Source organism: Streptomyces sp. H27-H5 (genome assembly GCF_026627505.1).
Taxonomy (GTDB): Bacteria; Actinomycetota; Actinomycetes; order Streptomycetales; family Streptomycetaceae; genus Streptomyces.
Map to the genome: position 1 here is coordinate 1 of NZ_JAPNLK010000057.1, position 56,683 is coordinate 56,683.

Annotated in this window: 17 protein-coding genes and 2 pseudogenes; 2 read left to right on the forward strand and 17 right to left on the reverse strand. The window is 72.6% G+C overall.

Annotation, left to right across the window (positions count from 1 at the left end):
* Positions 1–742: IS1634 family transposase (locus OTB19_RS26255; RefSeq protein ID WP_420716910.1), on the forward strand; the 742-nt coding region annotated here is incomplete at its 5' end.
* 110 nt (positions 743–852) lie between these two features.
* Here OTB19_RS26255 and OTB19_RS26260 read toward each other — a convergent pair.
* The 12 genes and pseudogenes from OTB19_RS26260 to OTB19_RS26325 all read right to left on the reverse strand — a co-directional run.
* Positions 853–1,437 (reverse strand): annotated as a pseudogene (locus OTB19_RS26260) (helix-turn-helix domain-containing protein); the annotation flags it as partial.
* 144 nt (positions 1,438–1,581) lie between these two features.
* Positions 1,582–1,812, reverse strand: a pseudogene (locus OTB19_RS26265) (IS110 family transposase); the annotation flags it as partial.
* Between the two features lie 427 nt (positions 1,813–2,239).
* On the reverse strand, positions 2,240–3,007 hold the full coding sequence (locus OTB19_RS26270; protein WP_267800970.1) for a thioesterase II family protein: 768 nt from the start codon (positions 3,005–3,007) through the stop codon (positions 2,240–2,242).
* A gap of 62 nt (positions 3,008–3,069) precedes the next feature.
* On the reverse strand, positions 3,070–13,212 hold the full coding sequence (locus OTB19_RS43415) for a type I polyketide synthase (RefSeq protein ID WP_324290543.1): 10,143 nt from the start codon (positions 13,210–13,212) through the stop codon (positions 3,070–3,072).
* 83 nt (positions 13,213–13,295) lie between these two features.
* Positions 13,296–24,617: a type I polyketide synthase gene (locus tag OTB19_RS26290; protein ID WP_324290544.1), complete on the reverse strand. Its 11,322-nt coding sequence runs from the start codon at positions 24,615–24,617 to the stop codon at positions 13,296–13,298.
* 26 nt (positions 24,618–24,643) lie between these two features.
* The gene (locus OTB19_RS26295; RefSeq protein WP_267800971.1) at positions 24,644–36,616 is read right to left on the reverse strand and encodes a type I polyketide synthase; all 11,973 of its coding nucleotides are present in this window, start codon (positions 36,614–36,616) and stop codon (positions 24,644–24,646) included.
* A 162-nt stretch (positions 36,617–36,778) separates the two neighbouring features.
* Complete coding sequence (locus tag OTB19_RS26300; RefSeq protein ID WP_267800972.1) at positions 36,779–38,380, reverse strand: GMC oxidoreductase; 1,602 nt, start codon at positions 38,378–38,380, stop codon at positions 36,779–36,781.
* Positions 38,381–38,484: 104 nt separating this feature from the next.
* The gene (locus OTB19_RS26305; protein ID WP_267800973.1) at positions 38,485–38,697 is read right to left on the reverse strand and encodes a ferredoxin; all 213 of its coding nucleotides are present in this window, start codon (positions 38,695–38,697) and stop codon (positions 38,485–38,487) included.
* Positions 38,694–39,872, reverse strand: a complete 1,179-nt coding sequence (locus OTB19_RS26310) for a cytochrome P450 (RefSeq protein ID WP_267800974.1) — start codon at positions 39,870–39,872, stop codon at positions 38,694–38,696. Before OTB19_RS26310 ends, OTB19_RS26305 begins: the two co-directional genes overlap by 4 nt.
* 315 nt (positions 39,873–40,187) lie before the next feature.
* Positions 40,188–42,986: a LuxR family transcriptional regulator gene (locus tag OTB19_RS26315; protein ID WP_267800975.1), complete on the reverse strand. Its 2,799-nt coding sequence runs from the start codon at positions 42,984–42,986 to the stop codon at positions 40,188–40,190.
* Positions 42,983–45,859 (reverse strand): LuxR family transcriptional regulator, encoded by a 2,877-nt coding sequence (locus OTB19_RS26320; protein ID WP_267800976.1) that lies wholly within the window; start codon positions 45,857–45,859, stop codon positions 42,983–42,985. The genes OTB19_RS26315 and OTB19_RS26320 overlap by 4 nt, the downstream gene beginning before the upstream one ends.
* Positions 45,860–45,966: 107 nt before the next feature.
* Positions 45,967–48,789 (reverse strand): LuxR family transcriptional regulator, encoded by a 2,823-nt coding sequence (locus OTB19_RS26325; RefSeq protein ID WP_267800977.1) that lies wholly within the window; start codon positions 48,787–48,789, stop codon positions 45,967–45,969.
* 366 nt (positions 48,790–49,155) lie between these two features.
* Between OTB19_RS26325 and OTB19_RS26330 the strand changes: the two genes are divergently transcribed.
* Positions 49,156–49,965 carry a 4'-phosphopantetheinyl transferase family protein gene (locus OTB19_RS26330; RefSeq protein ID WP_267800978.1) on the forward strand — a complete coding sequence of 270 codons (810 nt, stop codon included), beginning with the start codon at positions 49,156–49,158 and terminating at the stop codon, positions 49,963–49,965.
* A gap of 294 nt (positions 49,966–50,259) precedes the next feature.
* Here OTB19_RS26330 and OTB19_RS26335 read toward each other — a convergent pair whose 3' ends face one another.
* From OTB19_RS26335 to OTB19_RS26355, 5 genes are all read right to left on the reverse strand, one after another.
* A complete protein-coding gene (locus OTB19_RS26335; RefSeq protein ID WP_324290545.1) occupies positions 50,260–50,628 on the reverse strand; it encodes a hypothetical protein in 369 nt (122 codons plus the stop codon).
* Positions 50,629–50,996: 368 nt separating this feature from the next.
* Positions 50,997–51,584, reverse strand: coding sequence for a GNAT family N-acetyltransferase (locus tag OTB19_RS26340; protein WP_267800979.1), 588 nt, complete (start codon positions 51,582–51,584; stop codon positions 50,997–50,999).
* Between the two features lie 19 nt (positions 51,585–51,603).
* A complete protein-coding gene (locus tag OTB19_RS26345; RefSeq protein ID WP_267800980.1) occupies positions 51,604–52,812 on the reverse strand; it encodes a hypothetical protein in 1,209 nt (402 codons plus the stop codon).
* Between the two features lie 101 nt (positions 52,813–52,913).
* Positions 52,914–55,136, reverse strand: coding sequence for a polyprenyl synthetase family protein (locus tag OTB19_RS26350; protein WP_267800981.1), 2,223 nt, complete (start codon positions 55,134–55,136; stop codon positions 52,914–52,916).
* 485 nt (positions 55,137–55,621) lie between these two features.
* Entirely contained in the window at positions 55,622–56,128 is a 507-nt protein-coding gene (locus tag OTB19_RS26355) for a hypothetical protein (RefSeq protein WP_267800982.1), read from the reverse strand.
* Positions 56,129–56,683 lie beyond the last annotated feature (555 nt).

Here is a 56,683-nt window from a genome sequence, read left to right on the forward strand (position 1 = left end):
CTCCGGCCACGACCGCGGCGACATCGACACAACAAGCCCCTCCCCGGCCGGACCCTACCGACACAGGAACAACCTGCCCACCCGCTCCCACCAGCACCCTCAGCCACACGAATTAACCATCAGGGTCCCCGAACAGGCCAAACGCGACGCCGCGATCCGCACCGACCTCCTCACCCAACTGGGCGAGACGATCGCGAACACCGACAAGCTCAGCGCGACCAAGCGCGCCGAACTACGCGGACGGCTATCCACCAGGCCCGGCCTCAACCGCTTCCTGCGCGTCACCCCGAAGGGGCTGCTACGGATCGACAAGGCGGCGATCAAGGCCGAGAAGCGGCTGGACGGGAAGTTCCTCCTGCGCTGCAGCGACCCGCACCTGTCGGCCGAGGACATCGCGACCGGCTACAAACAGTTGCTGGAAGTTGAACGCGGCTGGCGCGATATGAAAACGATCATCGATCTGCGGCCTGTCTACCACCGCAAGGAAGACCGGATACGCGCCCATGTCCTGCTCTGCTGGCTTGCGTTGCTCCTGATCCGCATCGCGGAGACCACCTGCGAGGAAACATGGCTGAACCTGCGCGAGGAACTCGAACGCATCCACGTCGGCACCTTCGCCGGCCCCGCCGGAACCTTCCGTCAGCGCACCGAGACCAGCCCCGCCCAGCGAGCCATCCTCGCCAAGCTCAAGATCTCCGAGCCCAAGCGCATCATCACCCTGGAACCCGGCGCAACCGCCTGACCTGCACGAACACCCTCGCCTAGACACACGCCGATCCGGCGTGCGCTCCGGCATATCCACAGGTCAAACCCCATATTCGCGTACTAGAGCGCCACCTCAACTGCGGAACTCAGGTCCGAAGGCACCCCGTATGCGGTCATGGCCTCGGCGAAGGCGGTGCACACGGCCCGTCCGGACGGCTCGGCGACCACCTTGGCGATCACGATGAATCTGGAGTGGTCGTCGATGCCGGTGACGAGCTTGCACTCCCGGCCGCTGGCCAGGAACACCCCGCCCATGAGGTCGAGCTGCCACAACTGCATTGGAGCGTCCCGCTGCCAGCGCCGATAGACGCGGCGGTGGTTCTGCTCCTGCTGGTTGACCAGCCCGTGCCGGGTCAGGATCCGGTGAACGGTCGAGCGGCCGGGCGCCGGCACCAGCCCGCGCTCGCTGAGCTCGTGGGCGATGCGACGGGCACCCCACCGCGGATACGAACGGCGCAACTCGCAGACCAGGGCCTCGACCTCGGCGGCCACCTGGTGCGGTGAGACATGCGGCCGCCGGGACTTGTCCACCAGCGCGTCCAGCCCTCCGCCGTGATACCGGTCGACCCAGGAGTACACCGACTGCCGCGAGGCACCAGCCTGGCGGGCTACCTGCGCGACCGGCACCCCGTCGAGCACCTGGAGCACCGCGCGATACCGGTGCTCAGCCATCCACCGCCGGTCGTCCACCGGGTCTTGCTCGCGCTCGTCAGCCACACCGGATTCAACGAGCAACGGCCGTCCAGGATGTGCCGGGACCGTCAAGCATCAACCGGGACAGAACTGTCCAACAACTCGTGGGACTGCACACGGTCACCTCGCGACGGCCAGCGGCAGGGCCCCGATCGAGGCCGGCTGGTCGACCACGACCAGCACCGTTCCGTGCTTGGCCTGGAGCTTCGTGAATATCTCCCGGAGCTTGGGCTCGGTGTTGGGCAGCCGCTTGTCGAACGCCTTCTTCCCGGCCGGGGTCACAGGGGTGGCGTGGTGTTCACTCTTGCCGACGTCCAAACCGAGGAAGACGTCGATGCCACTGATGTCGATCACGTGCAGGCCTCTCCGCTCACGCTTTCGTCCGGCCTTGCCCCGGCACCGAGCTGCCACACCCACGTTACGGAGAGCTCTTCCGGCTCGGGTGAAGCCGGTGCTCAAGCCCCTCATCAGCGGTCCGTCGATGCCTCCGGGCCCGGTGACACCACCCCCCGGATCATCAACTGCAACAAGGGGGGGAAGTCATGCCGGACCCGAAGGCCGGAGGCCCCATTGCGGAGCCACGAAAACGGTAACGGGGGGCCGGCCGCGTTGCGGAGCGAGTACCGGATCGCTTTGGATAGTAGAGACCAAGTCCGGTGCGAAGTAGGGCGGTTACCGGCCGAAGACCCCGGGTGCGCACACAGCGCCCTACGGTACGACCGGCCCGGGCTCCCCCGCCCTCGCCGGGCCCCTGTCCGGGGACCGGCGAGGGCTGGGTGCGTCAGATGCCCAGGGATGCGCGGAGCTGGTCGGACATGGCCTGGATGACCTCGGCCTGGTGGGGCACCAGGTAGAAGTGGCCCTGGGAGAAGACCCGCAGGGCGAACGGCCCTTCGGTGTGCTCGGCCCAGGCAGCCGCCTCCGGCACGGTCACCTTCGGGTCGTCGCTGCCGACCATCGCGAGCAGGGGGCAGTGCAACGGCTCCCCCGGCTCGGGGGCGTAGGTCTCCGCGGCCCGGTAGTCGGCCCGGATGGCCGGGAGGATCATCCGGAGCACCTCCTCGTCGCCGAGCAGCTGTGTGTCGGTGCCGCTGAGGCTCTTGACCTCGTCGATCAAGCCTCGGTCGTGGCGCAGGTGGACGGTCTCGTGGCGGGGTGCCGAGGGGGCCCGGCGGCCGGAGGCGAACAGGGCCGCCGCGACGATGCCCTTCTCGCGCTCGAAACGGCGGGCGACCTCGAAGGCGACCGAGGCGCCCATGCTGTGGCCGAAGAACGCCAGCGGCCGGTCCGCCCAGGGCAGCAGCGCCGTGAAGATGTGGTCGGCGAGTTCGGGGATGCTGTCGATGAGGGGTTCGGTACGGCGGTCCTGCCGGCCGGGGTACTGCACGCAGAGCACGTCGGCGAAGTCCGGCATGGCCCGGGCCACGGGGAGGTAGAAGCTCGCGGAGCCGCCCGCGTGCGGCAGGCAGACCAGCCGGACGGCACTGTCCGGCCGCGGCTGGAACCGGCGTATCCACAGGCTGACGTCGGCGGAGGTCGAGGCGTTCACGGAAGTGATCACTTCCTTTCGAGAGATGGGGACTTTCGGGAGGATGGGGAACGGGGCGGGGTTCAGGACAGTTTGAGGACCCATTCGTCGACGGCGGTCGCGGTGGACCGCGCGTACCGCTCCATCAGCGTGTAGTGGTTTCCGGGCACTTCGGTGACCGTCTCGGCGTGCTCGGGGGCCGGCGGCCGGTCGTCGGCCCCGGCTTCGCCACCGGCCATCCAGTCGTCCGCGCGGACCACCAGCGTGGGCGCCTTGGCCACCGGGGCTTCCCAGTCCGCGAAGATGTGGAGGTAGCCGCCCATCGCGGTGAGCTGGGTGCCGGGTGCGGAGATGAAGTCGAAGCGCTCCGACTGCTCGCGCACCACCGCCGACTGGAACCGGTCGGCCATGCCTTGCTCGCGGGTGAAGCTGTCGAGCATCACGATGCCTTCGACGGGCCGGCCCAGTTCCTCCAGCCGGCAGGCCACGGCGTGCGCGACCCAGCCGCCGGAGGAGTAGCCGACGAGCACCACCGGCTCCTCGCCCACGCCCTCGGCGAGGGCCCTGACGTGCACCTCCACGAGGGCGGCGACGTCCTGCGGCAGCGACTCGCCCGGGCCGAAGCCCGGCTCGGGCAGCCCCCAGACGCTGCGCCGGCCGCCGAACGCGGCTGCGAACCGCGCGTACTGGTGCACCCCGGAAGGTGCCATGTACGGGCCGAAGCAGACCAGATGGGGCCCTTCGTCGCCCTGCGCCAGCCGGACCGGGACCGAGCGGTGCGCGTCGGCCGACGCGGCGTCGAAGGCCGGCCGCAGCCGCGCGGCGGCCGTGACCATCTCGATGCCCTCGGCGAGCCTGCCGAGTTCGCCCGCTCGGCGGTAGAGGCCGACGAGTAGGTCGTCCTGTTCGGCCGGTGCGGCCGGGCGGGAGCCGCCACCGGGCGCTTCTGCCAGCAGGGCGACGAGCCGGGCGGTCACCGCGGCGGGGGTGGGGTGGTCGAAGACCAAGGTGCTGGGCAGCTTGAGGCCGGTGGCCCGGCTCAGCCGCTTGGCGAGCTGTACGGCGGTGAGCGAGTCGAAACCGAGCTCCAGGAAAACGTGCCGCTCCTGCACCGCCTCCTCGGACGGGTGACCGAGCACGGCCGCGGCCTCGGACCGTACGAACTCCAGCACCGTCGCGTCGTGTTCGGCCCCGGTCAGCCCGGCCAGCCGGCGCACCAGGAGCGGCTCGCCGTCGGCCGGGTCGCCCTGGCCTGTTTCCTCGGCGGCCAGCAGGCGGGACACCTCGGGCAGGCCGCCGATGAGCGGGCTCGGCCGAGCCGCGGTGAAGCCGGGCAGGAAGCGCGTCCAGTCCACATCGGCGACGATCACCGAGGTGTCGCCCTGCTCGACCGCGCGCCGTAGGGCCAGCACACCGAGGCCGGGGTCCATCAGGTCGAGGCCGCGCAGCCGCAGCCGCTCCTCGGCCGCCCGGTCGACCATGCCGCCACCGCCCCAGGCACCCCAGGCGATGGAGGTGGCGGTCAGCCCACGCGCCTGCCGGTCCTCGGCGAGGGCGTCCACGAAGGCGTTCGCCGCGGCGTACGCGGACTGCGCGCCGCTGCCCCAGGCTGCGGCGCCGGAGGAGAACAGCACGAAGGCGTCCAGTTCGCGGTCGGCGAGCAGTTCGTCCAGGTGCGCCGCGCCCGCCGCCTTCGCGCCCAGTACGGCGGCGAAGCCGGCCACGGTGGTGTCCGCGAGCATGGCGGGCGTGCCGACGCCGGCGGCGTGTACGACGGCGCTCAGCGGCGGCAGGCCGGCGAGCGAGTCCAGGAGTGCGGCCACCGCCTCCCGGTCGGCCATGTCGCAGGCGGCGACCGTCACGCGGGCGCCCAGCGACTCCAGTTCGGCGCGCAGCTCGTCGGCGCCCTCGGCGTCGGGGCCCCGACGGCTGGTCAGGACCAGGTGTTCGGCGCCGTCGGCCGCGAGCCAGCGGGCGACCCGGCCGCCGATGAAGCCGGTGCCGCCGGTCACCAGGACGGTGCCGCGCGGCTGCCAGCCGGGCCCGGCGGGTGCGCCGCCGCTCGTGGCGCGGACCATCCGGCGGGCGTAGCCGCCCTCGGCGCGGAGGGCGAGCTGGTCCTCTCCGGTGGCCCCGGACAGCGCCGCGGCCAGCCGGCGGCCGGTCCGCACGTCGGTGGCCCGTACGTCGGCGGGCAGGTCGACGAGACCGCCCCACCGGGCCGGGTGCTCCAGGGCCGCGACCCGGCCCAATGCCCCCACCGGCGCCTGGCGTACGGCGTGGACGGGGTCGGCGGGCCCGGTGGACACGGCGCCCCGGGTCACGCACCACAAGGGTGCGTCGACGTCCGCGTCGCCGAGCGCCTGTACGAGGAGCAGGGTCGTGGCGAGGCCGAGCGGAACGGCGGGGTGTTCCGGGTGGGCCTGCTCGTCGAGGGCGAGCAGAGACAGCACCCCGCGTACGCCGCTGCCCGCCTCGCGCAGCGTGGCGGCGAGGGCGTGCCGGTCCTCGTCGCCGGCCACGGCCAGCCGGACGATCTCGGCGCCGTGCGCGGCGAGGGAGTCGAGCGCCAGTTCCACGGCCGGGTCGTCGGTCCGGTCCCGCGCGACGACGGCGAGCCAGACCCCGGACAGGGCGGGCGGCGCCGCGTCGGGCACCGGCTTCCAGCTGATCCGGTAGCGCCAGTCCTCCGTCGCGGCCTCGTCGCGGCGGCCCCGGTGCCAGGCGGACAGCGCCGGGAGCGCGGAGCGCAGGGTGGCGTCCTCGTCGAGCCGCAGCTCCTCGGCGAGAGACGCCAGGTCCTGGCGTTCCACGGCCGCCCAGAACTCGGTGTCCACGGCGGACTCCACCGCCGGGGTCTCGCCCACCGCCGTCTCGGGCGCGTCGAGCCAGTACCGCTGCCGCTGGAACGGGTACGTCGGCAGGTCAGCCGACGCGCCGGTGCGGCCCCCGAACACGGCGTTCCAGTCGACCGGGACGCCGTGCGCGTGTGCCTCGCCCAGGGAGGCGAGGAAGCGCCGGGCGCCGCCCGCGGTGCGGGTCAGGGTCGGCACGACGGCCTCGGCGAGGCCGTCCGTACGCGCGTCGGCGGCGGTGTCCTGAAGTCCGTACACCAGCACCGGGTGCGGGCTGATCTCGATGAAGACCCGGTGCCCGTCGGCCAGCAGGCGCCGGATGGCCTGCTCGAAGCGTACGGTCTGGCGCAGATTGCGGTACCAGTACGCGGCGTCCGGCGCGGTGTCGAGCAGTTCGCCCGTCACCGTCGAGCAGAACGGTGTCTTCGGCGCGCTCGGTGCGAGCGTGGCGAGTTCCGCGGCCAGTTCGTCCCGTACGGACTCGACCTGGGCGCAGTGCGAGGCGAGGTCCACCCGGACCCGCTTGGCCTGTACCCCGTCGGCCGTGCAGGCCTCGTGGAGTTCGGCCAACGCGTCCAGGTCGCCGGAGACGACCACGGTGCGCGGCCCGTTGACCGCGGCCACGCTGAGCCGGCCCTGCCAGCGGGCGAGGCGCTCGGTGACCTCGGCCTCCGACTGCGGTACCGAGACCATGCCGCCCTGACCTGACAGCCGCACGAGCAGGGCGCTGCGGCGCGCCACGAGCCGGGCGCCGTCGGCCAGGGTCAGCGCCCCGGCGATCACGGCAGCGGCGATCTCGCCCTGCGAGTGGCCGACGACGGCAGCGGGGCGCACTCCGCACGAGCGCCACAGTTCGGCGAGCGCCACCATCACCGCCCACAGCACGGGCTGGATCACGTCCGGGCCCTCCAGCTGCGGGGCGCCGTCCGTACCCCGCAGTACGTCTTCGAGTGACCAGTCCACGTATGGGGCCAGTGCCTCGCCGCACGCGGTGATCCACTCCCGGAAGACGGCTGATGTGCCGAGGAGCTCGACGGCCATGCCGGCCCACTGGGAGCCCTGGCCGGGGAAGACGAACACCGGCTGGGCGGGGGCCCCGGCCGAGCCGCGGACCGCGAGCTCGTGCGAGCCGCCGGACGCGAGCGCGTCAAGGGACGCGACCAGCTCGTCGCGGTCTTCGCCGACCACCACTGCGCGCTCGTCGAACAGGGTGCGGGTGGTGGCAAGCGCGTACCCGACGTCCTGCGGGCGGGTCCGGCCCTCGCGCAGGAGCGCGGCGATGCGGCCTGCCTGCTCCTCCACGGCCGCTCCGGTCCGGGCCGAAAGCAGCAGCGGCACGGCAGCCGATCCGAGCGGCGGTTGTGCGGGGGCGGCCCCCGGCTCCTTCTCCGGCTCCGGCTCGTCGGAGCCCGGGTCCGGGTCTGCGCGCGGCGCCTCTTCGATGATGACGTGGGCGTTGGTGCCGCTCATCCCGAAGGACGACACCCCGGCCCGGCGGGGGCGGTCGGCCGCACCCCAGGCGACCGGCTCGGTCAGCAGCCGGACGGCGCCGGCGCTCCAGTCGACGTGTGGGGACGGCTCCTCGGCGTGCAGGGTCTTGGGGAGTACGCCGTGCCGCAGCGCCTGCACCATCTTGATGACGCCGCCCGCCCCGGCGGCGGCCTGGGTGTGGCCGATGTTGGACTTCAACGAGCCCAGCCACAGCGGCCGGTCCCCGGGGCGGTCCTGGCCGTACGTCGCCAGGAGCGCCGAGGCCTCGATGGGGTCGCCGAGCCGGGTGCCCGTGCCGTGCCCCTCGACCACGTCGACATCGGCGGCGGACAGCCCGGCGTTGGCGAGGGCCTGCCGGATGACGAGCTGCTGGGCCCGGCCGCTGGGAGCGGTGAGGCCGTTGGACGCGCCGTCCTGGTTGATGGCACTGCCCCGGACGACCGCGAGCACCCGGTGGCCGTTGCGGCGCGCGTCCGACAGCCGCTCCACCAGCAGCATGCCGACGCCCTCGCCCCAGCCGGTGCCGTCGGCATCGGCGGAGTACGCCTTGCAGCGGCCGTCGGCGGCGAGCGCGCGCTGCCTGCTGAACTCGACGAACGCGCCTGAGCTGGACATCACCGTCACCCCGCCGGCCAGCGCCAGTTCGCACTCGCCCTGGCGCAGGGCCTGGGCCGCCATGTGCAGGGCGACCAGCGAGGACGAGCACGCCGTGTCCACTGTGATGGCCGGCCCTTCGAGGCCGAGGGCGTAGGCGATGCGCCCGGAGGCCACACTGGCGGCATTGCCGGTGCCCAGGTAGCCCTCGACGCCTTCAGGGACGGCGAGGCCGCGCCGGATGTAGTCCTGGTATCCGGAGCCGACGAACACCCCGGTGCGGCTGCCGCGCACGGTCGCCGGGTCGATGCCGGCCCGCTCGAACGCCTCCCAGGAGGTCTCCAGGAGCAGCCGCTGCTGCGGATCCATGGCCGTCGCCTCGCGCGGCGAGATACCGAAGAACGCGGCGTCGAAGTCGGCCAGGTCGTACAGGAAGCCGCCGGCCCGCGCGTAGGTGGTGCCTGGGTGGTCGGGGTCCGGGTGGTAGAGCGTGTCCAGGTCCCAGCCGCGGTTGTCGGGGAACACCGACATCGCGTCCGTGCCCTCGTCCACCAGCCGCCACAGCTCCTCCGGCGAGCTGACACCGCCCGGGTAGCGGCAGCTCATCGCGACGATGGCGATCGGCTCGTCGTCCGCCCGGACGAGCGGACCCGCGGTCTCGGACTCGTCGCCGGTGCCCAGCAGTTCCACGAGCAGCCGGCCCGCCAGGTCGAGCGCGGACGGGTAGTCGAACACCAGCGTCGTGGGCAGCTGCAGTCCGGTGACGCGGACCAGCCGGTTGCGCAGCTCGACGGCCGTCAGCGAGTCGAAGCCCAGGTCGCGGAAGGCCCGCCCGGGCTCGACGGCCTCGGGGCCCGGGTGTCCGAGCACGGCCGCGGCCTCGGCCCGTACGAGCTCCACGAGCGTACGGTCCCGCTCGGCCGGATCCGCCTGTGCGAGGGAGCGGCACAGGGCCGTGGCGGTGTCGGCCGCCTCGTCGGACCGCTCGGACCGCGCGGCGGTGGCCTCCCGGACTTCGGGCAGATCGCCCAGGAGCGGGCTGGGCCGGCCCACGGTGAAGGTCGGGGCGAAGCGCGCCCAGTCCACGTCGGCGACGGTCACGGCGGTCGCGTCCCGCTCGACCGCCCGGTCCAGCACCTTGATCGCGGACTCGGCCGCCAGCGGCTCAAGGCCGCGCCGGCGCAGGCTCTCGGCGACCTCGGGGGTGGCGGCCATGCCGGAGTCGGCCCAGGGCCCCCAGGCCAGCGCGGTGGCCGGCAGGCCGCGCGCCCGGCGGGCGGCGGCGAGCGCGTCGAGATGGGCGTTGGCGGCGCTGTACGCGGCCTGGCCGCCCGCGCCCCACACCCCGGCGATGGACGAGAAGAGCACGAACGCGTCCAGCTCCTGTCCGGCGGGGAGTTCGCCCAGGAGCTCGTCGAGGTGGACCGCGCCCGCCGCCTTCGCGGCCAGGACGGCGTCGAAGCCGGCCGGATCGGTGTCGGCCAGCAGCGCCGGGGTGTCCACGCCCGCCGTGTGCACTACGGCGGTGAGCAGGCAGGCCGTGCCCATGGTGTCTCCCGTGTCCACCAGGCCCGCGAGCAGCCCGGCCAGCGCGTCCCGGTCCGCCACATCGCAGGCGGCGACCGTCACGCGGGCGCCCAGTGCCTCCAGTTCGGCGCGCAGCTCCGCGGCGCCCTCGGCGTCGGGGCCCCGGCGGCTGGTCAGGACGAGGTGTTCGGCGCCACGGCCGGCGAGCAGCCGGGCGACATGACCGCCGAGCGCGCCAGTCCCGCCGGTGATCAGGACGGTCCCCCGGGGGCGCCATTCCGCAGCCGACCGGGTGTCGGCCGCGGTGGCATGAGCGAGCCGCCGGGCGAGTACACCGCCGGCGCGTACGGCGAGCTGGTCCTCCGGGCTGCCGGCGGCGAGTACGCCGACCAGCCGGGCCAGTGCCGGTTCGTCGCACTCCTGCGGCAGGTCGACGAGACCGCCCCACCGGCCCGGGTGCTCCAGTGCGGCCACTCGGCCGAGTCCCCAGATCTGCGCCTGTCCGGGGGCCGTCACCACGTCGTCGTGCGGCGATGTCGACACCGCGCCGCGCGTGGCGCACCACAGCGGTGCCTCGACCCCAGCGTCGCCCAGCGCCTGGACCAGGGTCAGGGTGCCGGCCACGCCGCCGGCCAGTGCGGCCAGGCCCGCCAACGGGCGCTCGTCCAGTGCGAGCAACGAGACGACAGTGCGCGGAACGGCTCCGGCCGTGACCTCGCGCAGCCGTGCGGCGAGCGCCTCCCGGTCCTCGGCGCCGTCGACGGTCAGGCAGGTGGTGCGGGCACCGTGTGCGACGAGCGCGTCATGGAGTCCGGCCGCGATGTGTGCGGCGGTGTTGTCGTTGTCGGGACCGTCGGTGGGCACCACCAGCAGCCAGTGCCCGTCCGCGGCAACAGCCGCGGGATCGGCCGCCGGATCGCTCAACTGCTTCCAGGTGATGCCGTACTGCCAGTCCTCGACGGTGGACCGGCGGGCGCCGATGGGCGCGGCGGCCTCCAGCCAGTAGGTCTCGCGCTGGAAGGCGTAGGTGGGCAGGTCGACGCGTCGGGCGCCGCGTCCGGCGAAGACGGCCGTCCAGTCGACGGCCGTTCCGTGGACGTGGAGCTGGGCGAGGGCCGTGGTGACGGCCAGGTCCTCGGCACGGTCCGTCCGCAGGAGAGGAACCGTAACCGCCTGCTCGTCCAGCGAGTCCTGGGCCATGGCGGTCAGAACACCACCCGGACCGACCTCCAGGAAGGTGCCCACACCTTCGCCGGTAAGGGAGTTGATGGCGTCGGCAAACCGGACGGCATCGCGGACATGCCGTACCCAGTACTCGGCGGAGCAGAACTCCTCCGCCGACACCAGACGCCCGGTGAGCGTGGAGACGACCGGCAGCTTCGGGGCGTCAAAGGAAGCACTCTCCACGACGGCCCGGAAGTCGGCCAGCATCGGATCCATCAGCCGCGAATGGAAGGCGTGGGAGACGGAGAGCGCCTTCGTCTTACGGCCTTCTGATGACAGCCTCTCGACGACCGCCGCGACCACGTCCTCGGAACCCGAAACCACCACGGAGGAGGGGCCGTTGATCGCGGCAATACCGGCTCCGTCCTCAAGCCCGGCCAGCAGCGCACGTACCTCGTCCTCCGAGGCCTGCACCGCGACCATGACACCCCCGTCAGGGAGCGCCTGCATCAACCGGCCACGAGCAGCCACCAGCTTCGCCGCGTCGCCGAGTGAGAGGACACCCGCCACATGGGCCGCGGCGAACTCGCCCACGGAGTGCCCCGCCAGGAAGTCCGGACGTACGCCCCACGACTCGACCAGCCGGAACAACGCCACCTCAACGGCGAACAGCGCGGGCTGTGTGTAGCCAGTCTGGTTGAGTCGCTCGGAGTCAGCACCGAACACCACTCTCTTCAAAGGCTGTTCAAGATGCGCGTCCAGTTGGGAGCAGACCTCGTCGAATGCCTTGGTGAACACGGGGAAGGACGCGTACAGCTCACGCCCCATCCCCAACCGCTGACTCCCCTGCCCCGAGAACAAGAACGCGGTCCCGCCATCACGGCCGCTCACCCCCTCGGCTACCTGAGCGGCGGACGTTCCCTCGGCCACCGCTTTTACGCCGGCGACGAGTTCGGGCAGGTCCGTGCCGACGACGGCAGCCCGGTGTTCCAGCGCGGCGCGCGAGGTGGCGAGGGAGTGGGCCACGTCCACCGCACTGACGTCGCCGAGGCCGAGGACGTGCGCCAGCAGTCGCTCCGCCTGTTCGCACAGGGCCGCGCTGTTGCGCCCCGACAGGGTCCAGGCCACGGGCAGCGGCCCGGCGGCCGGATCTGTTTCGTGGTGCCTGGTGGGGGCTTCTTCGGCATCGGGGGCCGCCGGTGCCTGCTCGATGATGGTGTGGGCGTTGGTCCCGCTCACGCCGAAGGAGGAGACGGCGGCCCGGCGCAGGCGGCCGTTGTCCGTCCAGGCTACGGGCTCGGTGAGGAGCCGTACGGCTCCGGACGTCCAGTCGATGTGCGGGGACGCGTCGTCGGCGTGCAGGGTCTTGGGCAGGACACCGTGCCGCATCGCCTCCACCATCTTGATGATCCCACCCACACCGGCCGCCGCCTGAGTGTGACCGATGTTCGACTTCAGCGAACCCAGCCACAACGGCCGGTCCTCAGAACGCCCCTGCCCATACGTCGCCAGCAACGCCTGCGCCTCGATCGGATCACCCAGCCTCGTACCCGTACCGTGCGCCTCCACCACGTCCACATCAGCCGGGGACAACCCCGCACTGGCCAGAGCCTGTTCAATGACACGCTGCTGAGCGGGACCGTTCGGAGCGGTCAGACCATTGGACGCACCGTCCTGATTGACAGCCGAACCACGCACCACCGCCAGCACCGGATGGCCGTTACGGCGTGCGTCCGACAGCCGCTCCACCAGCAGCATGCCCACGCCCTCGCCCCAGCCGGTCCCGTCGGCCTCGGCGGCGAAGGACTTGCAGCGGCCGTCGACGGCTAGGCCCTGCTGACGGCTGAACTCGGTGAACATCCCGGTGGCGGCCATGATGGCGGCCCCGCCGGCCAGTGCCATCGAGCACTCGCCCTGCCGCAGTGCCTGTATCGCCAGGTGCAGGGCCACCAGGGAGGAGGAGCACGCGGTGTCGACGGTCAGCGAGGGGCCTTCGAGGCCGAAGGTGTACGACACCCGGCCGGAAGCGACGCTGGGAGCGGTGCCGGTGAGCAGGAAGCCCTCCAGCTCTTCCCGGGTGTCGCCGCTGCCCGCGTACCCCTGGTAGGCGAGGCCGACGAACACGCCGGTCCGGGAGCCCTTGACGGCGGTGGGGGCGATCCCGGCCCGTTCGAACGCCTCCCAGGCGACTTCGAGGAGCAGCCGCTGCTGCGGGTCGGTGGCCAGGGCCTCACGGGGAGACATCCCGAAGAAGCCGGGGTCGAACCGGCCCGCTTCGTGAAGGAACCCGCCCTCGCGGGTGTAGCACTTGCCGGGCACGCCCGGGTCGGGGTCGTACAGCCCGTCGAGGTCCCAGCCCCGGTTGGTGGGGAAGCCGGTGACGGCGTCCGAGCCGCTCTCGACCAGCTGCCAGAGCGCTTCGGGGCTGTCCACCATCCCCGGGTAGCGGCAGCTCATCGCCACGATGGCGATCGGCTCCTGGTCCTTCGCCTCCACCTCGTGCAAGCGGCGCCGGGTCTGCTTGAGATCCGCCGTCACACGCTTGAGGTAGTCCAGCAGCTTCTGTTCGTTCTGTTCGTTCTGTTCGTTCCGCATGTCTCGTTCACCCGCCAAGAAGTGTCAGGAAAGTGGTGCGGTGGTGCGACCCGCGATGCTGTGCACCGTGCTTGTCCGGGTGCTCAGGAGCCGTCCAGCTCCTGGTCGATGAGCGCGAAGATGTCGTCGACGGTCGCGCTCTGGAGCCGCTCGTCGGATGCATCGTCAGGCGACTGGCGGCCCGCTCCGCCGTCGGCCGCAGCGCCCTCACTGAACGCCGCGAGCACACCTTGCAGGCGGGTCCTGATCCGGGACCGGACCAGCTCGTCGTCCGCGCCGACGGCGGCGAGGGCCGTCTCCAGCCGTTCGAGTTCACCGAAGACGGACAGGGCCGACGAAGCCGGTGCCTGTTCCGGCGCGAGGTCGAGACGGATGCGTTCGGCGAGCGCGACGGGTGTGGGGCAGTCGAACACGAGGGTGGCCGGCAGCCGGAGGCCGGTGGCGGCGTTGAGCCTGTTGCGCAGCTCCACCGAGGTGAGCGAGTCGAAGCCGAGCAGCTTGAACTCCCGGTTCCGGTCGATGTCCCGCGGGCCGCCGATGCCGAGCACCGCCGCCACCTGGGTACGCACCAGGTCCAGCAGGACGCTGTCCCGTTCGGGCTCGGACAGGCCGTTCAGCCGGTCGCGCAGTGCGTCGGCGCCGCCGACGGCCACGGCTTCCCGAGCGGTGCGCCGGGCGGCCGGCCGGACCAGGCCGCGCAGAATCGCCGGGACCGCCTGGCCGGCGTCCGGACCGGCAGCCGGAGCCGAGGTGTCGAAGCGCACCGGTACGGCGACGGCGTACTCGCCGTTCCGGGCCGCGTCGAAGAGTGCGAGGCCCTCCACGGCACGGAAGGAGACCAGTCCGGAGCGGGCCATCCGCTCTCGTCCCGACTCGTCCATGCCCGAGGCCATGCCACTGTCGGCCCAGGGGCCCCAGGCCATGGCGGTCGCGGGCAGGCCGGCCGCCCTGCGGCGCTGGGCGAGCGCGTCGAGGAACGCGTTGGCAGCGGCGTAGTTGCCCTGTCCGGCGCTGCCCAGCGTCGCGGCGACGGACGAGAACAGCACGAACGCCGACAGGTCCAGGCCCCGGGTCAGCTCGTGGAGGTGGAGCGCGGCGTCCACCTTGGGGCGCAGCACCGCGGCCAGCCGCTCCGGGGTGAGCGAGGCGACCAGGCCGTCGTCGAGGACACCGGCCGCGTGGATCACGGCGGTCAGCGACCGGTCCTCGGGAACGGTGGCCAGCAGTGCGGCGAGCGCCTCCCGGTCGGCCGCGTCGCAGGCCGCCACCGTGACGGTATCGGCGCCAAGCGCGAGCAGGTCCTCCCGCAGCCCGGCCGCCCCTTCGGCGGCCATGCCACGCCTGCTCGTGAGCAGCAGGTGCCGGACCCCGTGTTCGACCACCAGGTGACGGGCGACCAGCGCGCCGAGTGCCCCGGTCGCGCCCGTGACAAGCACGGTGCCCGAGGGGTCGAGCGCGGCGGGAACGGTGAGGACCAGCTTGCCGATGTGCCGGGCCTGGCTGAGGTAACGCAGCGCCTCGGGTGCCTGGCGTACGTCCCAGCAGGTGACGGGCAGCGGCTCGAGTGCCCCGGCCTCGAACAGCGCCACCAGCTCGCGGAGCATGGCGCCGATGCGGTCGGGCCCCGCCTCGATGGTGTCGAAGGCGGTGTACGCGGCGCCCCGGTGCTCCTCGGCGACCCGCTCGGGGTCGCGGACGTCCGTCTTGCCCATCTCCAGGAAACGGCCTCCGTCGGCCAGCGTACGCAGTGAGGCGTCCACGTAGTCGCCGGCGAGGGAGTTGAGTACGAGGTCCACGCCCCGGCCGTCGGTGGCGGCCAGGAACCGCTGCTCGAAGCCGAGTTCGCGCGACGAGGCGAGGTGATCGGCGTCCAGACCGGCGGCCTGCAGGGCCGCCCACTTGCCGGGTCCGGCGGTGCCGTAGACCTCGGCGCCGAGGTGCCGCGCCAGCTGGGTCGCGGCCATGCCTACGCCGCCCGCCGCCGAGTGCACCAGCAGCGACTGCCCGGCCCGCAGGCCCGCCAGGTCGACCAGGGCGTAGTAGGCGGTCAAGAAGACGATCGGCACCGAGGCGGCCTCGGTGAACGTCCAGCTCTCCGGCATCCGCGCCACCATCCGGTGGTCGGCGACGGCGAGCGGGCCGAACGCCTCGGGGATCATGCCGAACACCCGGTCCCCCACCGCCAGTGCGGTGATCCCAGGCCCGGTCTCGACCACTACGCCGGCGGCCTCGCTGCCCAGCGTCGCCGCCCCGGGGTACATGCCGAGCGCGATGAGGGCGTCCCGGAAGTTGACGCCTGCTGCGCGAACGGCGATCCGTACCTGGCCCTCGCCGAGCGGGGCGGTGGCTGCGGAGTTCTCCGTCAGCGCGAGATCGTCGAGAGTCCCGGTGGCGCCGGTGGCCAGCCGCCAGCCGGTGGCACCGGGGGCGGGCCGCAGCGCGTCAGCGGCCGTCCGGCGGGCGAGCCTGGGCACGTACGCGGTGCCGCCGCGCAGGGCGAGCTGCGGTTCACCGGTGGCCAGCGCGGCGGGCAGGGTCCGCTCGGTGTGGTCGTGGGCGGCCAGGTCGTCGAGGTCTACGAGGTCTACGAGGACCAGGCGTTCGGGGTTCTCCGACTGCGCGGACCGTACAAGGCCCCACAGCGCGCTCTGCGCCGGGTCGGAGACCGTGGCACCGGGCTCGGGGGCGACAGCCCCTTGAGTGAGCAGCACCAGCCGCGAGCCCGAGGTCCGGTCGTCGCCGAGCCAGGTCCGCAGGAGTTCCAGGCCCTGTCGGGTCACCGCGTGGACGTCCTCCGCCGCGCCACCTGCGGTGGCGCGCGGTGCCGGGACGAGAACGGCTTCCGGGAGCGTGTCTCCGTCGCCGAGGGCGGTCAGGAGCGCGAGGAGGCCCGTGTGGTCCTCGACCCTGGCGAGGGTGCCGGCGGCGGAGGCGTCGATGTCCCCCAGCTGGAGGACCGGCCAGTCCATCCGGTACAGCGCGTCCTGGTGCTCGACCTGCTGGGCGGAGGCCAGTTGATAGGCCGTCACCGCCCGCAGCACGAGGGACTCGACCGAGGCGACCGGCCGGCCCGTTCCGTCGGCGACGAGCAGCGACACCGTGTCCGGGGCGGGCGAGGTCAGCCGGACCCGCAGGCTCGTGGCCCCGGTCGCGTCCAGCCGTACACCGCTCCAGGCGAACGGGATGCGCCCCTGCCCGGTGTCCGGCAGCAGGCCGCCCAGACCGACCGCGTGCAGAGCGGAGTCGAGCAGCGCCGGGTGGACGCCGAATCCGTCGACGGCGGTGTCCTCCGGCAGGGCGACCTCCGCGAAAACCTCCCCGCCGCGCCGCCACAGCGCGCGCAATCCCTGGAAGACCGGCCCGTAGCCGAAGCCGAGCTCCGTCAGCCGCTCGTAGTAGCCCTCGGCCGGGACCGCCTGGGCGGCGGCGGGCGGCCACTGCGACAGGTCCGCCGCCGGGCTGGGCTGCGCGAGCGAGTCCGTCCGCGCCGAAGCCGTCGTGGCGAGTACTCCGATGGCGTGGGTCGACCAGGGCTCGTCGGGGCCCGCGCCGTCCGGCCGGGAATGAACCCGTACGGTCCGGTGCCCGTTGTCGTCAGGGCCGGCCACGGCGACTTGGAGTTGGACGGCGCCCTGAGCGGGCAGTACGAGCGGAGCCTGGAGGGTGAGTTCGTCGACCCGGTCACAGCCGGTCTCGTCAGCGGCCCGGATCGCGAGGTCCACCAGCGCCGTACCGGGCAGCAGCACCGCTCCCATGACCCGGTGCTCCGCCAGCCAGGGCTGCGCCGTCAGGGACAGCCGTCCGGTGAACACCACGCCCTCGCCGTCGGCGAGCGCGACGGCAGCGCCCAGCAGCGAATGGTCCGCCGAGCGCAGTCCGGCGCTCGCGAGATCCCCGATCGCGGGCCCGGTATCGAGCCAGTAGCGCTCGCGCTGGAAGGCGTAGGTGGGCAGATCAACGCGCTGGGCGCCACGTCCGGCGAAGACGGCCGTCCAGTCGAGCGCCGTTCCGTGGACGTGGAGCTGGGCGAGGGCGGTGGTGACGGCCAATTCCTCGGCACGGTCCGCACGCAGGAGAGGAACCGTAACCGCCCGCTCGTCCAGGGACTCCTGCGCCATGGCGGCCAGAACACCGCCCGGACCGATCTCCAGGAAGGTACTCACGCCTTCGCCGGTAAGGGAGTTGATGGCGTCGGCGAACCGGACTGCCTCGCGGACATGACGCACCCAGTACTCGGCGGAGCAGAACTCCTCCGCCGACACCGGACGCCCGGTGAGGGTGGAGACGATCGACATCGCCGGTGTTCCAAAGGAAACGCTCTCGACGACCTTCCGGAAGTCGGCCAGCATCGGGTCCATCAGCGGCGAGTGGAAAGCGTGCGAGACGGACAGTGCCTTCGTCTTACGGCCGTCAGCCGACAACCGCTCGACAACCACGGCTACAGCGTCCTCGGAACCCGAAACCACCACGGAGGAGGGGCCGTTGATCGCGGCAATACCGGCTCGGTCCTCAAGTCCGGCCAGCAGCACACGTACCTCGTCCTCCGAGGCCTGCACCGCGACCATGACACCCCCATCCGGGAGCGCCTGCATCAGCCGGCCACGAGCAGCCACCAACCGTGCAGCGTCTTCCAGCGAGAGCACACCCGCCACATGAGCCGCCGCGAACTCACCCACCGAATGACCCGCCAGGAAGTCCGGCCGGACCCCCCAGGACTCCACCAGCCGGAACAACGCCACCTCAACGGCGAACAACGCCGGCTGCGCGTACCCGGTCCGGTTCAACAACTCCGCGTCATCACCGAACACCACATCCCGCAACGGACGCTCCAGATGCCCGTCCACATGAGCACACACCGCATCAAACGCATCCGCGAACACCGGGAACGACGCATACAACTCACGCCCCATCCCCAACCGCTGACTCCCCTGCCCCGAAAACAGGAACGCCACCTTGCGGTCCGAGGAAGCAGTACCGCGGAGTGCCGAGTCCGCCATCCCGGCGGTGTCACTCGCCGCCAGTGCGCGCAGCGCCGGCAGGAGCTCCTCCCGCTGCGTTCCGAACACCGCGGCCCGGTGCTCCAGGGCAGCGCGCGATGTCGCCAACGAAAGGGCCACGTCCACTGGTTCGAGCTCCGGGTGGCTCTCGATGTGGGCGAGGAGGCGTTCGGCCTGCTCGCGGAGAGCTTCCGCGCTGATGCCGGACATGACCCACGAGACCGCGCTCGGCGAGCTTGCACAGGGCGGCTCGGGAAGTGCCGAAGCGTCCGGGGTCTGCGCCGGGGCCTGCTCGATGATGACGTGGGCGTTGGTTCCGCTCACGCCGAAGGAGGAGATTCCGGCGCGCCGGGTGTGCTCGGCGTCGGCCGTCCAGTCGATGGCTTCGGTCAGCAGCTCGACCGAGCCCGCCGACCAGTCGACGTGCGGGGTCGGGGCGTCCATGTGCAGGGTCTTGGGCAGGACGCCGTGCCGCATCGCCTCGACCATCTTGATGATCCCGCCCACACCGGCCGCGGCCTGCGTATGACCGATGTTCGACTTCAGCGAGCCCAGCCACAGCGGCCGGTCGGCGGGCCGGTCCTGGCCGTACGTCGCGAGCAGCGCCTGCGCCTCGATCGGGTCACCCAGCTTCGTACCCGTACCGTGCGCCTCCACCACGTCCACATCAGCGGGAGACAGGCCGGCACTGGCCAGCGCCTGGCGGATCACCCGCTGCTGGGCAGGACCGTTCGGGGCAGTCAGGCCATTGGACGCGCCGTCCTGGTTCACCGCCGAGCCCCGCACGACCGCCAGCACCTGGTGGCCGTTGCGGCGGGCGTCCGACAAGCGCTCGACCAGCAGCATGCCGGCACCCTCGCCCCAGCCCGTACCGTCGGCCCCGGCCGCGAAGGACTTGCAGCGGCCGTCGGCCGCCAGCCCCCGCTGCCGGCTGAACTCGATGAAGGCGTTGGGGCTGGACATCACCGTCACACCGCCGGCCAGCGCGAGGTCGCACTCGCCGCGCCGCAGGGCCTGAGCAGCGAGGTGCAGGGCGACCAGCGACGACGAACACGCCGTGTCCACCGTCAGCGTCGGCCCCTCAAGGCCGAAGGAGTAGGCGATACGGCCGGAGACGACGCTGCCGGAGCTGCCGGTGCCGATGTAGCCCTCCAGGTCCTGCGGGACGCTCAGCAGGCGCGCCGCGTAGTCCTGATAGCCGGAGCCGATGAAGACGCCGGTGCTGCTGCCGCGCAGCGAGGTGGGGTCGAGGCCGCCTCGCTCGAACGCCTCCCAGGCGATCTCGAGGAGCAGCCGCTGCTGCGGGTCCATGGCGAGGGCCTCGCGCGGCGAGATCCCGAAGAACAACGGGTCGAAGTCGGCGACGTCGTAGAGGAAGCCGCCGTCCTTGGCGTAGGTGGTGCCGGGCCGGTCCGGGTCCGGGTTGTAGAGGGAGTCCAGGTCCCAGCCCCGGTCGCCGGGGAAGCCGGCGATCGCGTCACGGCCGTCGGCCACCAGGCGCCAGAGGTCCTCGGGGGTGCGCACCTCGCCCGGGTAGCGGCAGCTCATGGCGACGATCGCGATGGGCTCGTCGTCATCGGACGCGCGGGCTACGGCCGTCGGAGCGTGGGCGGTGGCCGCGGCAGCCGTACCGGTGGCGGCTGCCGTCAGCTCGGTCAGGAGATGGGCGGCCAGCACGGCCGGGGACGGGTGGTCGAAGACGAGGGTGGCCGGGAGGTGGACACCGGTCGCCTTGTTCAGCCGGTTCCGCAGCTCGACGGCGGTCAGGGAGTCGAAGCCCAGTTCGCGGAAGGCACGGTCGGCGGCGACCGCCTCCGTGTCCTGGTGCCCGAGCACCGCTGCCGCCTCGCGCCGTACGAGTCCGAGGACGGCGCGGGCCTGCTCAGGCCCGGTCAGGGCCACGGTCCGGCGAACGAACTCGGGCAGCTCGCCCTGGCCCGCCGCGCCGCCGGGCGCCGAGTCCGCCGCGGTCGCGGCCAGTGCGGCGGCGGCCTCGGGGATCTCGCTCAGCAGCGGGCTCGGCCGGAGCAGCGTGAAGGAGGGCGCGAAGCGCTCCCACACGACGTCCGCCACCGTCACCGCCGTCTCGTCGCGGTCGACGGCTCCGCGCAGCGCCGCGATCGCCGACGGCGGGGCGAGGGCGGGCAGTCCGCGCTTGCGCAGCCGCTCCTCGGCGTCGCCGTCCTCGACCATTCCGCCACCGGCCCATGGCCCCCAGGCCACGGCCGTGCCGGTGAGTCCGCGCGTCCTGCGGTGCTCGGCGAGCGCGTCGAGGGCGGCGTTCGCCACGGCGTACGCCGCCTGCCCGGCCGCGCCCCAGATCCCGGAGATGGACGAGAAGAGCACGAAGGCGTCCAGCGGGCGGTCGCCCAGCAGGTCGTCCAGGTGCCGGGCGCCCGCCGCCTTGGCCGCGAGGACCTCGGCGAACTCCTGCGGTGTCGTCTCGGCCAGCATGCCGGGGGTACCCACTCCGGCCGCGTGCACGACGGCGGTCAGCGGGTGCTCCTGCGGCAGACCGTCGAGCAGCCGCGCCACCGCGTCCCGGTCCGCGATGTCGCAGGCCTCGATGGTGACCTGCGCGCCGAGTTCCTCCAGTTCGGCGCGCAATGCGTCGGCGCCCTCCGCAGCTGCCCCGCGTCGGCTCGTCAGCACGAGGTGCGCTGCGCCCGCGCCGGCCAGCCACCGGGCCACATGCGCACCCAGGGCACCCGTGCCACCGGTGATCAGAACGGTGCCGCGCGGCTGCCACCCGGCGGTCGCGCCGGTCACGCCGGTCGCGCCCTGCGGCGAGCGCAGCAGCCGTCGTACGAAGACACCCGCGCCCCGCACGGCCAACTGGTCCTCGCCCTCATGGCCGCCCGCGAGCGCTGCCGCGAAGCGCCGCGCCACGCGGGCGTCCAGCACGTCCGGAAGGTCGATCAGGCCGCCCCAGCGTGCGGAGTGCTCCAGCGCCGCGGTGCGGCCGAGTGCCCAGACCTGAGCCTGGTGTGCGCTGCGGAGCGGGTCGGCGGATCCGGTCGACACGGCCCCCCGGGTCGCGCACCACAGCGGCATGTCGACGCCGGCGTCGCCGAGGGCCTGGATCAGTGCCAGGGTTGCTGCGAGCCCCTCCGGCAGCACGGCGTGCACGGGGTGCGGCTGCTCGTCGATCGCCAGCAGTGAGAGCACGCCGACGATGTCCGTGGTGTCGCCGGGTACATCGGCGGCGCCGGCGGCGCCGGACACGGCGAGCCGCAGTTGGTCAGCGAGTGCCGCCCGGCCCGCGCCGGGCTCGACCGGGACGGGAAGCACTTCTGCCCCGTGGTCGCGGAGTGCCCGCAGCGTGGCGGCCGTCCACGGGTCGTCCACCATGCGACCGGCGGGCACCGCGACGAGCCAAGTGCCGCTCAACCGAGCGCCGTTGGGTGCGGAGCCGGTCGCGGGCCGCCACCCGGTCCGGTAGCGCCGGCTGTCCACCGTGGACTGCTCGCGGAGCTTGCGGCGCCACATGGAGAGCGCGGGCAGCACCGAGCTGAGCGGCGCGTCGCCCGCCACGTCGAGCCGTTCCGCGAAGGCGGCGAGATCCGCGCGCTCCACGGACTCCCATAACCCGGCTTCCGCCGGATCCACGGCCACGGCCCCGGCCCCGGCAACGGCCTGCTGACCGGAGAAGGCCGTCGACTCCAGCCAGTACCGGCGGCGCTGGAAGGCGTAGGTGGGCAGGTCGTGGAGCCGGGCGTGGCGGTCGCCGAGAAGAGCGGTCCAGTCGAGCGCGACACCGTGCACGTGGAGCTGGGCGAGCGTGGAGGCTACGGCGAGGTCCTCGGAGCGGTCCGCACGCAGCAGCGGCACGGCCACCGTGGACTGCTCATCGAGCAGCGACTGCGCCAGGGCCGTCAGGACGCCACCGGGGCCGACCTCGACGAACACCGAGGCCCCGGCGTTCGACAGCGCCCCCACCGCATCCGCGAACCGCACCGCCGCACGGACCTGACCCACCCAGTACTCGGCGTCGGTCAGCTCCCCCGGCGTCACCGGACGGCCCGTCACCGTCGACACCACCGCGATGGCCGGCTCGGCGAAGGCCACGCCCTCGACGACCTTCCGGAAGTCGGCGAGCATCGGATCCATGAGGGGCGAGTGGAAGGCGTGCGAGACGGACAGCGCCTTCGTCTTGCGGCCGTCAGCCGACAACCGCTCGACGACCGCCGCGACCGCGTCCTCGGCACCCGACACCACTACGGAGGTGGGCCCGTTGACCGCAGCGATACCCACACGGTCCTCGTGCCCGGCCAGCAGCGCACGTACCTCATCTTCCGAGGCCTGCACCGCCACCATCACACCCCCGCCAGGGAGCGCCTGCATCAACCGGCCACGAGCAGCCACCAGCTTCGCCGCGTCACCAAGGGACAGCACACCCGCCACGTGAACCGCGGCGAACTCACCCACCGAGTGCCCGGCCACCGCGTCCGGCCGCACACCCCACGACTCGACCAGCCGGAACAACGCCACCTCAACGGCGAACAACGCCGGCTGCGCCCAGGCAGTCTGGTTCAACAACTCCGCGTCAGGACCGAACACCACACTCTTCAAAGGGTGTTCCAGATGCGCGTCCAGCTCGGCACAGACCTCGTCGAAGGCCTCGGCGAACACCGGGAAGGACGCGTACAGCTCGCGGCCCATCCCCAATCGCTGACTCCCCTGCCCCGAGAACAGGAACGCCACCTTGCTCTTCCGCGGCGCTGCGCCGTCGAAGACATGGCCCGTCGACTCGTGGCGGGCGAAGGCAGTGAGACCGGCCAGCAGTTCCTCGCGGTCGCGCCCCACGACGGCGGCGCGGTGGGGCAGCCCGGCGCGCGTCGTCGCCAGCGCGTGGCCGATGTCGGCCGCCGGGGTCTCCGGGTGCTCCCGCACGTACGAGAGGAGTCGCCGGGCCTGTTCGGGAAGTGCTTCGGGGCTCCGGGCCGAGATCGGCCAGAGGACCGGGGTCGCGGAGTGCCGGGTGAGCTCGGGGGCCGGCGCCGAGGCTTCGGCCGCGCTTTCGGGAGCCGGCTGTTCCAGGACGACGTGGGCGTTGGTGCCACTCACGCCGAACGAGGACACACCCGCCCGGCGCGGCCCCTCCTTCTGCGGCCACTCGACCGACTCCGTCAGCAGCCGGACGGCGCCCGCCGACCAGTCCACGTGCGGCGACGGCTCGTCCAGGTGCAGGGTGCCGGGAAGCACCCCGTGGTGCATGGCCATGACCATCTTGATGACGCCCGCGACGCCCGCGGCTGCCTGGGTGTGGCCGATGTTCGACTTCAGCGCGCCGAGCAGCAGCGGCCGGCCGGCCGGCCGGTCCTGGCCGTACGTCGCGAGCAGGGCCTGTGCCTCGATCGGGTCGCCGAGCGAGGTGCCGGTGCCGTGCGCCTCGACGGCGTCCACGTCCGCCCCGGTGAGGTCGGCGTTGGCGAGGGCCTGGCGGATCACCTTCTGCTGTGCCGGGCCGCTCGGGGCGGTCAGGCCGTTGGACGCGCCGTCCTGGTTGACCGCGCTGCCCCGGACCACGGCCAGGACGTGGTGGCCGCCCCGCCGAGCGTCGGAGAGCCGCTCGACGAGCAGCATGCCGACGCCTTCGCTCCAGCCGGTGCCGTCGGCGGCGGCCGAGAACGGCTTGCACCGGCCGTCGGCCGCCAGTCCGCGCTGCCGGCTGAACTCCATGAACGCACCCGGCGTGGACATGACCGTCACACCGCTGACCAGGGCCAACGAGCACTCACCCTTACGCAGCGCCTGGGCGGCGAGGTGCAGGGCCACGAGCGACGACGAGCACGCCGTGTCGACCGTCACCGCGGGCCCCTCAAGGCCGAAGGTGTAGGCGAGGCGTCCGGAGATGACGGCGGCGGCGTTGCCCGTGCCCAGATATCCGTCGAAGTCTTCCGGGGAGGTGGACAGTCTCGCGTAGTCCTGGCCGTTGGTGCCGGCGAAGACTCCGGTACGGGTGCCGCGCAGGGCCGCCGGGTCGATGCCGGCCCGCTCGAACGCCTCCCAGGCGGTCTCCAGGAGCAGCCGCTGCTGCGGGTCCATCATCAGGGCCTCGCGCGGCGAGATACCGAAGAACCCGGCGTCGAACTCGCCGACGCCGTCGAGGAATCCGCCGTGCCGGACGTAGCAGGTGCCCGCGTGGTCGGGGTCGGGGTCGTACAGCGCGTCCAGGTCCCAGCCCCGGTCGGCCGGGAAGCCGGATATCGCGTCGCCGCCCCGTGCCACCAGCCGCCACAGGTCCTCGGGCGAGGTCACCCCGCCCGGGAAGCGGCAGCTCATCGCGACGATGGCAATGGGCTCACGGGAGTCGGCCGTCATTTTCTGGTTCTGCCGGCGCAGCCGCTCGGTCTCTTGGAGAGAGGCCCGCAGTGCCTGAACGATCTTCTCGTTCGATGTGGTCATCATGTGCTCCGTACTCAGGCGGTTGATCAGGCTTCGCTGTCGCCAAGCGCCAGTTCGATGAGGTTTTCGAGGTCCATCTCCGCGATCGCGGAGCCGGCGTCCGGGCCGCTCTCGTGGTCGCCGCCGCCGTCCGGATACGTCCCGCCGTCGGACGGCCGTGCCAGGCCCAGCAGGGCGTCCATGAGCCCGGCTTCCCGCAGGCGCGCCAGCGGGATCGAGGCGAGGGCTTGCCGTACGTGGGCTTCGTCCGGCTGCCCGTCCGGCTGCCCGTACGGGTGGCCGTCCGGGTGGCCGTCGGCACCGGCTGCCGGGAGCAGTTCGCTCAGCAGCTGGTCGGTGAGCGCGCTCGGGGTGGGATGGTCGAAGACCATCGTCATCGGGAGCCTCAGCCCGGTCGCGGTGCCGATCCGGTTGCGGAGTTCGACGGCCGTGAGCGAGTCGAAGCCGAGGTCCCTGAATGCGCGGTCGGGCTCGATCGCATCGGTGCGCGGGTAACCCAGTACAGCCGCGGCCTCTTTCTGCACCAGCTCCAGCAGAAGGTCGTGCCGGTCCTCCCGCGTGCGGCCGGACAGCTGCCGCACGAGGTCCGCCGCCGCGGTGGCGCTGCCGCCCCGGCCGTTGCCGGCGTCACGGCCGTCGGCGTCGCCGCCGCCGTCCAGCGCCGCTTGCGCCTCAGGCAGGCCGGCGAGCAGCGCGCTCGGCCGGCCGATCGTGAAGGACGGTGCGAACCTCGGCCAGTCGATGTCCGCGACCACCACGGCGGTCTCGTCGCGGTCCATGGCGAGTTGAAGAGCCGAGACCGCCAGGGCCGGGGAGAGCGAAGGCAGTCCGCTGCGCCGGAGGTACTCCTCCGCTCCGCCGTCGGCGGCCATTCCGCCCTCGGCCCAGGGGCCCCAGGCCACGGCGGTCGCGGCGAGTCCCCTGGCCCGGCGATGCTGGGCAAGCACGTCGAGGAAGGCGTTGCCCGCGGAGTAGGCGGCCTGGCTGCCGCTGCCCCACACGCCGGAGACGGACGAGAAGAGGATGAACGCGTCCAGCTCACGGTCGGCGAGCAGCTCGTCCAGGTGAACCGCACCGGCCACCTTGGCCGATACGACGGCGGCGAGTTCCTCCAGGCTCGTGTCCGCTACGGCGGCGAACTGCGGAAGCCCTGCGGCGTGCACGACGGCGGTGAGCGGCGAGCGGTCGTCGGCGAGTGCATCCAGCAGGCCCGCGAGGGCCGCACGGTCGGCGACATCGCATGCAGCGACCGTCACCCTCGCACCCAACGCCCGGAGTTCAGAGGCGAGTTCGGTCGCGCCTTCGGCTGCCTCGCCCCGCCGGCTGGTGAGGACCAGGTGCTCGGCGCCGCCCCGGGCCAGCCACCGGGCGGCGTGCCCGCCGAGCGAGCCCGTACCGCCGGTGATCAGTACGGTGCCGCGCGGCTTCCACACGCCGTCGGTGAGGCCCGTACCAGGGGACTTCCGTGCCAGCCTGCGTACCATTACCCCGGAGGCGCGCACCGCGAGCTGGTCCTCGCCGTCGGCGCCGCCGAGCACGTCGGCCAGCCGCGCGAGCGCCCGCTCGTCCGGAGTCTCGGGCAGGTCGACCAGACCGCCCCAGCGCTGCGGAGTCTCCAGCGCGACCGCCCGCCCAAGGCCCCAGACGAGGCCCTGAAGTGGCCGCGTGACCGGCTGGGAGCCGCTGACGGACACGGCACCGCGAGTGACGCACCACAGCGGCACGTCCAGCTCCAGCGCACCCAGTGCCTGTACGAGCGCGACGGTGGCCGGCAGGCTGGCCGGCAGGCTGGTGTGGACCGGGTGGGTGCGTTCGTCGAGCGCCAGCAGGGACAGTACGCCGGCTACGGGTACGCCTCCCCCGGCCACCGCGTCCCGCAGCAGCGCGGCGAGCGCCTCACGGTCGGCTCCCGGGTCGGCGACGGTGACGCGCAGCGGTTCGGCGCCCCGGTCGCGCAGCATACGGGCGTACGGCTCGGCGCCCTCGGCGTCCGGCGCCACGACCAGCCAGGTGCCTGACAGCGGGCCGGACGGCGTGTCGGTGATGGGCTGCCACACCGCGTGGTAGCGCCAGCTGTCCAGCGTAGAACGGGTACGGCTCTCCTGGCGCCAGGTGGAAAGCGCGCTGAACAGCGAATCCAGCGATGCCCCGGCCTCCACGCCGAGCCGCTCGGCGAACGCCTCGGGCCGACCGCTCTCGACGGTCTCCCAGAACTCCGCTTCCGCCGCGTCGACGGACCCGGTGCTGCCGGCAGCCACGGTGGTGGCCGCTTCGAGCCAGTAGTGCTCGCGCTGGAAGGCGTAGGTGGGCAGATCAACGCGCTGGGCGCCACGTCCGGCGAAGACGGCCGTCCAGTCGAGCGCCGTTCCGTGGACGTGGAGCTGGGCGAGGGCGGTGGTGACGGCCAATTCCTCGGCACGGTCCGCACGCAGGAGAGGAACCGTAACCGCCCGCTCGTCCAGGGACTCCTGCGCCATGGCGGCCAGAACACCGCCCGGACCGATCTCCAGGAAGGTACTCACGCCTTCGCCGGTAAGGGAGTTGATGGCGTCGGCGAACCGGACTGCCTCGCGGACATGACGCACCCAGTACTCGGCGGAGCAGAACTCCTCCGCCGACACCGGACGCCCGGTGAGGGTGGAGACGATCGACATCGCCGGTGTTCCAAAGGAAACGCTCTCGACGACCTTCCGGAAGTCGGCCAGCATCGGGTCCATCAGCGGCGAGTGGAAAGCGTGCGAGACGGACAGTGCCTTCGTCTTACGGCCGTCAGCCGACAACCGCTCGACAACCACGGCTACAGCGTCCTCGGAACCCGAAACCACCACGGAGGAGGGGCCGTTGATCGCGGCAATACCGGCTCGGTCCTCAAGTCCGGCCAGCAGCACACGTACCTCGTCCTCCGAGGCCTGCACCGCGACCATGACACCCCCATCCGGGAGCGCCTGCATCAGCCGGCCACGAGCAGCCACCAACCGTGCAGCGTCTTCCAGCGAGAGCACACCCGCCACATGAGCCGCCGCGAACTCACCCACCGAATGACCCGCCAGGAAGTCCGGCCGGACCCCCCAGGACTCCACCAGCCGGAACAACGCCACCTCAACGGCGAACAACGCCGGCTGCGCGTACCCGGTCCGGTTCAACAACTCCGCGTCATCACCGAACACCACATCCCGCAACGGACGCTCCAGATGCCCGTCCACATGAGCACACACCGCATCAAACGCATCCGCGAACACCGGGAACGACGCATACAACTCACGCCCCATCCCCAACCGCTGACTCCCCTGCCCCGAAAACAAGAACCCGGTCCGGTTGCCGTCGTTCCCGCCACCGGAGTCGGTGCCGCCCGTGATCACGTGGGACGCCGCACCCGCGGGATCCTGGTCGGCGAGGGCCGCCAGGCCGCGGAGCAGTTCGTCGCGGTCGGTGCCGACGATGGCGGCGCGTCGCTGGAGGGCGGCCCTGCCGGTGGCGAGGGACAGGCCGATGTCGGCCGGGTCGGCTTCCGCGTGGTCGGCCAGGTACGAGTGCAGCCGGCGGGCCTGTGCGCCCAGTGCGGTGGCGTTCTTCGCGGAAAGCAGCCAGGGGACGGCCGCCATCCGCTCATCCGGGGCGTCGGCATCGGCAGTCGGCGCGTGCTCCGGCTCCGGCTCCGGCTCGGGGGCTTGCTCGACGATGACGTGGGCGTTGGTGCCGCTCACGCCGAATGCCGAGATGCCGCCCCGGCGGGTGTGCTCACGGTCGCCGGGCCACGCCACGGGCTGCGCCAGGAGTTCAACCTGGCCCGTCGTCCAGTCGACGTGCGGGGTCGGCGCGTCCACGTGCAGGGTCTTGGGGAGTTCTCCGTGCTGGAGGGCCAGCACCATCTTCATCACGCCTGCGACACCGGCGGCGGCCTGTGTGTGGCCGATGTTGGACTTCAGCGAGCCGAGCCACAGCGGCTGGTCGGCGGGCCGGTCCTGCCCGTACGTCGCGAGCAGCGCCTGCGCCTCGATCGGGTCACCCAGCTTGGTACCGGTGCCGTGCGCCTCGACCCCGTCGATGTCGGTGGCCGCCAGGCCCGCGTTGGCCAGTGCCTGGCGGATGACCCGCTGCTGCGCCGGACCGTTCGGGGCCGTCAGGCCGTTCGACGCACCGTCCTGGTTGATCGCCGAGCCCCGTACGACCGCCAGCACCTGATGGCCGTTGCGGCGGGCGTCGGAGAGCCGCTCCAGGAGCAGCATTCCAGTGCCTTCGCCCCAGCCCGTACCGTCTGCGGATTCGGCGAACGCCTTGCACCGGCCGTCGGCGGCCAGCCCGCGCTGCCGGCTGAACTCGATGAAGATCCCGGGGGTGGACATGATGGTGACACCGCCCGCGAGCGCCAGTTCGCACTCGCCCTGGCGCAGCGACTGGACGGCCAGATGGAGGGCGACGAGGGACGACGAGCATGCCGTGTCGACCGTCAGCGCCGGACCTTCCAGACCGAAGGTGTAGGCGAGGCGGCCGGATACGACACTGGCGGCCCGGCCGGTGAGCAGGTAGCCCTCGACGCCTTCGGGGGCCTGGCGCAGGCCTGAGGCGTAGTCCTGTCCGTTGGAGCCGATGAAGACTCCGGACTGGGTTCCCTTGAGGGTGGCGGGGTCGATGCCGGCGCGTTCGAAGGCTTCCCAGGTGACTTCGAGCAGCAGGCGCTGCTGCGGGTCCATGGCGAGGGCCTCGCGCGGGGAGATCCCGAAGAATCCGGCGTCGAAGTCTCCGGCGTCGTAGAGGAAGCCGCCTTCGCGCGAGTAGGTGGTGCCGGGGTGTTCCGGGTCGGGGTGGTAGAGGGTGTCGAGTTCCCAGCCTCGGTTCTCGGGGAAGCCGGAGAGTGCGTCCCTGCCCTCCGTGAGGAGCTGCCACAGGTCTTCGGGGGAGGTCACTCCGCCCGGGAAGCGGCAGCTCATCGCGACGATGGCGATGGGCTCGTCGTCGGCGGGCCGGACGATGGGCGCGGCGGGGTGGGCAGCTTGCCGGTGGCCGGAGATCTCGGCGTGGAGGTAGCCGGCGAGTTCCGTCGGGTTGGGGTAGTCGAAGACGACGGTGGTGGGCAGGCGCATCCCGGTGGCGCCGGCCAGGCGGTTGCGCAGCTCGATGGCGGTCAGGGAGTCGAATCCGGTGTCACGGAAGGCTCGTTGGGGCTGGATGGCGTCGGCGCCGGCGTGCCCGAGCACGGTGGCGGCCTGGGTGCGGACGAGCTCGACGACGGCCCGGAGCTGTTCGGTCTCGGACAGTCCGGCCAGCCGCTGGGCGAGCGCGGGGCCGCCGGCGGCGGTCGCGGCGGGTGTGGCGGCGGCGTCGAGGACGCGCTGTGCCTCGGGGAGCCGGCGCAGCAGCGGGTAGTCGCCGCTGATCGCGAACGCGGGGACGAAGCGGTCCCAGTCGATGTCGGCGAGTACGACGGCCGTGTCGTTGTGTTCCATGGCCCGGCGCAGTGCCGCGATGCCGAGGTCGGCGGGCATGGGGAGGATGCCGCGCCGGGTGAGGTGCTGTTCGGCGAGGTCGCCCATCATGCGACCGCTGCCCCAGGAGCCCCAGGCGATGGCGGTGGCGGGGAGTCCCTGGGCTCGGCGCTGGTGGGCGAGGGCGTCCAGGAAGGCGTTGCCCGCGGCGTAGCCGCCCTGGCCGCCGTTGCCGACGACACCGGCGATGGAGGAGAACAGTACGAAGAAGTCCAGGTCGTGCCCGGCGGTGAGGGCGTGCAGATTGAGTGCGGCGTCGACCTTGGGGCGCAGTACGTGTTCGAGGCGCTCGGTGGTCATGCCGTCGAGGACGCCGTCGTCAAGGACGCCCGCGGCGTGGATGACGCCGGTGAGGGGGTGCTCGGCGGGCAGCGAGGCCAGGAGCCGGCTCAGGTCGTCGCGGTCGGCGACGTCACAGGCGACGATGGTGGCGCGGCTGCCGAGGGCGGTGAGTTCGTCGCGGAGTTCGGCGGCGCCCGGGGCAGCGAGGCCGCTGCGGCTGGTGAGGACGAGGTGTCCTGCCCCGGACCGGGCGAGCCAGCGGGCCACGTGGGCACCGAGGGTGCCGGTGCCGCCGGTGATCAGGACGGTGCCGTGCGGGCGTGCGAGGGCGTACTCGGGGGTGGGAGCGGTCGTGTTCGTGTCCGCCCGTACGAGGCGCCTGGCGAGGGTGCCGGTGGCGCGCACGGCGACCTCGTCCTCGCCGTCGGAGCCGGCGAGGATCGCGGTGAGGAGGTCGAGGGCGCGCTCGTCCAGGGTTTCGGGCAGGTCTACGAGGCCGCCCCAACGGTGCGGGTACTCGGCGCCGACCACCCGGCCGAGGCCCCACAGCTGGGCCTGCTCGGGGTGGCGCGGCGGGTCGGCGGGTCCGGTCGCGACGGCGCCGGAGGTGGCACACCACAGCGGTGCGCCGATGCCGGTGTCGCCGAGGGCCTGTACGAGAGCGAGCGTGGCGGGGAGCGCGGCCAGGACCCGGTGCCCGGGCAGGCTGTCGGCGTTCTCAGTGTGCTCAGTGTGCTCGGAGTGCTCGGTGAGCAGCGAGAGCACGCCGGTGACCGCGTCGGTCTCCAGTTCGGCCTGGCCCAGTCGGTCGGTCAGGAGCCGGGCCACGGTCTGCCGGTCACTGTCGGTGGCCGGGTCGAGGGTGATCCACTCGACCCGGGCGCCGCGCGTGGTGAGCGCGTCGTGGACCGCGACGGCTGCGGCGCTGTCGCGGTGGGCGGCAGCGGTGGCGGTGACCAGCAGCCAGGTACCGGTCAGCGGGGACCGGCTGCCGCGCTGGGCCTGGGTGGCAGTGGGCGTCCAGGTCACTCGGTAGCGCCAGTTGTCGATGAGCGCGGTCTCGGTGGACTGGCGCCGCCAGTGGGCGAGCCTGGTGACCATGCTGTCGAGGGAGGCGTCGGGAGCCAGGTCCAGCGAACTGGTCAGGGCCTGTACGTCGGCGTTCTCGACGGCGGCCCAGAAGCGGGCCTCTTCGCCGCTGTAGGCACCGGTGGTGCCGGTGGCGAGCGCGGCGGGCGCGGCGGCGTCGAGCCAGAACCGGCGGCGCTGGAAGGGGTAGGTGGGCAGGGCGACGGCGCGCGGGCGCAGCCCGGAGAACACGGCCGGCCAGTCGGCGGGGACGCCGCGGACGTACGCGTCGCCGAGCGAGGTGAGGAAGCGGGCGGAGCCGCCGTCGCCGCGGCGCAGTGAGGGCACGACGTCAGCGGTGGCACCGGCCGCCTCGGCGGTCTCCTGGAGGCCGATGGCGAGCACCGGGTGCGGGCTGCACTCGATGAAGACCTGGTGGCCGTCTTCCATCAGCCGACGGGTGGCGGGCTCGAACCGCACGGTGGTGCGCAGGTTGGTGTACCAGTAGGCGGCGTCGAGTTCGGCGGAGTCGGTGATCTCGCCGGTGACGGTGGAATAGAACGGCACCTGCGGGACCTGCGGGGTGATGCCGGCGAGTGCCTCGGCGAGTTCGTTCTCGACGATTTCGACGTGGGCGGAGTGCGAGGCGTAGTCGACGGGGACCCGCTTGGCCCGGACTCCATCGGCGGTGCAGGCGGCGAGGAGTTCGTCCAGGGCGTCCGCGTCGCCGGAGACGACGATGGAGCGGGGTCCGTTGATCGCGGCGATGCCGAGCCGGTCGGCCCACTTCTCAAGGCGCCGGGTGACGTCGGCGAGGGGCTCGGGCACGGACACCATGCCGCCGAGTCCCGCGAGCCTGCCGAGCAGGCGGCTGCGCAGGGCGACGACGCGGGCCGCGTCGTCGAGGCTGAGGGCGCCGGACACGGCCGCGGCGGCGATCTCGCCCTGGGAGTGGCCGATGACGGCCGAGGGCTGGACGCCGAAGGAGCGCCACAGTTCGGCGAGCGAGACCATGACGGCCCACAGTGCGGGCTGGACGACGTCGTCGGCGCTGTCGAGGGCGGGTGCGCCGGGTGCGCCGCGCAGTACGTCTTCCAGGGACCAGTCCACGTACGGGGCGAGGGCCTCGGCGCAGGCGCGCAGCCGCTCGCGGAAGACCGCGGAACTGTCGAGGAGTTCGACGGCCATACCGGTCCACTGGGAGCCCTGGCCGGGGAAGACGAACGCCACGCGGCGGCCGTCGGCGGCGGCGCCCTGGGCGGTGCGGGGCGTCGAGCCGCCGTTCGCCAGGGCGCGCAGGCCTTCGGTCAGTTCCGCTTCGGTGGTGCCGACGACGACGGCGCGGTGCTCGAAGGCCGCACGGGTGGTGGCGAGGGAGTGACCGATGTCGGCGGGGCGGGTGCCGGGGTGGGTCTCGGTGTGCGCGAGGAGGGCGCGGGCCTGGGCGGTGAGCGCCTCGGGGGTGTGGGCCGACAGCAGCCATGGCACGGCCGGTGCGTCAGCGGGGGCCTCAGCCCCGGCGGGGGCCTCAGCCCCGGCGGGGGCCTGTTCGATGATGGCGTGCGCGTTGGTGCCGCTGATCCCGAACGAGGAGACACCGGAGCGGCGGGGGCGGTCGGCCGTGGGCCAGTCGGCGGCGTCGCTGAGCAGCCGTACCCGCCCGCCGGCCCAGTCGATGTGCGGGGACGGCGTATCGGCGTGCAGGGTCTTGGGGAGCACGCCGTGCTGGAGGGCCAGCACCATCTTCAGTACTCCCGCGATGCCCGCGGCGGCCTGCGTGTGGCCGATGTTCGACTTCAGCGAGCCCAGCCACAGCGGGCGGTCGGCGGGCCGGTCCTGGCCGTACGTCGCGAGCAGCGCCTGCGCCTCGATCGGGTCACCCAGCTTCGTGCCCGTACCGTGCGCCTCCACCACGTCCACATCAGCGGGAGACAGGCCGGCACTGGCCAGCGCCTGGCGGATCACCCGCTGCTGGGCGGGGCCACTGGGTGCGGTGAGCCCGTTGCTCGCACCGTCCTGGTTGATGGCGGAGCCGCGTACGACGGCCAGCACCTGGTGGCCGTTGCGGCGGGCGTCGGAGAGCCGCTCCAGCAGGACCATGCCGGTGCCTTCGGCGAGGCCGAATCCGTCGGCGTCGGCGGAGAACGCCTTGGAGCGCCCGTCCGGGGCCAGCGCGCGCTGCTTGCTGAACTCGATGAACGAGCCGGCCGACGGCAGGACGGTGACGCCGCCCGCCAGGGCCAGCGAGCACTCGCCGGTGCGCAGCGATTGGGCGGCCAGGTGCAGGGCGACCAGCGAGGACGAGCAGGCGGTGTCGACGGTGACGGCGGGGCCCTCGAACCCGAAGGTGTAGGCGAGGCGGCCGGAGGCGACGCTGGCGGTGTTGCCGGTCAGCAGGTAGCCGCTGACGTCCTCGGGGGCCTCGTACAGCCGGGGGCCGTAGTCCTGTGTCATGGCGCCGATGAAGGTGCCGGTACGGGTGCCGCGCAGCGTGCCGGGGTCGATGCCGGCCCGCTCCAGCACCTCCCAGCCGGTCTCCAGGAGCAGCCGCTGCTGCGGATCCATGGCGAGGGCCTCGCGCGGGGAGATCCCGAAGAACTCCGGGTCGAAGTCGGCGGCATCGCGCAGCAGTCCGGCTTCGCGCTGGTAGTACCGGCCGGGGCGGCCGGGTTCCGGGTCGTAGAGGCCCTCGACGTCCCAGCCCCGGTCGCCGGGCAGGGCGGCTACGGCGTCCCCGCCTTCGGTGAGCAGCTGCCACAGGGCCTCGGGGCTGTCGATCCCGCCGGGCAGGCGGCAGCTCATGGCCACGATGGCGACGGGTTCGTCCCAGGCGGCCGTGGTGGTGTCGTCGGCGGCCTCGTCGTGGGTGCCGAGGGCTTCGGCGAGAATCCGGCCGGTCAGCGAGTGCGGGGTGGGGTGGTCGAAGACGACGGTGTGCGGCAGGGTGAGGCCGGTGGCCTCGTTCAGGCGGTTGCGCAGTTCGATGGCGGTGACGGAGTCCAGGCCCAGGTCCCGGAAGGCCTGGCCGGCGGCGACGGCCGCCGGGTCGGGCAGGCTGAGCAGGGCGGCGGTGATGGAGCGGACGAGTGCGGCGACGGTGCGGACGCGTTCGGCCTCGGGCAGGGCCGACAGCCGGCGGCGCAGGGCCGGTTCGTCCGTGGCCGCCCCGGCCCCGGCGGCGGGCCGCTGGAACGGGTAGGCCGGCAGCGGCAGCCGGCCGGCGGGGGTGCCGGGGAAGGCCGCGGCCCAGTCGATGTCCACGCCCTGTACGTAGGCCTCGGCGAGTGAGGTACGCAGGCGGCGCGGGCCGCCCTGGTCGCGGCGGAGGGTGCTGACGGTGACGGCGTGGCGTCCGGCGGCGGAGGCGGTCTCCTGCATCGCGGCGGTGAGCGACGGGTGGGGATTGACCTCGACGAGGGCCTCGTAGCCGTCGGCGAGCAGCGCGTGCGTGGTCTGCTCGAACCGTACGGGGCGGCGCAGGGCCTCGAACCAGAAGCCGGCGTCCAGGGTGCGGCCGTCGACGATGCCACCGGTGGCCGAGGAGTAGAGGGGGGTGTGGGTGGCGCGCGGGGCGACGGCGGCGAGTTCGGACAGCATCCGGTCGCGGATGTCGTCGATGTGCGCCGAGTGGGCGGCGGCGCCGACGGCCACACCGCGGCAGCGGATTCCCTCCGCCTCCAGCTCGGCGCGCAGCTCGTGTACGGCGTCGGTGTCGCCGGAGACGACGACGGACTCGGGGCCGTTGTACGCGGCGAGGCCGAGCCTGCCCTCCCTGGGCAGCAGCCGGTCGGCCATCCGGTGGCCGGGCAGGGTCACCGCGAGCATGTCGCCCCCGCGGGCCCCGAGTTCGGCCAGGCCATCACCCCAGGAGGTGATGACCCGGCCGGCGTCCTCCAGGGTCAGCGCCCCGGACAGGTGGGCGGCGGCCAGCTCGCCGATGCTGTGGCCCGCGAACGCGCCGGGCCTGGCCCCGTAGGCCAGCCAGGTCTCGGCGAGCGCGACCTGGACGCCGAAGGTGGCGGGGATGCTGACGTCGGGGGTGTCTAGGCCCGGGGCGCCGGGGGCGCCACGCAGCACATCGGTGAGCAGCCAGCCGGTGAGCGGCGCGAGGGCGTCCTGGCATGCCAGCGCGGCGGCCTGGAACTGCGCTGAGGAATCGAGGAGTTCGGCGGCCATACCGGGCCACTGCGCGCCGATGCCGGGGAAGACGAAGGCGGCCGGGCGGGCGGCGGCGGTGCCGCGGACGACATCGGCGGCGAAGCCGCCGTGCGCCACGGTGACGAGTGCGTCGAGGAGCTGTGCGCCGCTGTCGCCGAGGAGGACGGCGCGGTGCGAGAAGCGGTGCCGGGTGGTGGCGAGGGCCCGTCCCACGGCGGCGGGGTCGAGGCCGGGGTGTGCGGTGAGGTGGTCGTGCAGCCGCTGGGCCTGGGCCCGCAGGGCCTCGGGTCCGGCTGCGGAGAGGATCCAGGGCAGCGGGTGCTCGATGCCGTTGTCGTCCTCACCGGTCCGGCCGGTGCCGGTGCCGGTGCCCGTGCCCGTGGCGACGGACCCGGGGGCGGTGAGCCGTCCGTCGGCGGTGAGTACGGCGTGTACGCGGTCGCCGTCGGCCAGGGCCCGCGCGAGGGGCTTGAGCAGGACGGCTCCGTAGCCACCGGGCGCGGTGTCCTCCGGCGTGGTGTCCTCAGCGCCTGGCAGTCGTACGTCCGGGCCGGCGGCCAGGGCCAGGGTGCTCTCGCCCCGGTGGAGGCTGTCGTGCGCCGCCCGCAGCGCGTGTACGCCGGACGGGACGCGGTGGACGGCCGGGACGGAGCCGGGGGCCGGCCGCAGGACGGCACTCACGGCGGCGGTCGCCGCGCCGTCCTGCGGGAGTTCCGCGCCCTCGAGTACGGCGAGGAAGGCGCCGGTCCGCAGGCCCGGCATCGCCGCCAGGACGACGCCGGCGTCCTCCAGCGCCTGCCACCACACTTCCGCCGCGGCGGGCCCGTACGGCAGAGCGTCGGTCCAGCCGTGGTCCAACGGGGTTCCGGGGGAATCCGCGAGGAATTCCGCGTCGAACGCCTGGGACGCATCGGTGGCGCCCGGCGGGCGGTGCGCCGACCCGATCGCCACGATCACGTCGTGTGTGCTGATCCCGGATTCGTCCGGCATCGAAACAGACTCGCGCATAGTGTGCTCCATCGACCCGTTGAACTACTGCCAATTTGCTGGTTCCGCAGCGCATTTCGGCGTGCGGGCATGCCGGGGAAAACCCCGTACTGATTCCCGATGTGCTGGCCCGGACGGCCCAGACGGCCCGGCGGACCCGCCGGACCGGTTCCGCCGGCCGTTCTACGAAGCGGCGACGTCCTGCTGGATGATGCGCTCGATATTGCGCTCGGCCAGTGCGGTGATGGTGACGAGCGGGTTCACGCCAATGGAGCCGGGAATGAGGGAACCGTCGGTCACATAAAGGTTCTTGTAGCCGGACACCCGGCCGTAGTCGTCCGTCGCCTTGCCCAGTACGCAGCCGCCGAGCGGGTGGTAGCAGAAGTCGTCGGAGAAGACCTTCAACTGCTTGCCGAAGAGGTCGTACCGGTACATCGTGAAGTTCGCCTTGTTGATGCGGTCGAACAGCGACTTCGCGGCATTGACCGCGGGGGTGTTCTGGTCGCGGGTCCAGCGCAGGTTCGCCCGGTCGTTGGCCGCGTCGTACACGAACGTGCCGCGCTCGGGGTTCTTGGTGATCGCCAGGTAGAGGCTGACCCAGGTCTCCAGACCGGCCGGCATGGGGGCGATCTCGGCGAAGACGGGGGCCTGGGGGTTGTCCCAGTCGTCGATGCCCAGCGCGGGTATGGACGACTGCTTGGAGCCGGTGGGGTTCCACACGTGGTTGGCGCGGGCGGTCATGATGTTGCCGTTCGGGCCCCAGCCGGCACCGACCTCGGCGTTGAGGTTCGGCAGCGTGCCGGTCTCCCGGGCGCGCAGCAGCAGTTCGGTGGAGCCGAGGCTGCCGGCGCCGAGGAACAGGTGGCGGCAGGAGATCTCCTTGGTGGCGAGCAGCTTGCCGTCGGCGTCCTTCTGCTCGACGGTCAGCAGGTAGGTTCCGTCGTTCTGCTGCCGGATGGTCCTGGCCTGGTGGAGGGTCTCGATGGTGACCTTGCCGGTGCCGAGGGCGGCGGCCAGGTAGGTCTTGTCCAGGCTCTGCTTGCCGTGGTTGTTGCCGTAGATGACCTCGGCGGCCAGCGCGGACTTGGGAACCGCCCCGTCGGCCTCGCGCCGCATGTAGTCGAAGTCGTAGACGTTGGGGACGTGCACGGTGCCCAGTCCGGCCTTCTGGGCCTGGTCCCGCGAGACCCGGGCGAACTTGTACCAGTCGGTGTTCTCGAACCAGCCGTTGTCTATGTTGTTGACCCGGAGCATGGAGTTGGCGCGCGGGAAGTAGCGGTCGTACATCTCGGCGGAGTCGACGCGCGGGAGTACCTCCTCGAAGTACGAGCGCTTCGGGGCCACCGCCATGCCGCCGTTGACGAGGGAGCCGCCGCCGACGCCGCGGCCCACGTACACGGACATCTGGTCGAAGTTGACCCGGTCCAGGACACCGGCGTACGGGTCGATGTTCCGGTTGGCCAGGTCGAGCCAGAGGAAGCTGCCCAGCGGGGCCTCGGTGCGGGTCTTGAACCAGCTGGAGCGCTTGTCGGGGCTGAGCATCCCGGAGAAGATGTTGCCGTCGGGGCCGGGCTGGTTCCACAGCTGGCCCATTTCGAGCATGACCGTGGGGACGCCGGCCTCGGCGAGTCGCAGGGCGGTGACGGCGGCTCCGTAGCCCGTCCCGATGACCACGGCGGGGACGAACGCCGGGCTGCCGGAGCGGTCGGCGGCGAGCGCCCGGGTGGCGCCGATGGTGGTGCTGCCCGCGAGGGCGGCGGCGCCGAGGGCCGTGAGTCCGAGCATGCGGCGACGTGACAGGTGCTTCTCCACTGTGTGTACCTGGCTTTCCGGAGGTGGTGCGAGCGGTGGTGCGGGGGGACGCGTCGCGCGGCGGAGCGCGGGAGCTCTCAGGGGGACTCGTGAAGGGTGATCGCCGAGCAGGGGCACTGGTCGGCGGCCTCACGCACGGCGTCGTGCGCGGCGGCGGGCGGGTGGGCGGCGAGCAGCACCACGAGCCCTTCGTCGCTCTGGTCGAAGACCTCGGGGGCGAGCAGGGCGCACATGCCGGCGCCGCAGCACAGTTGCCGGCTGACGCGGACCGTGAGGGGGCCGCGCGTCACCAGGCGACGGGCAGCGCGTACACGCCGTAGACCTGCATGTCGTGACGGAGTCTGATCTCCTCGGGCGGGCAGGCCAGGCGGAGTCCGGGGAAGCGCTCCAGCAGTGCGGTGAAGCCGACGCGCAGTTCGATGCGGGCCAGCTGCTGGCCGAGGCACTGGTGGATGCCGTGGCCGAAGCCGAGGTGGCCGGCGGCGCGCCGGGTCACGTCGAAGGACTCCGGGTCGGCGAACCGGTCGGGGTCGCGGTTGGCCGCGGCGAGGGAGACCATCACGACCTCGCCCTCCTTGATGAGGGTGCCGTCGATTTCGACATCCTCCAGGGCGGCCCGGGTGGGGCCGTGGTGGACGATGCTGAGGTAGCGCAGCGTCTCCTCGACGGCGCCCTCGATCAGGGACGGGTCGGCGCGCAGTGCGGCGAGCTGTTCGGGGTGTTCCAGCAGCGCGAAGGTGCCGAGGGCGAGCTGGTTGGCGGTGGTCTCGTGGCCGGCGACCAGCAGCAGGAAGGCGATCGAGGTGAGTTCCTCGTCGGTGAGGCCCGGGTCGGCGGCGATCATGCCGCTGAGGATGTCGTCGGCGGGCTCGGTGCGCTTGAGCCGTACCAGGCCGTTCAGGTACGCCCCCAGTGACAGGAAGGCCGCGGTGACGTCCTCGGTGGACTCGCCGAAGCTGCTCCAGACGTGGGTGTCGTGCTGGAATCCGGCGCGGTCGGCGTAGGGCACGCCGAGCAGTTCGCAGATGACGAGGGACGGGATGGGCAGCGCGAAGTGCTCGAAGAGGTCGGCCGGGGAACCGAGGCGCTCCATGGCGTCGAGGCGCTCCGCGGTGACCCCCTCGATCCACTCGGTGAGCAGCCGCATCCGGCGGACGGTGAACTGCCCGACGAGAAGCCTCCGGTACCGCTGGTGCTCGGGGTCGTCGTGCTGGATGAACATCCCGGGCGGCGCGGCCGGGGCCTCGTCCAGAGTCGCGGCGCGCGGTACGGGCGGGTGCTTGAGTTCGCCGCGGGCACTGAACCGGGCGTCGGCGAGGACGGCTCGGGCGGCAGTGAATCCGGTGACGATCCAGCCCAGGTGTCCGTCCGCGAATTCCATCCGGGCGATCGGCTCGGTCCGGCGCAGCGACTGAGTCGTCGGCGGCGGATTGAAGTATCCGTCTCGGACAGTGGAAAAAGTCACCGGTGCGCCCTGGCTCATTTCCGCCCTTTCCATGGCTGGCACTCTTTTTGGCTGGCTCTCTCTTTGGCTGGCTCTCTCTTTGAACGGGGCCTCAACACGGCCTCAACCCGTTCTGAACACGACGTTCTTCGGATCGAACGCCGCCTTTCGCGCAGTTCGATCACCGCCGAAATGAAGGTATGAAGGCGCGGTGAAGAGTGTCAACGAAATCAATCCCCGGTGCACTAACCCTGTGGACACCGGACGGGGGGTACGGTTACCGGCGGTACCGTAGGAGCTTCGGTTCGGTTCGGTTGTCCCCCGCCGCCCGGGGCGCTACGGCCGCCGCGCGTGGCCGTCCCCGTCGGACAGCAGCTGTGCCATCGGGGCGAGTTCGGCGCGCCCGCCGATGCGCAGCTTGCGATAGGTGTGGGTGAGGTGTTTCTCGATCGCGCGCGAACTCACTTCGAGTCGCTCGGCGATGGCCTTGTTGGAGGCTCCTTGGGCGGCGAGCCCGGCGACCCGGCGTTCGGTGCCGGTCAGTGCGGCGACCGCGGCGGCCCCCTGGGAGCCGGCGATGGTGTGCAGCGCCCGGCCGGCCCGTTCGGCGATCCAGGGCGCGCCGCAGGCCAGGCTTTCATCGCGGGCTCGGGTCAGCCGGTGCTCGGCCTCGGTCTCCCGTCCGGCGGCCAGCAGACGCCGCCCGAGGAGCAGAGAGGTACGGGCCCGCTCCAGGGCGTTGACCGTCGGCTCCAGTGTGGCCGCGGACTCGCGCAGCAGCCAGATGCCCCGCTCCCCCTCGGTGATGGCGCCCTTGCCCCGCAGAGCGCGGCCGATGGCCACCGGGCTGCCCCAGCTCAGAGCGCGCGCGTACTCCTCGTCCATGAGGCCGCGGGCCTGGTCGGGCCGGCCCATCCGGTAGTGCAGTGCGGATACCCACGAACGCCAGGGCACGATGGCCGGGTTACGCCAGTGCGCGCGCTCGGCCGTACGGCCCCAGTCGAGGACGCACTCCAGGGCGGCCGGCAGGTCGTCGCGCAGCGCGGCGGCCGAGGCGCCGCGGATGAGCCGGCGCAGGGAGGGCCGGTGGCCCTGGACGGCGTCCTCGCGGCAGCCGGACAGTAGCCGTCCGCACAGCCCGGCGTCCCGGGCCTCCAAGGCGGCCAGCGCGACGGCGGCCAGGGTCTGGAGCGTGGCCCACCCGGTGATCCCCAGGCCGAGCGCCTCTTCGGCGTGTGCCCGCGCTTTCGTCAGTTCGCCCCGGGCCAGGGCGAGATGGGTCAGCTCGACGGCGATGATGGCACGCGGGACGTCGGCGTTCTCGCGGCGGGCCCGGTCGTACGCGGTGTGCAGCCAGGGACCGATCCTGCCGAGGGAGCCCGAGGCGGCCAGGACGTCCGTCAGCAGCGGCAGCGCGGTGTGGACGTGGTCCGGGGCTGCGGGCTCGTGCTGGAGCAGGCGCTCGGCGAGCGGTACGGCCTCGGCCGCGGTGATCTGCTGGGCCATGGTGGCGCCGTGCAGCAGTACGGTGACCAGTTCGCGTTCGGCGGCGGTGTCCAGGCAGGGTACGGGGCCCATGGCATGTAGCCGGTCCGCGCACGTGGCCAGCTCTCCGGGGCCGGACACCGCCGTGTGCCGCAGGCGGGCCTCCAGCCGCAGCGCGTGCCCGCGGGCGGTGCCGGTGAGCGTCGCCGCGTCACCCAGTTCCGAGGCCGTCCTGACGATGGTGTCGATGGTGGCGGGCGGGCAGCCGTCGAGCAGGAACGGCGGTATCCGGCCTGCCACCCGGGCGCGCTGGTCCGTGTCCGGGAGCAGGAGGAGCGCCTGGGCGAAGTGCCGTAGCGCGGCTCTTGGTTCGACATCGCGCTCGATGGCGGCGAGTTCGGCCAGCAGTTCGGCGCGGTCCGGCCCCTCGGGCGAACTGCCGAGCAGGGCGCGGCGCAGATAGCGGGCGGCGGCGTCCGGGGCCGTGCGCCGCAGGGCGGCGGTCGCGGCGGCGCGCAGGACGTCGACCGTCCAGCCCTCGTGGCAGGAGGCGGCGGAGAGGAGCTGCGTCGCGGCCCGCTCCGCCGGGTGGCCGCCCTGGTGCAGCAGCAGGGCGGCGTGCACCCGGATGTTCTCGGCTTCGGCGGGGGTCATCGCCTCCTCGACGGCGTCGCCCACCACCTGGTGGACGAACCGGGCCACGGGGCCCTCGGCGAGCAGGCCGAGCCTGCGCAGCACTCTGACCGCTTCGGCCCGGCCGGTATCGTCGAGGCCGGCCAGTTGGCCGGCCAGCTCCTCGCCACCGCCCTCGCCACCGCCCTCGCCGAGGACGGCGAGGGCGGTGGCGAACTCCCAGACCGACGTGGGCTGGTTGCGCAGCAGGACGGCCAGCCGTTCGTGCAGCGTCGTCGGCCGGGTCTCGCGGATGGCCCGGATGGCGTCGGCGGCCGGTTCACCGGGGCCTGTCAGCGCGTCGAGGGTGGCGGTGAGCAGCAGCGGATGCCCGCCGGTCGCCTCGTGGCAGGCTTGTGCGTAGGCCGGGTCGACGGGACACTCGAAGTGGGCGCCGACCAGGGCCGCGGTGCCCTCGGGGGGCAGCGGGCGCAGCCGCAGGACATGCGTGGCACGTTCGGTGAGGTGGTGGAGGTGGGGTTCGTCCTCGCCGGGGTCGCCTTCGCGCAGGGCGACGACCAGGGTGACGGACAGCTCCGCCAGCCGGCCGGCCAGTCGGCCGAGCCAGCGCAGGGAGGAGATGTCGGCCCATTGAAGGTCGTCCACCAGCATGAGCAGCGGTGTGCGGGCACTGTGCTCGGCGACCAGGGCGAGAAGCCAGGCGTCCCGCTCGGATCCCGCCGTGGGGTCGGCGTGGTCGCCGGGCAGTGCGAAGGCGGTTCCGGGCAGCAAGGGGGTCAGCAGCTGGCTGAGCACACCGAAGCCGAAGTCGCGTTCGTGCACGGCTCCGCTGGCGGTGACGACGCGCGTTCCACGGCGTTCGGCGAGCTCCGGCAGGGCCCGCAGCAGGGCGGTCCTGCCCATCCCCATGCCGCCGGTGACGACCACCAGCGCGCCGCCGCCGGCGCCGTGGCGTGCGGCGTCCATCGCGTCGGTGATCAGGCCGAGTTCTGTCTGTCGGTGGAGCAGGGGCTTCATGGTTTCTCCCTCGATGTCCGCCTCAGTGCCGCGGCCAGCTGTGGGCGTCCTTGGATGCCGAGCTTCCGGTACGCCTTGGTCAGGTGCAGTTCCACGGTGCGGGGGGTGACGGCCAGTTCCTCGGCGATGGCCCGGTTGGCCCAGCCGTCGGCGGCGAGTGCCGCTACGCGCAGTTCCGCGCCGGTCAGCGGCCCCGCGCCCGCCGTCGTACGGCGCACGGCGGCCTCGGTCCGCCCCGGGGGCCTGCTGTCGGCGGTCGGGGACGGAGACGGGGGCCCGGCTGCCGGAAGCTCGGCTGCCGGGGGCCGCAGGGCCGCCGCCCGGTCGCTGCCGAGCAGGGAGTCGACGGTGAGGTGGCCCGAGAACGGGGACGTGCCGAGGGCGGTCAGCGCCTGCCGGTACTGCCAGCTGACGGGCCGCCCCGGGGCCGGCGGCAGCCCTCCCCCGGCGTCCCCGGGCCCGGGGACGCCCCGCAGCGCCGCGGCCATGGTGGCGGGCGAGCCCCACAGCAGAGCGCGCCGGCGCTCCTCGGCGAGCAGGCCCACGGCCAGCGGGTCTCCGGGCTCGCGGGTCCGGGCGGCGGCGGAACGCCACGGCAGCAGGGCGGGGTTGGCCGCCTGCCGGGCGAGCAGCTGCCGGCCGCACTCCAGCAGATCGTCGAGGGCCGGCTCGCGCAGCCCGCCCGCGAGCCGGACCCGGCCGCGGGCGTACAGCAGGTACGCCCAGGACAGACCGCCCTCGGCGCCGGGCGGCAGCTCGGCGCGGATGACCCGCTCGGCCGCTTCCAGGTCGCCCCGCCGCAGGTCTACCAGGGCCCGCAGCGCGAGGGGTCCGGGCGCCATGAGCGGGTGCCAGCAGCGGCTGGGCATGATCTCCTCGCACCGGTCCAGGGCCTCGGCCGCGGCGGCGTCGCGGCCGTCCCGCAGTTCGGCGAGACAGGTGACGAGCAGGGCGAGGCCCGCGACGGCGCGGTCATCACGGTGTTCGGCGCACACCACGATGTCGTCGAGCGCGGCGCGCGCCTCCGCAGTGTCCCCGGTGAGGACAAGTGCGTGTGCGGCCGACGCCCGGACGGTGAGCGGGACGTGTTCGCGGGCCTGCGGGGCCAGCGCGGCCCGGGCGAGCCGCCGGGCGCCGGTGATGTCCCGGCCACGCTGTGCCGTACGCCAGGCGGCGACGGCTGCCTCGGCGGCCTGTTCCGGGCGCGGTGGCCAACTGGTGGGCAGGGGCGGCGTGCAGTCGTCCGCCGGGTCGGGCCGGGCGTACTCGGTGATCCAGTACAGGGCGCGCAGCCCGGAGTGCTCGGCGGTGCCCGGGCGTGCGTCGGCGGCGGCCCGGGCGATCCGGGAGCGGGGGGTGACGATGTCGCCGCGAGCCACGAGGAGTTCCGCGGCGCGCAGCCGGGCGCGGTCCGTCCCGGCGTCGGCGGGTGCGGTCCCGGGGCCGTCCGGGCGGGTGTGCAGGGCCCGGTACAGATGGCGGCTCGCGGCCTCGGGCGCGGTGGGCAGTACGGCCGTGCTCAGGTCGGTCAGCAGCCGGACCCGCAGGGCCGGTGGCACCGGCTCGCGCAGGGCCCGCTCCAGCAGTCGGGCGGCCGGGGCCGGCCGGCCGGTGGCACGGCATTCGGCGGCCTCCCGGCGCAGGGCCTCCACGGCCCAGGCGGCGCCGATCCTCCGGGCGCCCAGCAGCATCCGGGCGAGCGCGCGGTCGGCGAGAGCCGCGCGGTGGGCCCACTCAGCCGCCCGGGCGTGCAGTTCCTCGCGTTGTCCGGTGCTGAGATCCGCGAGGACGGCCCGGGCGGCGGCGGTCCGCAGCGCGGGCCGGGGTCCGGGGGCGAGCAGGCCGGTTCCGGACAGCAGGGTCAGGGCCCGGGCGGCGGCGATGGTGCGGGGGCCGGCGAGCGAGTCGATCAGGCCGGGGGTGCAGTCGGGTCCGCTGACGGCGATGGCGCGCAGTACGTCAAGGAGTTCGCCGGGCAGCAGGGCGAGGGTGCGTACGGTGCGCTCCCTGACCGCTTCCGCCGCGCTCTCGGCCAGGTGGCCCAGGTGGTCGGTGACGGGCGTCCAGCCGTGCCGGACGAAGCGTCCGATGACGGAGCGCAGCAGGGCCGGATTGCCTTCGAGGTGCTGGGCGGCGCCGTCGCGGAACTCCTCGTCCACCGGGGTGCGCCAGGTCCCGGCGAGAACTTCGCCGACGGCGGCGGCCGAGAGCGGGGCCAGCGCCAGGGAGTGCCGGGCCACGGAGCGCTCACCGGCCAGCGGGCAGGGCTCGATCCGGTCGTACGCAGTGGTCGGTACGGCGCTGTTGCGGGACGTGAGCAGCATGAGCGGTGCGCCGGCCAGCCGCCGGGCCAGCGCCTGCAGCCAGCGCAGCGACTGCGGGTCGGCCCACTGCGTGTCGTCGACGACGAGCAGCAGGGGCCGGCTCCGGGCGGCGGCAAGGAAGACGGCGCACAGGTCGGCGGGCCGGCAGGTCCACGCCTCACCGGCCCTCGCGTCGCCGGCCCTCACGTCACCGGGGTGTGGCGGTGTCCGCGGCACGGTGTGGTCGGCCGGGGCGATCGCGGGGAGCAGCTGGGCATGGAGCTGGGCGGCGACCCCGTACGGCAGTCCGGCCTCCTCCGGTGACGCCTGGGCGGCGGCGACCGGTATACCCGCCCGTTCGGCGAGGGCCGCCGCGCGGTGCAGCAGCGCGCTGCGCCCGATGCCGGGCGGCCCGTACACCTCGACGAGCGCGGGCCGTCCCGCCCGCAGATCCTCCAGCAGGCCGCGCAGCAGCTTCTCCTCCGCGTCCCGCCCGACCATCGCTGCCGGGTCCCTCGGGCCGCCGGGCCGTGTCCGGCGAACCTGCTGCGCCGCTGTCGTCCGCACCATGGCTGTCCGTCCTCCAGGGGGTGTCTTGTCGATCGGGCCGGGCCCGCGCCGGACGCCGCGGGCTGCTCCACGAAGATCGCCCGGACAGAGCTAGTGGTTCGGGGTGTTCAGGCCGCCGGTCTGCCGGGGACGGCGCGGTGGCCGCGGGCGCCGAGGCCGCGCGGCAGGCCGGCGCGGCCACGGACGTCGAGCTTCCGGTAGACGTTGGTCAGGTGCATCTCCACCGTGCGCGGTGTGATGAACAGCTCTTCCGCGATCTTCTTGTTGCTGTGGCCGTGCCGGGCCAGCGTCGCGACCCGGCGCTCGCTGTGGGTGAGCGAGTCGAGGGGGATGGCGGCGAGCTGCGGCATCCGTCCACCCGCCGTCACCAGCGCTTCGCGCGCGATGGCGCCGAGCACGTGATAGCCGCAGCGGGTGGCGAGTTCGATGGCCTGGCGCAGGTGGCCGCGCGCGCCCCGGGCGTCACCGAGGCCGAGCAGTTCCCGGCCCAGCTGGTACTCGGCCTTGGCGAGTTCCAGGCGGGCCGGGGACTCGGCCAGGACGTCGACGGCCTGCGCGAGCAGAACCGTACGGCCACGGCCTTCGACGACCGAAGCCGCGGCGACCATCCCCAGGCCCAGGGCGCGCGGGGTGCCCCAGCGCCGGGCGCCTTCCTGGGCCGCCTCGACGATGCCCGCAGCCGCGGCGCCCCGGCCCAGGCGGCCGAGCGTGGTGGCGGCGGGCAGCCACCAGGGGACGAGCAGCGGGTTGACGATGCCGGCCTCCTCCAGGCTCCGGCCGCAGCGCTGCCACAGGTCGAGGGCGCCTTCCAGGTCGCCCAGTTCCCGCAGGATCCGGCCCTTGGTGTACAGGTAGTGGTGCCACTCCCAGACGCTCCGGTCCAGGTCCGGCGTCGTGCGCGTGAGCCGGTCGAGCACTGCGTCGGCACGCAGGGTCTCGCCCTGGGAGAGCAGTACGGAGCTCAGCGCGATGTGGGCGAGCGGCGGGGCGCCGGCCGGTCCGACGACCTCGACGGCGGCCCAGGCGTCCCGTGCGGCGGCGGGCACGTCGCCGATGCCGTGCAGGATCAGGGCCCGGCCGGCGAGCGCGGCGCGCCGCGGCCACAGCGGGGGGTGGGCCTCGGCCGGGGACAGCGCCTGGTCCAGTGCGGCCAGCGCTTCGTCGGCGCGGTCAGAGAGCGCGAGGACGGCGGAGGAGCAGAACACCCCCCAGCCCGCGGTGCCCGGCTCGTCGGCCCGCAGGGCCTGCCGGGCGAGCGCGGCGGCCCGGCGGGCGGATCCGCCGTCCAGTGCGGCGAAGGCGCTCAGGGCGGCGAGCAGCCGTCGGTCGGCCGGGCTGTGTCCGCTCGGCACGGCCACGGAGGCCGCCCGGGCGCGGGCGGCGGGCAGCGCGGTCCGGTCGTTGACCGCGCAGGCCAGCAGGGCGGACTCGACGGTGACTTGGACCTCACGGTCCACGGGCTCCGCACTGGCGCCCTCCCCGCCACGCAGGTCGGCCAGCACCCGCTCCAGTAACCGGAGCGATTCGGGGGCCCTGCGGGTGCCGAGCGCCATCATGGCGTACTGCACCGCGACGGGGGCCTGTTCGCCCGGGTCGGGAGTGACGGCGAGGGCCTGGCGCAGGTGCCACAGCGCGTGCGCGGGTGCGACGGCCGTACGGCTGGCCGCGCGGGCCAGCTCGACGTGGAGGTCTTTGCGCTCGGTGGCCGTGAGCCCGCTGCCCGTGTCGCCGCGCAGCCAGCGGCCGGCCGCCGCGACGGTGGCGCGGGCAGGGGCCTCGCAGACCGCGTCGCGCAGCACCGCGAACATCCACGGTTCGTCGATCCGCTCCAGCAGGGCGAGCTGCTCGGCGACTTCGGCCGGGGGCCGCCCGGCATCGCTGAGGACCCGGGCGGCCCGGGCCCGCAGTTCCTGTAGCGCGGGCTCGCGCACGGTGGCGAGGACGGCCGTACGGATCCCCTCGCGCATCTCCGGCGGGGAGCCCGGCAGTACGGCCTCGATGTGGCGCAGGCGGATCAGGGCGGACTCCACGCACCGGCCGCCCAGTCCGCACAGCGCGGCGAGCGGGTCGACGGCGGCGCGGCCGAGCACCGCCAGGGCGATGGCCACCTGCCGCACGGGGCGCGGCCCGACGGCGAGGAGGTCGGGGATCAGCGTGGTCAGCGCCGTCTGGTGAACGGTGCTCAGCTGGTGCAGAGCGTCGGCGCCGGGCGCGATCCCCACGGTGCGCAGCGTGGTCAGCAGCCGGTCGAGCAGCAGAGGGTTGCCGCCGGTGATCTCCACGCAGCGCCGGACGAACTGCTGGTCCGCCGGGCCGCCGAACAGGCGAGTGATCATGCGCTGCGTGCCGGGTTCGCCCAGCGTGCCGGGTTCCAGCAGGGCGCAGCGCCCCTGGGCGAGGATCTCCGCGAGCACCGGGGTCCCGGGGCCCGGGGTGTCGGTGCGCTGGGCGAGGAGGACGAGCAGGGGCTGGGCCGCCGTCCGGCGCAGGATGAAGTCGGCACAGCGCAGGGAGGCTTCGTCGCACCACTGGGCGTCGTCGATCACCAGGGCCACGGGGCTGTCGGCGAGCAGTTCCAGGGTGCGCCGGTGAAGTCGGTGCCAGTCGTGGTGGGTGTCGCACAGCCGGGCGCCGCCGCTGTCCGGCCGCCCGGGTGCCGCCGCGAGCAGCGCATCGACCGCGCGAACGGCGGCGGCGGCGTCGGGAAGGCCGGTGAATTGCCGTACGGTCATTCCCTCGGCCGCCAGGCGCTCGCTCGCGGCGGCCAGCAGGTGGGTCCTGCCGATTCCGGCGGGCCCTCTGACGAGGACGGCCCGCGCGGCACCCGCCCGGGCCTCGGCAGCGTAGCGCAGCAGGGCGTCGAGTTCGGCGGTGTGGCTGTCCGGGCTCCGGGCCGGGCCCTGGGCCCGGGCAGTTCCGCAGGTGACCACCACAATATTTCCCTCTCCTCCGTGAAACCGCTCCTGGCTTCCGATGCCCGAACACCGGACTCCCCCTGCGATTCCAAGATCGTAGGCGACGCTGAGGGGGAACCCCAAGAAGATCCAGCGGATTTGAGACAGAATGCCCCGAGCCTTGGCCGAGGCTCGCCGTGCGCCCCTCGGTAACCGGTGCGACGGTGCACCGTATTTCCGCCTTTCCGCTTCACCGAATTCTCGTGCCGCCGAAGCAACAGCGGGACAGCCGCCAATCCGGAAGCCTGATGTGGCTGATATTCGGCCATCGTTTTCCTCCCTATTGGCTGCGTTATCGTGCCGGGGCAGCCGTCCGCCGACGCCGACAGACCGGAGTGTCCTGTGCAGCCCTCTCTGGAGCTCGCCTGCCCGCCGCCGGGCTGGAACGCCGCGCCCTGGCCCGCGGCGCGGCCCCGACCGGCCGAAGGCTCCCTGGACCTGTGGCTGTTGCATGTCCCGGATGCGGCTCTGCGGTCCGTCGTCCTCGACCGGTCCCCGCTGGACGAGGAGGAACGCGCCCGGGTCGCCGCCTTCGTGTACGCCGTAGACCGGGACCGCTACGCGGCGGCGCATCTCACGCTGCGCCGGGTGCTCTCCGCCTACCGGGACGCCGCCCCCGCGGAGCTGAGGTTCAAGCGCGAACCCTGTCCCTGCTGCGGCGAACCGCACGGCCGGCCCGCCCTGACCGGCCCTGACGCACCGCACTTCTCGCTGTCCCACACCGGCGGCCTGGTCCTGATCGCGGTGGCCGCGCGGCCCGTCGGCGTCGATGTGGAAGGGCTCCCGGCGCATCAGAAGGCGAGCACCGTCGGCGAAGCGCTCCACCCTGCCGAGCGGCGGGCGATCCATGCCGCACAACCGTCGCTACGGCCCGCGGTCTTCGCCCGGCTGTGGGCGCGCAAGGAGGCCTATCTCAAGGGCCTCGGCACCGGCGTCGGCCGCAGCCCGGACCTGGACTACCTCGGCGACCCCGGACTCGGCGCCCCGGCCCGGCCGCCCTGCTGGACGGTCAAGGACATACCGGTCGGGCCACGGCACGCGGCGGCCGTGACCCTCCAGAGGCCACCTGCCGGACATCACGAAACCGTTGTCCGCAGACACTTCCTCGGCACTTTGGACCACACTGCCGCCCTGGCTCTGGCCGGGGCCTGACGGGCAAAGGGGAGCGAGGGGCGCAAGGGGCGCCGGACGCTCCCGCCCCATCAGCTACCGGAGCAGGGCACACCGGCGGCCACGGTCACTGACGTCGCCGCGCCCGAACCGGGCCATCGGATCGACCAGCCTGCCGCTGTCCGGGACACCACCCGGGCTGCCGGCCACGACGACCCCCTGCGCGACGCCCGGGTCGCGGCCGACGCAGGCTGGGGCAGGTGGGCCGTCCTGCGCCGCGCCGGCCGAGCGCGCCCCCTTTTTGCCATCCCAGCGGCGCGCTGAGGCTGTCAGCCTCTACGGCGCATCCCGAGTGGTGGCGGCGCCGTTGGGGTCGGAGCCAAGGAGCAGGGCGACCAGACGCTCCGCCTGTTCCCGGGGGTCCGGTGCGCTGGCCCAGCTGGTCATGAGGAGGTGGTGGACCGTTCCGACGAGGGCGAGCGCGATCGAGGCGCTGTCGATCCCGTCCGCGAGGCGTCCGAGCCGCCGTTCGGCTTCGAGGTAGGAGGAGATCGCATCCTGGATCGCCGTGAAGCCCGGTGCGCCGGCCTCCAGCGCCTGACGAATCCGCAGGGAGGCGGCGGGACGGGTCATGGCCAGGCCGATGACCACGGGGTCCAGGGAGGTCAGGAGCGCGAACGCGACCGCGACGAGATTCTCGGCCACGGCGGCGTGACCTGCTCGCCCAGGCAGTGCCTCGGCCTGGCGCGCGGCACGCGCGAACCGGTCGATGACCAGTTCGGCGACGAATTCGTCCAGCCCGTCGAAATGGGCGTGTGAGGTTCCCCCGAGATGCGGAAGATGGTGGCAGAGGGTCAGATGGTTCTCATGAGAGGAACATCGGCCATGGCTGCCCCCAGAAAGTACTCTCGGGTACTTCCTGGGTGCAGACATGAGATCGGTTCCCTTCGACATGACCATCACACGACGGCCAACGATCTCCCGCAACCCGGGGGAACCTCAGCCGAAGCGTTCGGGGTGGCGTGCGTATGCCTGGGCCAGCGCCGCGAACCCACACCACAAACCTCATAGCGTCACGACCGTCTCACTGGACTTGAAATCTTCCGGGTCACCAGCTCGGCGACCAGCCCGTCATCCACAGCGCCCGCCAGTTTCTTCTCCCAGATCGTCATGCTCCAGTATTTTCCGAATTTGAGGGCTACTTCGTCGTACACCGCCGCTTGGTTGAAGTCGGATCTCCGTAGCAAGGCGGTTGCGAGCTGGTTCGTGTCCAGTGTGTAGGCGTAAGCGCGGCGGACCTTCTCAGCTGCCAGGTGGCGCAGCAGTTCTCTCAGGAGTGCGCCGCCAACACCTTGGCCGGTTGCGTCCGGCGTGCAGTAGAGGCCCACGACGGCGGCCTGTTTGAAGGCTTCGTCGGGTACGAGGGGGGTGCTGTCGGCGAATCCGAGGAGTCGGCCGGTGTCCCGGTCGCGCGCGGCGAGAATCCGGTATGGTCCCGCGGGCGCGTGAGAGGCGAACCTGTGCTGCTGCCCGACTGCGTCCAGTGGCTGGGAGAGGGCAACGGCGGTGGTGTTGATGATGTAGTGGTTGAGGACTTCGGAGAGTTCGGCGAGATCGGATTGCTGGGCGAGCGAGATGTCAACGGCTGGTTTCTTGGTCATCGGGCGGATACGCCTCCTGCTACAGGTTGGCCGGGTGGCACTCTTCCCGTGTGTGCGGGTCCCCTTCGGGCCGTACATGGGCGGGAAGAAGGTTCCAGGCGTCGGAGCCGGGCGGGAGGAGAGTATGCGTGAGTTCTGCTGCTTTCCCTGTCAGCATGTCGGCGCTCTCCGCCCAGAGCACCGCGGTGAGGGAGGAGGGGCCGCTGGGCGGCATATAGGCCGTGACCGGGGTGAGGCGGTGCTGTTCTAGCCATGAGTGAGCGGTGCTCAGGAGTACATCGGGCTCGGCTGCGATCCAGGTGCCGATGAGTCCGAGTGGAGCGCGTGCGGGTACGGTCACCAAGGGGGTGGCCTGGGTGATGCGGAAGTTGACGTCGTAGATGAGGAGCCTGTTGTCGGTGGTGACCGCGCAGTCGATGCCGCAATATCCGCAGAAGCCTCGCCGCTGCGCGGCGGCGGCTGTTTCTCTGGCCGCGCGCACGAGGGGATTGGGCGGCCGGTCGGCTCCAAGTACGCTGCCCTGATATGTACCCTCACCGTCGGTCAGCAGCAGGGTTGACCCCAGCAGAATGGGCGGGGAAGCCGGGGGTACCGAGAACTGGATTCCCCAGCTGGTGCGGATGTCGAGCAGCTCCTCCACCACGAGCAGCTCTCCGTCGGCGGTAGCGAGGGACGGAATCGGGTGCGAGGGCCCCTGGTGGTGGTGGAGCAGGACGTCGAGACCGCCGCCGTTGGGTCTGGTCGTTGCCGCTTTGGCCACCCACGAGCTGGTGCACTCGCCATGGAATTCCGCGGCGGGGACCAGTGTGCGGCGTGGGATGAACGGCGCGGGCACCCACTCGGCCAGTCGGCCCTTGTCGCAGAGGGCGCCCATCAGAGCCAGGTCGGGAACGAACCGGCCGGGGCCCGTGGGTGGATCGGGCAGATTGAACTGCGCGGCGACTCTTTCCCCTCGGGCCACGGCCTGTGATACCAGGGCGCGGTGCTCGTCCGCGGTGGTGAACGTCCTGCAGCTCCGGGGCGTGGGGTGTCCTGCCCGTCGCAGAAGTTCCAGGGTTTCCGGCGTCGTCGTGTGTGTGTGGCAGATGAGGTCAGCGGAGTGGGAGAAGAGGGTGGGGGTGCCGCTGAGCAGGTTCTGGATGTCGCCGAGCGCCGGGAAGTCGGGCTGCGGACCAAGTCGTGCCAGTTCTTCCGGGAAGCCCGTGATGACATCGTGTTCGGGGAGCAAGCGCTGGCGGCCTTTCGAGATGCGGACTCCGATTAGGGGATCGGCGGGAGGGGGCCGGGGCGGCGGTGGGAGACATCTGCTTGCCTCCGCCGGGCGGCTCTTCATCCGTTCAGTTCGGCGTCCCGGTAGGCGGCGAAGAGGCCGAGCGCCCGGAGCATGGCCTTGATCGGATAGTTCGGAAGCAGCGGTTCGAGGCCATTCCACTTCCTGTCGATCAATGCCCGGGCGCGTTCCAACGCGAGGTCCACGCCACCGGAACGTTCCAGCACAGTGATGCACGCGGCTACCTCTTCCGACTGCCGGGGCCGGGCGCTGACGCGCCGCCAGAGCTCTTGCGCCCGGTCGCTGGGAAGCAGTTCGATTGCGCATGCGAGCGGGTACGTCACTCTGCCGTTGCGGATGTCCTCACCCGGCTCCTTCAGGCGTTCTCCATCGCTGTTCACGTGGCCTCGGAGATCGAATACGTCGTCCGAGATCTGATAGACGAGACCCAGCGCCTCGAAGTAGTCGCAGACCGCCTTTTGTTGGGCAGGGCGGGCATCGGCGAGGGTGGCGGCCAGATCCGCGAGAGCCCGTACCGGCAGGGCGGTCTTGAGGCGATGGACCGCCAGGACGTGCTCGCCGATCCCTTTTCCGCTGCCGGCGGCCACGGCATCGTCCATGGCCCGGGTATGGCCGTGGATGTCGAGGGCCTGGCCGGCATGTGCGCTGCGGAGCGCACCGCAGAACAACTCGTAGGCGTGCAGTCGGACCTCTGGCCGCAGGGTCAGGTCGCGTAGGACCCGGTCGAAGGCGAAGTAGGCGGCTGTGCCCGCGTTGATGGCCGTGGCGGTGCCGAAGACGCTGTGGGCGGTGGGACGGCCCCGCCGCAGTACGGCGTCGTCCTGTACATCGTCGACGATGAGGCTGCCGGTGTGGAGCAGTTCGACGACGGCCATCAGTGGACGGTAGGAGTCGCTGTCGGCGCCCAGTGCTTCGAGGACTGCGGTGAACGCGAAGGGGCGCCAGCTCTTGCCCGCAGCATCCACCAGATGCAGGACGGGTCCGGCCAGCGTCTCGTGCAATGCGGTGTGGGACACGGCCGCCAGCAGGTCTTCCGTCCCGGGGCCGAGGAAGCCGAGGCTGGCCTGCGGGCTGGGGGTGGACGGATAGAACTCACTGATGACCCGGCGGGTCTCCGCTGCGATGGGTGTCATCAGCTGGTCCATACGGGCGATCGCCTGCGCCGGCTTGACCTCCACAAAGCCGGTTCCGTGGACCGCCCTGCCGTCAAATCTGCCGCTGACGTGGACCCTTCCCTCCCAGAAGCCGCGGTGGACGGTTACCGTGCGCACCTCCTGGCGGGCGAAGGCCGCCTGGAGCGTGAGGTCAAGGCCGAGGGAGGGCGAGGTGAGCGTCCAGCTGAGCGGGTACTCGTTGAAGGTCTGCAGGGAGGTCCATACAGGGCCGCGCTCCAGCGTGTAGTCGCCGAGCGTGCGGGCGGTGCCGTCGGGTGACACAACGAGCGAGGTCCGGTCCCGGACTTCACTCTTGCCGTCGGCGACGTTCACCTTGCTCCAGACGGAGGCCGAGACGTCCCAGCCGTTGTCCAGATGGAGGCCGCACCAGTCCCAGGCCGCTTCCTCCGCCGCGAAACCGCTTTCGGCCCGCACGGGGGCGATGCCCCACTCGTGGTCGTACCAGGCGGTGCCGTGAGCGACCTCGTGCCGGACACCAGCGGTGGTGATTTCACCCGCTACGGCGAGACGGGTCACGCTGTAGTAGCGCATCCCCTCGTCGTCATCGCCGATCCCCGACACCGTTCCGCTTCCTCCCTGCCAGGCTGCCGGGCGAAGAGGCGTGAACGCGAGATCCATGGACAAGGGCTCCACCGGATGACGCAGCCGCAGCCGATACCTGCCCGCGTCATCACGCCGGAACTCGGCGTCGGTCCCGTAGCAGAGCGCGAACGGATCGATAGCGAGACGCACCGGCCCCTCCAACGAGAGGTCGGGCAGCGGAGGCCGGTCGCCGGACACCATGTCCTCAAGGGCCTCCCGCAGTTTGGGATCGTAGACGCGATCGTTCCTCAGTACCTCCCGGATCAGGGCCAGATTCGCACCGTCGAGCTGCGTCAGCTGCTGATAGCGTCCGGTCCGCGGATCGCACCAGCCGGCCGCGAGGGTGTGCGAGTGTTCCACTCCCCCGTGAGCGCTTGCTTCGCCGACCCGGAAGAACGCCGCGAAGCCGGAAAACGGCCTGCCCTCGGCCGTTTCGGCATGGAAGTTGACGTACCACCACTCCATGCCCACTGTGTCATCAGGATGGTCCGGGTCTCGCTCCATGCCGAGACTCATCAGGTGATCGGGTACCCGGGAGGGCCTGTTCTGCACAGTTTCACCACGCATGGTCAGTGATTCTCCTCAGGCCCGCCAGCCGGCGTGTGTCCGGCGGACGGCGTGACGGGTGGGTCGCTGTCAGCGGCGGCCTGCCGAACGGCGTCCGCCGAAGGTGGTCGCCAACGCGTACGAGGCGGCCTCTTCGTCCAGGGCTGCGTGCCAGAGCGGGCACGAATCGGGGCCGCCGGCCATTCGATGGAGTCGCGCTGTGTGGCTGGCGCTGTCGATGACGGCTTCTGGCCCCTCATGGCGGCGGGCTCGGCCGAACAGTCCTGCGGGCGTGCGGAACGGCCGATCACGAGACCGATGGGCGGGTGCGCTCGAACCCGCGGTCATGTGGCGTGCGCGCGCAACGGAGCGTAAGCCGACAGCCGCTGACACTCCTGTGCTCGCCCCAGGAAGCGCCCGGCGGCGAGCACAACAGACGTGGATCAGGACAGAATCTCGCAGTTGATGGGCCGGTTGCCGGCACCGACCAAGCACCTGTCGCCGCTTCCGGCGCCGCCGTCGACTGTGCCGTTGTTCACGACGGCCGAGAGGAGGTCATTGCCGAGGTTGCCGTTGATGCGGCCGCCGGACGCGACCTCGCCGAGGACGTCGACGGCATCGTCGCCCTGGTTCCCCTCGACTCTGCCTTCCAGCTTCGCGCCCAGGTCGGCGGTGATCGAGTCGTTTCCGTCGGAGCCGCCGACCCGGCCGTTCGGCAGCACCTGCGAGGTCGGAAGCAGGTTCAGGGCGTCGGCGTCAGCGCCGCCGCGGACCTCGCCCGCGCTGACCACGCCCTCGATGTCGACGGCGTCGGCGCCGAGACCGGCATCGACGAGGCCGCCGTTCAGCACGTTGGCGGTCACCGCGATCGTGACCTGGTCGCGTCCGTCACCGGCGCGGACGGTGCCGCTGACCTTGCCGAGGACCGTGACCGAGTCATCACCACCCATCGCATCGACGGTATCGCCCATGTCCACGTCGGAACAGACGATCAGATCCCTATTGTTCGTTCCCACTACCCTGGGACCGGACTGGGGCACGCCGTTGACGGTGCAGGCAGTCGCAGCATGCGCGGGTGACGCGAGGAGCAGCGGTGCGATGACGAGTGAGGCGGCGCAGAGCGCTCGCAGTGAGTTTTTGATCACGCTGCAGGAATATCCGCTCCGAGCCGCCCGACGCCGCACCGACCCGCTCTGTCACTCGCAGGGGGACGTGCTGGCGGCCGCGGGGGAGCCAGTCGGCCCAAGCCGTTCTCCGCGAGTGCCGCCGTCCAGCGGCGCAGCCTGCTCCACCTGCGGATCCGGGCCGAACCGGGTTGGGTGTAGCTCTTCCAGAGGGACCGGCTTGATCATGCTGTGAGGTTGTATCCAACACCGTTGGCTCTGTCCCGTAATCGGTGGTAGCGGTGCGTAGTGATCACTGGAGGAGGATGCGGTGGCGGAGCAGGGGGAACCCGGCTCGGCCGTGCATCTGTCTCATGATCCTCTTGGTTCGCGTGTTGACGC

Coding starts and splice junctions, on each gene's coding strand:
- OTB19_RS26300 (WP_267800972.1), bottom strand. CDS start 38,380: ATGCTCGGACTCACGGCCCTCGGCGCCGCCGCCCTCGCGGGCAGCACC.
- OTB19_RS26340 (WP_267800979.1), bottom strand. CDS start 51,584: ATGACCAAGAAACCAGCCGTTGACATCTCGCTCGCCCAGCAATCCGAT.
- OTB19_RS26320 (WP_267800976.1), bottom strand. CDS start 45,859: ATGGTGCGGACGACAGCGGCGCAGCAGGTTCGCCGGACACGGCCCGGC.
- OTB19_RS43415 (WP_324290543.1), bottom strand. CDS start 13,212: ATGCGGAACGAACAGAACGAACAGAACGAACAGAAGCTGCTGGACTAC.
- OTB19_RS26295 (WP_267800971.1), bottom strand. CDS start 36,616: ATGCGCGAGTCTGTTTCGATGCCGGACGAATCCGGGATCAGCACACAC.
- OTB19_RS26350 (WP_267800981.1), bottom strand. CDS start 55,136: ATGGAGCGAGACCCGGACCATCCTGATGACACAGTGGGCATGGAGTGG.
- OTB19_RS26290 (WP_324290544.1), bottom strand. CDS start 24,617: ATGACCACATCGAACGAGAAGATCGTTCAGGCACTGCGGGCCTCTCTC.
- OTB19_RS26355 (WP_267800982.1), bottom strand. CDS start 56,128: ATGGGTGGTGATGACTCGGTCACGGTCCTCGGCAAGGTCAGCGGCACC.
- OTB19_RS26315 (WP_267800975.1), bottom strand. CDS start 42,986: ATGAAGCCCCTGCTCCACCGACAGACAGAACTCGGCCTGATCACCGAC.